Source organism: Gammaproteobacteria bacterium (assembly GCA_016199745.1).
Taxonomy (GTDB): Bacteria; Pseudomonadota; Gammaproteobacteria; order Acidiferrobacterales; family Sulfurifustaceae; genus JACQFZ01.
Genome location: JACQFZ010000055.1, coordinates 1 through 42,007, shown reverse-complemented (window position 1 = coordinate 42,007; position 42,007 = coordinate 1). Strand labels below are relative to the sequence as shown.

Below are 42,007 nucleotides of genomic sequence, written 5' to 3'. Positions count from 1 at the left end.
GCAATCGCCGCTCCAGCCGTCGAACTTGAAGCTGGCGTTGTAGGGGGTGGCGGTTAAGACGTCGGTGCCGCTGCCGAATTTGCGCAGGCAGTTGGCGCTGGGGCTGTTGACGCCGGCGGCGATGGAGCCGCAGCTGATGCCGGTGGGGCTGGTGATGTAGCCGAAGCCGGAGACGGCGACGCGGAGCAAATTACTGCCCGACGCGGTCGAGGAGAAATTGGCAGTTACCGTTCGTGCCGTTGTCATGCTAACGGTACAACCGCCAACACCGGCGCAGGCGCCGCTCCAACCGGCAAACGAATAACCGGCTGACGGTGTTGCCACTAACGAAACGGACGTACCGCTGTCGTAGCCTTGGCTGCAATCGGATGGGCAAGAAATTCCCGGCGTCGAGCTCGTCACCGAACCCCCATTCGCGACCACGACGGTAAGCACGATGCCGCCGACAGGTCCCGGACCGCTAGTGTCGGTATCACCGCCATCGCCGAACGTTGTTACTTCATCAGAACCCGAGCCACCACCACAGGCAACCAAAAACAAGGTGGCAACAACAAGCGCGATCGTGCGGAAAATAGCGGGCGAAAAAACGGGACGAAGCGACATATTATTGTTATCCCCTAAAAGTTATTGCGGCCCTTCAGCATTGCGCTGCACCGAAATACAGGCGGTGGGCCAACGTTTGTATCTAAGTCTTACAACACCAGCGCCGAGTCTTCCAGGTAACCGGGCGACATCGAAGCGCTGGCAGGATTGGCGGCGAAGTCTATCCGAAGGACGGTCAACCGCGAAGCGCTAATGCCGTAACGCGTCATCCATGGCGGCGCGCCAATGCGCATATCGCGCGGTAAATGCCGCATTTGCGATAGGTAACAATGGGATACCGACCGACGCCGGCCAATCGGCCGCCACCCCGGCCACCAATCCGGCAAGCCCACGGGCGGTGGCTTCGTGTTCCTGCGGACGCTGCACCGGCAGACCGGTCAAATCGGCTAGCCGCTGGCACAAGCCGTCGCAACGTGCGAGCCCACCGGTCACCAACAGCGTGCGCAAGGCATCGCCGACGACGTGCAATCGTTCGATATTGACCGCCAGTAAAAACACGATGCTCTCGGCGATCGCCACCGCTTGCGCGCTCGGCGCGGCGGCGCCGACGAAGCGCGATGCGAAATTCGGTTGCCAATACGGTGCACCGAGGCCGCCGACGCCGTTCAAAAAAATCGGCGGCGTCTCCGTACGTGCGAGCCAATCCGGCAACGACGCTTCGACATCGCTCAAGCCGGCCGACTCGCTGAACCATGCGAGCGCGGCGCCGGCGCCGTTAACGGTTCCTTCCAATGTATAAGTCGTTGCGCCCGCTTGCCGCCGCACCGCACTCGTCAACAGGCCGTCGACCCATTGCGGTGTATGCAAGACGCGCTGCACGAACGCACCGGTGCCGATATTGATGTAACCGGTGGTTGTCGCCGGTTCGCCAAACGCAAAAAGCGCGGCCGACTGATCGCCGGTCAATACCGTCAGCGGCAAGCGTTGCGGTCCGATGCGCAGGTGGCCGAATTCGAAGTGCGTCGGTACGCAACGCGGTAGTGCCGTTAACGGCACCTCGAATAACTCGAGCAGGCGATCGTCCCAATCGCCGCTGGCAATATTCCACAGCAGCGTGCGCTGGGCGTTGGCCGGATCGACCACGAGCGGTTGTTCCGCCAACAAGCGAAACGCCAAGAAACTCGCTAACGGCGCAAGCACCAGCCGGCCGTTGTCCGCAGCGGCACGTACCGCGTCGAGATGCTCGAGACACCAACACATTTTTGACGCGCCATAGTGCGGCGATAACCGCAGGCCGGTACGGCGATCGATGTCATGCGCCCGCGGTGCGATCGACGCTAGCTGCCGTTGCGCCCGCCGATCCTGCCAAGAAATTACCGGCGTGAGGGCGCGACCGCTGATGCGATCCCAGGCAACGAGGCTAGAACGCTGCGTGGCCAAACCAACGGCAATGACATCGTTCGCACGGGCGCCCAAATCGGCAAGCGCTGCGGTAGCGACCGCGCGCAGCGAATCGACGACCGCTTCGGGGTCTTGCTCGACCTGATCGACGGCGGGATACGTTGTCGCGACTTCGCGAACGGCGCGGGCGATGACATCGCCGCGTTCATCGAATACCAGCGCGCGACTGGCGTGGCCACCTTGGTCGAGACAAAGATAAAGCGGCATACCGAGAAATGGCCGCTAGTCTTTCCGCACCTCGGCGCTGCCGATGCGCGTCAGCGGGATACGAGCGACGGTGACACTGCCTTGGGCGCGGCGCTCGAGCACCGCCATGCGATTGGTGACCTCCACCAACGTGCCCTCGCGCGGCGGCTGTCCGCGTTCGTGCACACGCACATAGCGATGGAGATACCGCTTCAGCTCGGCGATCAACACCGGCCGGAATTGCCCGGTCGCTGCCGGTGGCGCCACACTGGCGCTCACCGGTGGCTTCGCGGCCGGCGGTGGTTCGGGTGCGGCGGCGACCGCCGGTGCCGCTGCCGGCAACTCGCCGTAAACAAAGCTCAAATCCTCTATCGGTTTACCGTTGACGTGCGCGACCAGATTCAACATCGTCACCGCGTCCGCCGGCTTGTAGTGCGCGAGCGCACGCAGATCGGGCAGATCCTCGCTCGGTTGCGCGCGCAACGCTAACTCGCCGTTCGCCGTCGTCAGATAGTCGCGGTAAGCCGCACGTATGCCGGGGCCGGGGAGAATTCCGAGTTGTTGAAAAAACGCACCGCCGTGCTCGACTTCCGCCTGCAGGTATTGGGCTTCGGTGATGCCGGCCGCCTTAGCGCAATATTTGCGCAGGCGCTCGTTGTACGACAAATCTTTGAGCACGACGCCGACTTCCTTAATGCGTGGCGACGCTGTTTTGAAATCGGCCAACCCGGCTTGAACACCGCTGAATTTGATATCCATGACAAACCGGTTCATGTCTTTGAGCTCAGCCTCGGTCCGCAGCTTCAGCAATCCGGCGACACCGTTGAACGTGTAGTCGAAACCGAAATCCGCCGTCAGCGTTTCATAGCCGAGCTCGCGCAAAAATCCCAATTGATTGGTCGCTAGATTGCCGCAGTTCGGTCGCGTCGGCTGGCGCTCGCTGGCAGCGGCTAGAAAACGATCGGCGACGTTCACCAGCTCGCCGTCCAACTGCAATTTGACGTCGTGCAACACCAAACGAAACGAGTCCGGCGGCGTGTTGTCCTTGGCGTGACGCGCGAAGCGCAGTAGATGGCGCAGGCTGCCGGCACTGAACGATGCCTCGCTGATCGAAACGACGTCGTCGATGCCGTTGGGTTTGAGCGTTAGCTCATCGATCTGCACCGTGCCGCCCCAGAGGGTGGAGCCGATACCGCGGTACTCGACGGCGACGAACAAAGCGACTTGCTGGCGGAAGCGCTCGACCGCGGCGTGCGTCTGCGAGTAGAGGTAATACTTGAGTCCGGCGTAAACGGCGACCGTCAACAACAGGACGATAGTAAGGAGCCTGCTGAGCTTATTCATTCACGGTACCTGCCGGGCGCGGCAACGTTTTGTAGATATTAGAGTTCTCGAGCGGACCATAGTCGACAGGGGAACACCGCGCAAGCCTCGACCGGCGAACGCGACCTCGAAAACCAACGAGAGTCGACGCCGTTAGCCGGCAGCCAAATAGCGGTTCCAGTCGTAGCCACCGGCACCGCTGGCAATCAGCCAAGGATTGCGCAGTGACGGCTTGTTGTAGCGCAGCGGCGCTCCGTCCGGGTCGACCACCCGACCGCCGGCCACCTCGACGATGCACTGCGCCGCCCCGGTGTCCCACTCCATCGTTGGCCCCAAACGCGGATACACGTCGGCCATGCCCTCGGCCACCAGGCAAAACTTGAGCGAGCTGCCCATCGACACCAGATCGTGCTCGCCGACCCGCGTTAGGTAATCCTGTAACGAGGCATCGGCATGCGACCGGCTCGCCACGACGCGCGGTCGTCGACCGTCATAGTGCTGCGCGCGGATCGCGATCGGCGCACCGGCACCTTGGCGCTTGAAGGCACCGAACCCACGGCAAGCGAGATAGGTGACGCCGTTGACCGGCACGTGCACCACACCCAACACCGGCTCGCCGTGCTCGATGAGGGCAATGTTCACGGTGAACTCGCCATTGCGGCTAATGAATTCCTTGGTGCCATCGAGCGGATCGACCAGCCAGAAACGCGTCCAGCCGGCGCGATCGGCATAGTCAACGCTCGCCGCCTCTTCCGACAAAATCGGTATTTGCGGCGTGAGCTGGGTGAGTCGCTCGACGATTACCGCTTGCGCGGCATCGTCCGCCGCAGTCACGGGCGAACCGTCGCCTTTAGCGGTGACACCGAACTCGTGCGCGTAAACGGCGAGGATACGTCGGCCGGCTTCCAGTGCCGTTTGCTCGACAGCATCGATAGAGCGACAAGGATCGAATGACATTTAGATTGCGCCCAATGAGAATTGCACCTAGGCAGCGAACATCATGCGCTGCGCGCCGATTGTTCTTTCTTCAATGCCGCTAGCTCTTTCCAATGACTTACGATTGTCGGCATCGCCGGCGGCGCGGCGTCGACACCCAGGGCACGCAGCACATCGGCGCTCGGCACGGTACGGCCGCCGGTGACGAATAACCCACGAACGGTCGCCAGCGCGCATAACACGTCGCCACGTTCGAAGCGCTGCTCCAAATAAAAATACTTCTCGTCCCAGGTCAGCATGCGCGTCACCAACGTAAATTTGCCGAACGGCGGCAGCGAACGAATGAAACTGATTTCGGCGCCCGACAGTACCGGCGTCCAACGATACTTCAATAGCAATTTAAAAAGGCCGATCTGCACCAACAAGTGCATACGGCCAAGATCCATGAAGGTCAGGTAACGGCCGTTGTTCATATGGAAGTTGAGATCGCAGTCGTTCGGCCAGACACGGAACGAGAGATGCGATTCGGCGAAGATATCGCGCCGACGTACGAACGGAATCAGTAACAACAACCGCAGCAGGCGCAGGTACAGATTCATAAATCACTCGGTTGGCCGACTCCTTATATTATGAAGGCGGCCAACCGAACGAGCATCAAAAATAACCGGTGGCGCTCAGGAATATGCCGCTGCCGGAGACGTTGATCTCATGACCGCCTTCGTCTTCGGCGATCGCATGCAGGTATTTGACCTCGGTGCGCAGGGCGAACCAACTAATAAATCGCCACTGCACGCCGCCGACCAGCTGCAACGCCGGACCACCGGCATCGCCGCTGATACCGCCGCTAAAATCGACGGCGACACCGCCAACGCCCGCGCCAATGTAGGGCTGCCACGCGCTTTGTGGGTGGAAGTAATACTTGCCGTTAAACAAGATCACCTGGCTATCGATCGAACCGGACGCGCCGGTGGACGGCGACGTGTAATCGTTCGAGTAGCGCATGAGCTCGACGCCCAACGACAGCGTCGGCCGCAAAAACCACTCGACTTCCACACCTGTCGCCATGCCGCTATCGTCAAACTGGCGATCGACGCCCAAAAACGTTTGCGATTCCTCAGCCAACGTGAAATTCCCGAACTTCGGTGAGACTGCCGCGCGGGTACGCCGCGAACGGATACCGGGTTCGATCACCGTGGCGGCTGACGGCGTCGCCGTGCTCGCCGCCGAGGCCGCCGGTATTCGCGTTGGCGTCAGCGACGGTCCGCCCGGCGCGGCCACCAACTGTCCGCGTTGGATTTGGCTGCGGCCGATGGCGAAGGAAACCGGCTTCAGCGCCAACAGGCCGTTAGTGGATTGGTACAACTCGATGTAATAGATACGCCCCGCTTCGACCGTCAGCGCCGTGCTGATCGCCGTGCCGGCGAGACGCGCCTCGACTCGACCCGGCGCCATGCTCCAATAACCGAAGGTTCGAGCACCGAGATAGGCCGCTTCGCTGCCATTCAACAACAGCGTCGCCGTCGAGCTGTCGGCATCGTCGGCACGATAGACGTAAACCAGCGCCTTATCGGCCAGCGGCACAGCGGTTTTGGCGAGGTTATCTTCGTTGGGACTGGCTAGCAGAACAGCGGCATGGGCCGGAACGGCGATTGATAGAAACAATACCAATCCACCGACGCGCCAACAACGGCGCCGATCGTCGTTCTTCATTAGAATTCCTCCCCTTCAGAAAAGTCGAAACGACTGCGAGTTATAATCCTGCTCGCCTCCGTGCGTTTCCGATCTCCCGGCTCGTACCATACCGACGCGAGCTAAACGCCGTCAACGCTAGGTCGGCGCTACCCTACACGTATAATCGACCGATGAACTGGAACGACATTGAAACCGTGCTGCTCGATATGGACGGCACGCTGCTCGATCTGCATTACGACAATCACTTTTGGCAGGAGCACGTGCCGCGGCGTTATGCCGAGAAACACGGCGTCGCCATCGACGCGGCGTCAAGCGAGCTGCGCCAGCGCTTCGCTAGCGCCGAAGGCACGCTGAACTGGTATTGCGTCGATTATTGGACGCGCGAGCTCGGCCTCGACATTCGGCAGCTCAAAGAAGAGATCGATCACTTGATCGCCTTGCACCCGCACACGCTCGAATTTTTGCAGGCGGTGCGCGCCAGCGGCAGACGCATGTTGTTGGTAACGAACGCGCACAATAAGGCGCTGGCGCTCAAGCTCGAGCGCACACAGCTGCGCGCGCACTTCGACGCCATCGTCTGCTCGCACGATTTTGGTTTGCCGAAGGAACACGTGGATTTTTGGGAGCGGATGCAGCAGGTGCAGCCGTTCGATAAGACGACGAGCCTACTGGTCGATGACAGCCTGCCAGTGTTGCGGTCGGCACGGCAATACGGCATCCGTCATTTGGTGGCGATTACTTGTCCGGACTCGAAACAACCGGCAAAAACGGTCAGCGAGTTCACGGCAATAGCGCACCTGCACGAAATTTTGCCCTGAGAAAGCGCTGATTAGTGCAGAATCAAACCATGTAGGGCGGACTTGTCCGCCATTTCCTTCCGTTCTTTATCGATCGGCGGACAAGTCCGCCCTACAATTTTAAATAAATCAGAAGTGCCGTTATCCAGCGAGGGTGGTGGGTCCCCGGATTGCGCCGCGCTCCATTGGGCTACGACCTTTGAAACGGTTGGCGTTATCCCTTTTTTATTGCCGTTCGATCAGGTTCATAATGACACCGATTCACGATTCGCCTCGAGGTGCTTTATATGAACGCCTGCAGAACCTTCGCGCTCGGCGCCGTACTCGCCGCGGTCGCGCTGAGCGGCTGCCAAACGGACAACGCTCGCAGCCCGCTGTCGTACCATATTCCGGTGGGATCGCGGCTGACGCTGCAGCGCGAGCTGACGATTCCAGCGGACGACGCCAGCATTTATATCCAAAACGGACGCGTACTGCCGTTCTCCGAGATCCAAAAATACGAGCCGCATTGCCGGTTCGCCATGCGTACCCGCGAGAACACACCCCGCACCGTGCAAAAGGACGAATTCTTGATTACTCAAGTCCGGCGGGATGTCAGCGACGGACTCACCGAGATCGGCCCCATTCGCCTGGCACGGGCGGGCGTCAGCATCGGCGATACGATAAACGACAGCGAAATTATGACCTTCGCCACCCGCCTGCGTTTGAACTCGGCGACGCAGCCGGACGTCAACTCACTCAATTGCGGGCAGTGGGCCGACACTTATGCGCGCTATCAGTACATCACCATCGATGAGCTGCGGCACACGCTCGCCGGGCTTTTTTCGTTGCAGCTGGCGCAGTAATGCGCCAGTCAGTCAGCAGCGACTAGTACTCCGTCAGATAAGTTTTTTTTTCCGCATGCCACCGTGCGTAAACCCCTCTCCCTCCGGGAGAGGGGAAGGGGTGAGGGACGGCGTGGCTACGATCACCGATGTTTTCCCTCACCCCAGCCCTCTCCCGGAGGGAGAGGGGGTCAGTTCGTGCCGTCGTTATCGAGAAAAACTTATCTGACGGAGTACTAGCGCGCGCGTTTTGTCTTTGCCTTCGTTTTCACCGGCTTAAATCGCTGATCCCACTTTTTGAAACGCTTGCGGCAATAAATCAGCAGCGATTCGTAATCGGGGAAATACATGTCGAAATCATCAGCGCCGGCCGCGCCCTCGAACTCGCAATCGTCGTTCGAGTGGTCGCGGCAGACCTGCGGCCGGGTGTCGTAGATACCGCAGAGGCCGCCCGGCTGTAGATGCTGGCACTTGTTATTGACCAGGATGAACCAGCCGTCGGAATCCTTATAAAACTGGGTATTGAAGTGCGAGATCTGCCACAGCAATAGGTCGAAATCTTCCATCACCTTGGGCGTGTCGATCTGCTGAGTAAAATACGTGCAACAGGTCGACGGGCCTTTGCAGAAGCTGCATTTGTTTTCCGGCGTGATCTTCACCTTACCGGCCGGCTTAATCGGAATAACAGTGGTCATGGCTCACACCCATCGGGAAGAGCGCGCATTATAGTAGCGCGCTCGCGCTGAAACGAGACCGAACAACGCACAAATCGCCAAGCCCGGATACAATAGCTGTACCAAGATTAGACGGATCCCACCGTGAAACTTACGCCACAAGCATTCAAAGCTAGGCCCCACAAAAGCGTCACCTTGCTCGGCATGTCCGGTGTCGGCAAGACCCGCGTGGCCACGCAACTGCGCCAAGGCAATTGGTTTCACTACTCGGGCGACTACCGCATCGGCACGCGCTACCTGGACGAGCCAATCCTCGACAACATCAAGCACCAAGCGATGCAGATCCCGTTCCTGCGCGAGCTGCTACGGTCCGACTCTATATATATTCGTAACAACTTGAGCGTCGACAATCTGCAGCCGCTGTCGAGCTTTCTTGGCAAGCTTGGCAACCCAGATCACGGCGGCCTGACGCTCGACGAGTTCAAGCGCCGGCAGACGCTGCATCATCACGGCGAGATCGCGGCGATGAAGGATGTGCCGGAGTTCATCCACAAAGCGCGCGATATCTACGGTTACGCCCATTTCGTCAACGACGCCGGCGGCAGCTTGTGCGAGCTCGACGATCCGCAGGTGCTGCAGGTATTGGCCGAGCACACGCTCATTTTGTACATCAAGGCCAGCAAAACCGACGAACAAGCGTTAATCCGCCGCGCCGAGCAAAACCCGAAACCACTTTATTATCGCGAGGCGTTTTTGGACGAGCAGCTGGCGATTTACTTAGGCGAAAATAATCTTTCCTATGTCGCGCAAATCGAACCGGATCATTTTGTCCGCTGGATGTTCCCGCGCCTGTTTTATTCGCGCATTCCCCGCTACGACGCCATCGCCAAAGAATACGGTTACACCGTGACCACCGACGAACTGGCGCAAGCGCGCGACGAAAAGAGCTTCCTGCGTTTGGTCGAACACGTGTTAGAACGCCAGGCTTAACCATGCCCCTCGTTGCCAATTCCGATCTCCCCGCCTTCGATGCCCTCCGCCGTGAGGGCGAGACCGTCGTGCCGCGCGATGTTGCGTTGAAGCAGGACATCCGCGAGCTGCACATCGGCTTGCTTAATATGATGCCGGACGCGGCGCTGGCGGCAACCGAACGGCAATTTTTCCGGCTGATCGGCGAGAGCAACCAAATCGCCCAGTTCTATATGCATCCGTTCACGCTCAAGGAATTGAAGCGCGGACCGGAGGCAAGCGCACATGTGGCGAAGCACTACGAAAGTTTCGAGCAGATCAAACGCGACGGCCTCGATGCGCTCATCATCACCGGCGCCAATGTGACGCAACCCGATTTAGCGCTCGAGCCGTTCTGGCAACCGTTGATCGAAGTCATCGACTGGGCGACGGCGAACGTCACGTCGACGCTGTGCTCGTGTTTGGCAACGCATGCGGTGCTGCAATTTCGTTACGGGCAAAAACGCCGGCCGCTCGGCTTCAAACGCTGGGGCGTGTTCCCGCATCGTGTGGTCGATCGGCGGCATCCGCTGGTCAGCGACGTCAACACCCGTTTCGACGTGCCGCATTCGCGCTTCAACGATATCAGCCACGAGCAATTTGCCGCGGCGCGGTTGCCGATTCTGGCGGAAGGCGACGAAGCGGGCGTACACCTGGCCGTCAGCGAAGACGGCTTTCGCATGGTGTTCTTTCAGGGCCATCCGGAATACGACACGGTCAGCCTGCTCAAGGAATACAAACGCGAGGTCACTCGTTTCGCCGCTGGTGAGCGTAGCGATTACCCGCCATTCGTCGACAACTATTTCAGCGCACAAACCCGCGCCATTCTCGACGAGCACAAAGGCCGTATCATTGCGGCGCACACGCAGCAACAACCGATTCCGGAACTGCCGGAGGCGCTGGTGGCAGCAACGCTCGACAATACTTGGCACGATACCGCCGAGGCGGTGATTAACAATTGGATCGGCAAGGTCTATCAAATCACTAACATCGATCGCAAGCTGCCGTTCGGGCCGGGCATCGATCCGAACAATCCGTTACGTTTGCAACGTTAAGCCGCTTCTCCCTTTAAGCCGCAAAGGAATTGCGCGCGCCACTGATATCCGCGACAGGCTTTTCACGGATTGAGCGCGACATATCACTATGGTGGCAGCTCTAGCAGTGGCGGCGATAACAGCAGTGGTAGTAATAACGGCGATAGTGATGCCGGCAATACCGGTGTCGATGTCGGCATCGATATCGGCGATGACGGCAAGGGGAAAGGGAAAGAAAAAACAGATAAAAAATAACAACGGCAACGACCCACCGGCTAAGCTAGCCAGGAACTGTTTCAAAGCGGCTCAACCAAACCGAGTGAGGCAACATAGGTAGGCGAACCGTGCCCCCCGTAGAACCCGGCAAATTAATCGAACAACTCAACTCGCTCGAGCGCGATGCCGCCGAGCTGCGCCGTCAGCTCGGCGCGCAGGCACCATTAGACGTACCGACATTACGATTGATCGTCGAGCATGCGCGCGACTGCATTTCCTTACATGATCCCAGCGGCCGCTTCTTGTTCGCGTCAAATTCGTTCGCGACTTATTTCGGCTGGCAACCGCAAGACCTTATCGGCCGCGCCGTCTATGAGCTGTTTCACCCGGACGATGTCGCCCGCATCGCCGTCGATCAAGCCGCGCACGGATTCGACCAGACGTATCGCAACATTGCCTATCGATTGCGTCGCACCGACGGTAGTTATCGCTGGGTCGAAACGCGTTCGGAGACGTGCACCGACGACGACGGTGTGCCGTTAGTGGTCTGGGTCACGCGCGATCTGACCGAGCTGTTCCGTTCGCTCGAAGAATTGCGCAGCCAGGTGACGGCGCTCGATTCGCTTTCCGGCCGCGACGATCTGACCGGTCTCGCCAATCGCCGCCGACTACGCGCGCGCCTCGGGTCGCTGCTCAAAGAAGGTCAGCGCCGGCGACACTTTGCGGTGGCGCTGATCGACGTCGATCACTTCAAGAAGATCAACGACACCTTCGGCCACGTTACCGGCGATGCCACCTTGATCGCTATCGCCAACGCGTTGGCGCAAACCTGCCGCGATGTCGATATGGTCGGCCGTTACGGCGGCGATGAATTCTGTGCGATCTATGTCGATACTCAACTCGAACAAGCGCGCGAACTGGCGAAGCGGCAGTGCGAGGCGGTAACCCGGCTCAAACTGTCGGAAGCGCGCCCCACCATCAGCGTCGGCGTCACCGCCTATGAAGAAGGCGATAACATCGACGCCTTGCTGCAACGCGCCGATACCGCGCTCTATCAAGCCAAAACCAACGGCCGCAATCAGGTGCAAACCGACCGAGCAACGGCAGCGCTGTAACGGCGGCCCACAAACGACGCAACGCGCTTCGCTGCTATGCTATTCGGCAACGTTTCCACTTTCTTAGAGTCCTTAACAAAATGAACCGACATCAACTCAACAGCTTCCCTCACCCCAGCCCCTCTCCCGAGGGAGAGGGGTTTTGAAGCCCTTCTCCCCCCGGGAGAAGGGTGGGGATGAGGGAAGCAGGGAGTGCACATGAAAAATCTAGGCACGCTGTTGCTCGGCGTTTGGCTGGTCGCCACCGGACTGCGAGCGGTTATTCACCTGAACTTCACCTATGACACGGTTGTGCTGGGCGCGCTCGCTATTGTCACCGGCGTGTTGATCGCGCTAAAACGCTAGCGCGGACTACGACCCGGCAGCGTGGCGTATCGTGCCGAGCATTTCGTGCACATCCTGCGCCATGACGGCGAGAAAGCCGGCGAGCCCGAGATAATACAGCGCGTACGTTAATCGAGTTTCCGGTTTCGCCTTGTAATAAGCCGCGTGTTCCGGATCGTTTGGATCGAACTTGATTGCCTTCCATACCTGCGGCGCCGCAAACAGCGCCATGATGATCAGCAACGGACTTGGCCGATACAAAAACAACCCGATTAACATCGGCACGCCGAGTAGCCACACACGCGGCGAAATGATGGCAGTGATGCGGCCGCCGTCGAACGGCGAAATCGGGATCAAGTTGAACAGGTTCAAAAAGAATCCGGCGTACGACAACGCCAACAACAAATCGCTGTCGTACTGGCGCGCGAGCAGGTAACACGCCAGCGCACCGACCGTGCCGGCGACCGGACCGGCGATGCCGATGTAAGCTTCGGTTTCGACATCGTGCGGCAACTGCTTCAGTTCGATCCAGGCGCCGACAAAGGGAATGAACGTCGGCGCGCCCACGCCGAGGCCACGTTGACGCGCCGCCAGGTAGTGGCCCATCTCGTGGACGAAGATAAGCAGCACGAAGCCAACGGCATATTTCCAGCCAAAGATGAAGGCATACGCGAATACCGACAGCAGCATCGTGCCGCCGGTCAACAGCACCTTGCCGAGCTTCAATCCGGACAGCAACAACAATAAGAATCTCATACCTGCCTCAGCTCGGTGTACCGCCGGAAGATTTGCGACCCTTCCACCATTTCGCCAGGCCGCCGCCGAAGGCGACGAAACCGATAGCGATCAGCTTCCAGAACTTCACCAGCACGCCGGCGAGCAGCGCGAACATGCCGAGTTTTTTGGCGGCAACGCCGGCCACCAACGCCGCCAGACCGTAGGCCGCGACCTTGTCGGTCGAGGCGTCGAAGTCGGCGTAGCGCTCGCCGTCGCGGAAACTCAAAGCGCCGAGCAAGGTCTTGGCGATCGGCTTGTGGGTCTCGATCGCTTTCAAATCGGTGACGAGATTCATGCTGATGTAGCCGTCGCGGCCGAGGCTGTAGGTGTTGTAGTTGATGCCCTTCTCCGCCGAATCGGCCGCACCCTTGTCGCGCGACGCAATCGACCATACCAGTTGGCGCGTGGTCGAATCGTAGTGCGGCGGCTCAACCCAACCGACGATTTCCATCTCGGCAATACCGCGCTTACGGCGCTCCTCGTTGGCGTGGTCGGTGCCGTCTTTTAATGACTGCAGCAGATCGTCGGCGTTCCAATCCTTAGCGTCGTCGTCTTTGATGTAACCGGCCTTATCGAATTGGATGACGACAAACCAGTTGTCCGCCGTCTCACCGCTGGGAAATACCATACCGATCAACTCGTCGCCGGCGCGATTGCCCCATGCCTGCAGAATTCCCGCCGCCTCTTTCGCCGGCACAAAGGCGAAATTAGCCGGCAGCTTGAGCGTCGCCTGGTCGGCGAGCGTCACGTCGGCCGGGCCGCGCTGCACGGTTTTTTCGGCGGCGGCGAAAGCGGCTTGTACATCGGCCGCCGCCGGCTCGGTGACGTCGGCGGCAAGCGCAGCAACGCTATTAACCAGCAGAAGCAACAACGGCAAGCACGATAGCTGTTTGCGTAAGAACGACATGAGGGACTCCGCTAATTATGGGGTGCCGATGTGCGCGGCCAGACCGCGCGTTGTCGGCGCGGTTATCTGATTAAAGCAGATTAAGGTAGGTAACTACGGTGACAGCTGGAGCGTGCGCCAACCGCCATCGGCGGCGCGCTCGTAGCGGATGCGATCGTGCAATCGGTTCGGACGATCTTGCCAAAATTCGATCCGCTGCGGCACGACCCGGTAACCGCCCCAATGCGGCGGCCGTGGCACCGGCCGGCCATCGTATTCGCGTTCGCACTCGCGCAGTTGCGCTTCCAGCACCGCGCGGCTTTCGATCGGCCGGCTCTGCGCCGACGCCCACGCACCGAGTTGGCTACCGCGCGGACGCTTGGCAAAGTAGGCGTCCGATTCGGCGGCGCTAGTCTTGGTGGCTTGCCCTTCGATTCGCACCTGCGATCCGAGCGGGTCCCACCAGAACACCAACGCGACCGCCGGATTGTGCGCTAACTCTTCGCCCTTACGGCTTTGATAGTTCGTGTGAAAAACGAAGCCGCGTGTATCGACCGAGCTCAGCAGGACAATACGGGCATCCGGCCGACCGTCGCTACCGACGGTGGTTAGGGTCATGGCATTCGGCTTGTCGATGCCGGTGCTAGCGGCCTTGGCAAACCATTCGGTAAACAGCGTGATGGGATCGGTGGCTGACACAGGAAGCTCTCGGTTGACCGGGCCCAGTAAAAATCATCCGGCGGCGGCGGTCAAACCGAGAGAGTACGGCGGCGATTATTGCGGCAGTGCGACCTTCAGCTGGAAGAACCACAAGGGGACCCACTTCGGATCGACCGACGGGATGTAAGTGATGTTGACCGCGACCTTCTGCGTGCCGATAGACAGCACCGGCAGTGCGCCCAGGAACGGGTTGTCGTTCTTGTAGCCTTCGCGCTGCATTAAAAAGGCGATGGCGCCGATGTCGACGTGGTAATCCGAGCTGATGGCGAAGCGCTTGAGATAGCCGCCGCCCGCGTAATACGACGGGTTGTTGTTGGAATCTTTGAAGCCGGAGGCAGTAACGAACGGGATCCAGTTGTCGCCGACGACGTCGAAATCGTATTGCACGCCGGCACCCCAGTTCTTTTCGTTGTAATGCTTGTCGGTACCGATGTGCCACGCCTTGCCGTTAATAATCAGCGATGTCTGGCCGGCTGAAGCGGCAAATGGCATTAGCAGGAGGGTAACGACGATGGCCAACAAAAATCGTTGGCTGGCGCTTTTTTCATTCCGGTTGCGAAAGTCCATTTTATTCCCCTGTTGTCTATTGAACCGCAGGTGAGCGGCCTGCTTGCTAGGGGTAAATGCAACCGATGTGCCAGGGGGATTTTCTCCCCTATCGGTGACGGCTAGCCGACACTTGCGGCGCCATGCCGGCGGAAATCAGACAATCCTGAGGTAACGATAGTGGAGAATCGGGGGGCGCGTGGGCGGACAACGAACGGGCTAAAACGATGACTAAACTCACCCACCCCGAACTTATTAACAGGTCCCTTTCCCTTCAGGGGAGGCGAGACGGAGCTGGCGCACTGGTTTTAGTGCGCCCTGGGCAAGAAACAGGATGGGGGTGGGTTGTGGTCGCTACTGCAAAAAACCCACCCCCACCCCGACCCTCCCCCTGAGGGGGAGGGAGTGGCGGCTGATACGTTTCGGCTTTTGCCTCAAGTAAGTGCCATTCTGCGCTGGAACAATTCTTTGACGAATTAGCAGGACACGACCCTAGGAACGGGACACCATCGGCGAGAAATTGCTGAGCGAACTTAATAAACGCTCTTTGCCACGCTCACGCCGGCCGCTAGCGGCGGCAAGAACTGCGCGGCGAATCCTTGGCGTTTGCGCAACTGCTCGTAGTAAAGCGCTTTAATATCCGGCACGCACGACTGCTGAACGGCGCTGAGCTGTAGTAGCTGATCGCTCCATCGATTGATTTTCGGATGCCGCGCGCGATCGAAGATGCCCGGGCGCAACTCGTCGAGATAGCGCAAGCGCTGGAACAACGGCGCATAGCTGGCGTCGACCAGCGAAAAATCGGCGCCGCTGAAATATGGCGCCGCATCGACCACCGTTTCGAGCTGATCGAACTTGCTCTGCAGATCGCTGAGTACGTCGTCGAATTCCTGCTCGGTCGGTTTCACCGTCAGCTGGAAAGCATTGGGCATGCAGTTGTTGCCGAATTCTATCCAGCCACGATGCGTCGCGCGCGTGAGCAAATCGGCCGGATGCAACCGATTCGGATAAGCCTCGTCGAGATATTCATTAATAATCGCCGATTCGAAAATCACATGCTCGCCGACCAGCAGCAGCGGCACTTTCTTAAACGGCGAGATCCGCAAAAACCACTCCGGCGGGCGTGCCAGATCGATGTACTCGATGTCGTAGTCGATGGCTTTAACGATGAGCGCAATGACTGCCCGTTGCACATACGGGCATAGCTTGTAGCTGATGAGCTTGGGCTTGATCGGCATTAGCGCGACCGCCGCGTAATGACATCGATGCGCCCGCGCGAGCCGACCAAATTCGACGCCAACCAACCGGTGATGCTGACGATAATCGCGCCCAAGATCGCCGCCCAGAAACCTCTAATCGTGAAGTCGTCGAACACCCAGGCGACCAAACCCAGCATGGCGGCGTTAATGACGAGCAGAAACAAACCGAGCGTCACCAGCGTAATCGGCAACGTCAGAATAATCAGCACCGGCCGCAACACGGCATTGACCACACCGAGCAATAGCGCCGCACCGATCAAAGTCCAGGTACCCTGCACGTTGATGCCGGGCACCAGCACCGATGCCGCCCACAGTCCGAGCGCGACGATGAGTGTGCGCAATACAAAACCGACCATACTGTTTATCCTCGATCCTTTTCGTTAGTAGATCATGCTGGCGTCACCAACAAACGGCCCATCAACTTCGCCAACTGTTCGATCTCCGCTGCCGACAAATGGCGCGCGAAGTATTCCGAAATCGCGTGCTCGTACACCGGCCACATTTTCTTCTGCAATGCGCGCCCGTCTTTGGTGATCGCCACATGAGCGCCGCGGCGATCTTCTTTGCACGAGTGGCGTTTGACCAACCCTTCTAGTTCCAGCCGATCGAGCAAGCGCGAGACGTTGTATTTGCTCAGCAACACTTTGTCGCCGAGCTCGAATTGACGCAATTGACCCTCGTCGGTACGACCAAGCTCGAGCAATACGTCGTACCAGGCCAATGGCGGCAAATCGGCCGCTTTCAAGTCGGCCTCGACTCGTTCGAGCAACGCTTGCTGCGCGCGAATCAATCGCACCCAGGCGGCGAATGTGGCTTCACAAACCTTTCCCGTCATAGCGGCGAGCATATCCGCCGTTGGTTGCACTTGCAACTTTATTGGGGCGGTGCTATTGTCAAATTAGTTGCATATGCAACCGTTGTAACCGCAACCAATCAACGGAGGAAAATCATGTTTCGTCCTATATCGCGTCAGGAGCTACAAGCTCAGCTGAAGTCCCAAACCCCAGTCGCCTTGGTCGAAGCGCTGCCGGAAAAGCACTACCGTGACGGCCACCTACCCGGTGCGCTGCATCTTCCGCACGATAAGGTACGCGAGCTGGCATCGCAGGTTTTACCCGATAAAAATGCCGTTATCGTCGCTTACTGCGCTAACGCACCGTGCCAAAATTCGCGCATTGCCGCCCAGACCTTGGATTCGCTCGGTTATACCAACGTCTTCGAATACGTTGACGGCAAACAAGATTGGATCGACGCCGGACTACCGCTGGAAAAGGGCGCAACCGCCACCGCCGTGACGTAATTGCCTACCACTCAACCCCCCTCTCGCACCCACCCGCGAGGGGGGTTTTTACTTGCGGCTGGCTTGTAGCGCGGTTTTACGGTAAGGTGCCGATCCGCGCTGGGATTGCAACCACGGTTCACCCGCGCGATTTCATCACTCTCTGACCCTCCATCTGGTTTCAGGTTTTTCATCTCTGGAATTTCAGCGACAAAACGGTTGGCGAGGATGTAGCGCCATCGGCTTTGTTGCTGCTCTTGCCATGTCTATCGGTAGGTAATAGCCGCGCGGATCTACTTGGCGGTTCTTAACCTGGGCGCTTTTCACGCTCTCTCAGGAGAGCGCGCGCGTCCGCGATATTCAAGGAAATACACTAAAATGACGTTCGAACAATTAAATCTGCACCCTTCGATCCTAAAGGCGCTAACCGAAAGCGGTTACAACACGCCGACCCCGATCCAGGCGCAGTCCATTCCCGAAGCGCTCGCCGGCCATGACCTCATGGCGTCGGCGCAGACCGGTACCGGTAAGACCGCCGCGTTCGTGCTGCCGTCGCTGCAACGCCTGACGACACCGGCAACTGCCCCCGGCCGCGGCCCGCGCGTGCTAGTACTGACGCCGACGCGCGAGCTGGCCAATCAGGTCACCGAGGCCGCCGCCAAATATGGCCGGCATCTCAAGTTCCGTATCGGCAGCATCGTTGGCGGCGTTTCGTACACCCCGCAAATGCGCCTGCTGTCGCAGCCGCTCGATATCCTCGTCGCCACACCGGGTCGTTTGCTCGACCATATGGAAAGCGGTCGCATCGACTATTCGCGCCTCGAAGTATTGGTGCTCGATGAAGCCGATCGCATGCTCGACATGGGCTTCGTGCACGCGGTTCAGAAAATCGCCGCGGCGACGCCGGCCAACCGGCAGACGCTGCTGTTCTCGGCGACGCTCGAAGGCGACATCGCCAAGCTCACCAGCCGCATGATGAAAAATCCGAAGCGCATCCAGATGGCCAACGTGCAGGAGCGTCATGAAAACATCGAGCAGCGCTTGCACCATGTCGACGGCGGCGAGCACAAGCACCAACTGTTGGTGCACTTGCTGAACGACACAGCGATCGACAAAGTCATCGTCTTCACCAGCACTAAGCGCGGCGCCGACCGCCTGGCGAAGAAGCTGCACACCGAGGGTTATCCGTCGGCGGCGTTGCACGGCAACATGAACCAGAACCAACGCAACCGCGCGATCCAACATCTGCGTACCGGCAAAGTACAGCTGCTGGTCGCAACCGATGTCGCCGCGCGCGGCCTCGACGTCAATGGCATCAGCCACGTCGTCAATTACGACCTGCCGAAAAACCCGGAAGACTATGTGCACCGCATCGGCCGTACCGGCCGTGCTGGCGCCAGCGGTATCGCTATCTCGTTCGCCAGCGCCGAAGACCGGCGCCAACTGCGTGATATCGAGCGCTACACCAAGCGCTCGATCCCGGCACACGTGGTCGAGGGCCTCGAGCCGAAGACGACGCCGAATACGCGTTTCGACAGCGAGCGTCCGCGTTCCAACGGTCATCACCGCAAACCGTCGGCCCATGCCCACCGCCAAGGCGCTCAAAAGCGACCGCCGCAACGGGAGACAAACGGAAATAGCCGCCCAGCACCGAATGGTAACGGCGGCAACACGCGCCACGCGGAAAGCCGCGACGGTCAGCCGCGCCGGCAACAACCGCGTAAGGACGGCCGGAACTTCCAACGTGACGGACGTCGTCCGCTGCTCGGATAGTTGATTAGCAATATCGCGCCGCGGTAACGCCGCGGCGCGCCTTCTCTTCTTTCCGTAAAGGAACTTTCCCAAGGACGGCTTTACTAAGCACTGGACCGCTGGCGGTTATTGCCCATCGCCTGCAACCACGGCGTATAGTGCATAGCTGGACGAGGTCGCATCCCCTGATTTCACGACAGACTTCGCTCTGCCCAAAACCTGAGGATCGTCGCAACGTTTGGTTTACCACCTATCAGGAGATATCGAGATGAATATTTTTGTAGGCAATCTGGCGCGTGAAGTGACTGAAGAGGATTTGCGCGCCGCGTTTGGCGCCTACGGGCAGGTTGATAAGGTAAATATTCTGCGTGACAAATTCAGCGGCGAGCCACGTGGTTTCGGTTTCGTCGAGATGCCGGCTAAGGCCGAAGCGCAAGCCGCTATCACCGGCATGAATCAAAAAGAGATTAAAGGTCGCACGATCAACGTCAACGAAGCGCGCCCGAAGACCGAGCGTGGCGCTGGTGGTGGCGGCGGCGGTCGCGGCTTCGGCGGCGGCGGTGGTGGTGGTGGCGGCGGTCGCGGTGGATTTGGCGGCGGCGGCGGCGGCAACCGCGGCGGCAAACCGCGCGGCGGTGGCGGCGGCGGCAGACGCCCCTATTAGTTGATTGATCAAGCTTGCAAAAAAGGCCGCGATGCGGCCTTTTTTGCGCCGGAAGATAATAAAGTTCAGCCGCAATGGCACTTAAACTTACTTAAGAAATTTTACCGTCATAACCGCAGCGTTCCCTCTCCCACAAGGGGAGAAGGGTGGCGGTGGATAGGCGTCGGCTTTTGCTTAAGTTAAGTACCATTCAAGTTCGGCTGGATAATTACCATACCGCAGCAGTTAACGAGACCACGAAGAGGTAAAAATGCTAAGCCGTATCTCTCCTCGCTCGACCTACGCCATCATTACGCTGCTTTGCTTCGGGTTAATCGCGTTCGCGCTGTACCTACAGCACACCGAAGGCCTCGAGCCTTGCCCGATGTGCATCCTGCAACGCATCGCATTTATCGTCAGCGGTGCCGTCGCCTTGCTCGGCCTCCTTTTCGGTAGCGCGGCGCGGTCACGCTGGTTGCCGATCGTGTTGGCGCTTCCGGTCATCGGCGGCTTGATCACCGCCGGCCGGCACGTCTGGATCGAACACTTCCCGCCAGAATCGCTCGGCTGCAAGATTCAAGATCTCGACTTCATCATGCGCACAGTGCCGTTGGCCGACATCTTGCCGAAAATTTTTCGCGGCAGCGCTGACTGCAGCGCCGTCGCCTGGCGGTTTCTGGGATTGTCGATCGCCGAGTGGAGCCTGCTGTGTTTCGCCGCTTTATTGCTGGCGACACTGCTCCTTCTATTTCGCTCGTTTAAGCGCCGCTGAATTTAGCGGCGCTACCGAGACGATCCATGGCTCGAGTCGCTGGCCGAAGGCGGCGGTCACTTCGTAACGCGGCCCACCCTGGTTGGGAATGTCGACCGACCGCAAGGCATCGAACAGTCGGCGATGCGCCAACGGTACGTGTACCGCGTCGAGGTTGAGCGCGAGATAAGCGACGACGTACGCACGGTCGTCGGTCTTGGCGAAACTCGGCGTAACCCGGCCGCTGACAATGGCATTCTGCGCGCGGTTCGGATAACGCTCGCGCAGCGCTGCCACATCGAGCCCGGCGTCGATCGCGATCAAGCGACTCGCGTCGCGCTGCTCGCGCACTAAACTTTCCTGCGACGCACGTGCGCGCTGCTTGAACTCGTCGTTCCGCGGATTTGCCGCGGCCAACGCCGCATCTTTCTGCGCTTTCTGCTTAGCGTGCTCGACCACGCGTCGATAGGCTGGGCCGTCGAGTTCCAACACCACCCAGACATTCTTGCTCAGCAACTTCCGGTAATGGCGCTCGCCGGACAACGTCCGCTCGGCCGACGACACATCGAAACCGAGCGTTGCCAACTTCGCCTTGTCCAACCATTTCGGCGCGGCGCTGTAGTAAAGCGCACCGGCGTCGTCGGGATCGACCGCGCGCCACGTCAGCGTAAGACCGAGACCGCTGTTTTCGCGGTTGTACCAATAACTGTATGGCAGCGCGAGTTCGCGTTCCGTCAGGCGCAATTGACTCTCCGGCTCGCCGAGACGGTTGTAAGCAACGCCAATGAGCGCGACGGCGTTAGTCACAACTAACAACGCGAGACCGACGATCAGCGTGCGTTTGTGCGACCAAGAGGTAACGGCGATCATGCCGCGCGACTCCGCGGGGTCTTGCGCAAGCGCTGCAACACCACCAGAAACAATATCGCCGTTAAGCCAACGACCAAGAAGAACAGATACTTCGGCATGATCTCCCACCACCAATCGAAAAACTTGGTATACAGAAAAATCACGAACATCGTCGTCCCGGTGTTCACGACTTCCGGCCACTGGCGGCGCGCACCGAGCCAGATAGCAGCAGCGCTGGTGACAAATCCCAATACTTGATAGATCCCTTCGATAAAATCGGGATCGAACTCGAAATAACTCGCATCACCCCAATTGGCCAGCACCAACATCGGCAGCAACAATGTCAGCAACGCGAACAGGCGATAGATCGCTGCAAAACCGCTAAAGCGGCGATGTGCTATCCACTGCGGCACGGCAAACAACAACACCGCTGCCGGCAAGAAATTCTCCGGCCGTTGGCCGAAGTCCAACCAATACATTCCACCCCAGGTGCCGGTACGAGCCGCGATAAAGGCAACGACGCACAAAATGCCGGTGGCGAGCAGCAGCCGCAGATCGCACGCATACGCCAGTAAAAACGCGAACGCCGCCCACGGTAACAGCGCTTTGTCCGACGGTGTGATGTTGAAGATCTGTCCGAGCATGTAAATGTTCAGCACGAAGCAAGCGAACGCGACCATGGCGGCGAGCTTGGTGAAGTAACCGGTGTCGTCACGGCCTTGAATCCACAACGTCACTAAGAACGTGACCAGCACCGCCGTCAGCAAAACGCCGACCTGCGCTGCCGTCGGCAACATTCCCCAAAATTGATAGAACAGAAAAAATACGCTGGCGGCCAGCGCCAACGCGCCGAGAAACGAAGCGATGCGCATACCGAGCGACAATTGTTTGGCGTGCGTGTCGCGGTCGATGTCGAACGCCGCGGCATATTCCACCAGCAGCCGCTCGTGATGTTCCGCCAGCGCCTGGCTCTGCGCAGCGGACAATGCGATCACATTGTCGTGCTGTAACCGCGCCAACTCGCGCTGAAAAATACGGATTTCATCGGCCCGCTGCTGGGCGTCAGTCCTCGATGGCGCGCTCATTGTTGTTTGGCTGACCGTTCGGTTTTTGTTAGCGCCGTCGGCCACAGCGAAAGCGTGCTGACGTACCAATTAATTCCAGCAGCCGCTTCATCGGCCCACTTGAGATGACGCGAGTTAGTGACATCGAACAATTCTGGTTTGGCGTCATCGCGCGTCTTGAACTGAAGGTGCGCGCTCAATGCACCATCGTCGCCGACAAACCACGCCGGCGTAGTTAGCACCGAGATATCGCGGGTGTGTAGGTAAAAAACCTGCAACTCCAAATAATCGAATTTCCCCTGCGGGATAGTAAAAATCGCCTCGTCGTTGGTTTTGTCGTTCGGCTCCCACCACGCGAGCCCGTCACTGATGATTCGCCGCTCGGCGACAATTTCGCTCTTAGGATTCGGCAAATAACGAGTCACCAACTGTTCGCCGGTTCGAACCCGCTCGGTAAATTCGCTGGTGCTAAAAGCATCGGCGCCCTCCAAGCGGCTGCCACGCACGGTAAACCAAAAGGCCGGAACATAAATCCGGCGATCGGTAGGGTTAGTGGCAGCGACCACTACCTTCATCAATAACTTGCCGTCCTTCTCGCCGACCTTTTCAATCCGCGCCGCCACGTCCAACGCCGTCGGCGCGCGCGCCGGGCTGAGCACATCCTTGAGATAGAACTGGTAGGTACCGACCAGTGCGCCAACTATTAAAACACCGGTTTGCAGCCAGTCGCGCGCCGTAGCAAACGAGGAAGTCTTGGCGACGGTCATATGTCCCCTTACTTATAATAATTTCCTTCAACTACTGTAGCCGCCGGCAAAGCCCGCGGCCAATAGAAAGCTATCTTGCTCTGTTGAAACCAGGTAATAACTTTCCCCTCTCCCGCTTGCGGGAGAGGGGCTAGGGGAGAGGGTAACCTTCTTAACGCCTCCCCAAGAGCTTCAACGCGGCGGACCCACCGTTTGCAACCGCCGCTCGAACGCCGCCGCCGCTGCATCATTCTCAGCCGGCGCCCACGGCGCATACTCCGCCGGCACCGACGGATCGTACGGCCCACGTTTCACCTCGAGCATGACCGTGCGCGGCGCCAACGACACAATGGTGTGCCAGGTCGACGCGGGAATCTCGACGACGCGCGCGCCGTTGTCGGCGTTGAGCTCGACGCGCGTTACCACGGTACCGGCGTCATCGAAGCCCAATACCGCCGCCCGCCCCTGGATCAATACGAACAGCTCCCACTTACCGCTATGCCGATGCGGCCGCACATAAGTGCCGGGCTCGAAAGCGTTGAGAAAACGCTGCACCGCATCATCCAACGAATCGTGCAGATTCAAATTTTTACGGCGGCGCGGGGACGCGATCGCCGACTCGGTCAATTCGTTCAACGTCGTGGCGTCAATTACCTTCATGGCTTATCCGATCGTTTGCTTGACCCATATTAATAGCAAGGACATTATGGAGCACTGCACGACACAATAAGGAGCGAATAATCATGGACGAGTACGTGAAGGTGGTTTTCCCCGCGCAACGCTATGTTCGAGTCGACGGCGTCCGCACCTGTAAGACCAATCGTGTTTTCCAGGTCGAACCGGGTCAACACGTATTCGACTTAGGTCCGGGCAACGACTACTCACCGAACGAATGCACGTGTACTGTCAGCGACACGCTACCGACCGCCCCTTTGATCATCGAGTTTAAACAAATTTGACCATGCCGCTGCGCTATCGGTTCGCACTGACATTATTGCTGCTCCTGCTCGCCAGTTGCGCCTCGTTTCCGCCGGTCCAACCGTTGACAGCGTACGACCCCGACCACGGCTACCGCTACGATCAGCTTGCCAACGACGACAACAAAGACGACCTGTTCGTTATCGTCACTTTCTCCGGCGGCGGCACGCGCGCGGCGGCGCTGGCTTACGGCGTACTCGAGCAGCTGCGCCAGACCACCGTCGTCGTCGACGGCGAGCGGCGCAATTTGCTGAAAGAGGTCGACGTCATTTCGTCCGTCTCCGGCGGCAGCTTCATCGCCGCGTACTACGGTCTGCACGGCGACGATATCTTCGTCGACGGCGGGCGCTTTCAGCAAAATTTTCTGTATCACAACGTGCAGCGCGATCTGATCGTCAAGATGCTCAACCCGTACAACTGGTGGCGGTTGGCATCGCCACAGTTCGGCCGCATCGAGCTCGCCGCCGAGTTATATCAAGACCTGCTATTCGATCAAACAACCTTCAGCGACGTCGAGCAACAACGGCACAAACCATTTCTAATGATCAATGCCACCGACATGGTCAAGGGCACGCAGTTCATGTTCACGCAGTCGCAATTCGATCCGCTATGCGCCGATCTCGGCAGCCTGACCGTCGCCCGCGCCGTCGCCGCGTCCTCTAATTTCCCGATCGCCTTCTCGCCGCTGGCAATCAACAGTTATCCCGGCAGCTGCCATTTCCGCGAACCGAAGTGGGTCGAACAAGCCTTGCACGACCTCGACGCCAACCCACGACGCTACTACCGTGCGCGCATGCTGCGCACTTATCAAGAACCGGATCGGCGTTACGTACACCTGCTCGACGGCGGCGTCGCCGACAACATCGGCCTACGCGGACCGTTGACGTCGATGAGCTCGGGCGACGTCGACGGCAGCGTGCTGAACCGGATGAACCTGGAAGAGATCAAGAAGCTGGTGGTGATCACGGTCGACGCCAAGAACGAACTGCCAACAGCGTACGACCGATCGGCGAACGCCCCCGGCGTCGCCACCGTCGTCGAATCGATCGCGTCAGTGCCACTGATCAATTACTCGTTCGACACCATCGAGCTGCTGAAGGAAACCCTCCAACGGCGCGACGCCGCTCAACGACAACAACCCGACTTACACCAGGTCGAGCTATACCGCATTTACGTCGGCTTCGACCAAATCGAAGACACCGCCGAACGCGAGCGCTTTTTAGCAATCGACACTGTATTTGATCTACCGAAGGAGCAAGTCAACGCGCTGCGGCAAAAAGGCCGGCAACTACTCCTGCAGTCGCCGTGCTTTCAAAAGCTGGTTGGTGCGCCGCTGGAAAAGACCAAGGGCGCGTCATTGGCGTGTCCGTAAAACTGTTTTGAATCAGTACTGCTTGGCGCTAACAAGTGACAGATTCGCAATGTGCCCCACACGTGCTATTTGCTTGGCTTCTTGAGTCCCAGATAGAGGCTATACAGACCCAGTAGAATGAATGGCGCCCCAATGAAATATTTTTTCTCACCCACGACTAAATGTTTTGCTTCGCCGGTATAAATAATCGTTACCCCAATAAGCAAGATCATCAGCCCACGTCCAATGACCTGCCAATTAACGTTGGATGGAAGCTTCAACCACGTCACTCTTGGGACAAATGATGAGATCATTCGACGGCGTCGCGCTTTAATTTTTTTGATCTTGTGTCTCGTGTCGAAGGGTTACCGCGGCCAACGTGAAGCAGGTTGGCGAATTACGTTGCAGGGCTTCATAAAAAAGGCGCCCCAGGTAGGCGCCCTTTTTGTTTGTTTAGTTAGGGTCGAGATAGCGCATCGATGAATGTCGTTTGGTAGGGCATTTTTTCCGGATCGCCGTATTGCGCGATATCGCGATGGTATAACCTTCGCAGTTCTATTGTGGCATCGCGCACGCCGCCTTTAGCCGCTTTGTCCAGATGGTGTTCGGCAAGTTTTTTAATGGCATCGTCCTTCGGGTGTTCAATTTGGAGAAGGCTATATTGGTAACCGAGTTCGTAGTCAGCGATAACATTACCTTGCGCCGACGCTTGCTGTAACAACTTAATGATTTGCTGCTGATACTTCTGCTTTTGACTCTCTGCGAGAGGATACGGTGAATCGTCCGGATCGTTTTTCATCCCCATGATGTTACTCATCAGCAAGTCAGCAAGCTTTATCTGTGCTACCGGATCACCACGCTGCGCTGCTTCTTCATAGAGCGCGCGCTGACTCACGCCGATCTTCTTGGTGGGTATCTCATTCGACCACATTAGGAATGCTAAGGCCGTAATTCCTTTGGTGCTTCCCTTCGCCCGCGCGAGTTGGAATTGCTCGATAGCTTCGTCAACTTTGTTGAGCTTATTCAGCAAGCGCCCCATATAGAAATGTAGGTCCGGGTCTTTAAAGTCTTCCTTTTGCAACGCCTGACAGGCGTCTAACTGGCGCGACCATTCCCCATGGAACTTTTTATATTCTCGACCTACGTGGTGCGGCATTGCTGACTTGGCCGGCACCGTGCGGCAGAGTATCCAGCGGCCATCTTGTGTTGTGCTGGATTCGGCGGCGTCCGCCGGGGCAATGACAGTAAGACCGGTCGCACATATCAAGGTAGTTGCCCACATCAGTATGTTGCGCATGATTACAATCCGTTTTTATGTGCAAAAGCGCGGCAGTTACTAGCAAAGAGTACCATCGGTTTCTCAGTGCGCATTTTTTTGCTGATATCTCGGAGCATGGCAATTAAGTCTGTACAACCCTGCTGCAATTTATCGCCGTGTATTTCCGTTTTTACCTTACTCAACTGATATCGATATGCCTGTTGGCTTATCTGAAACAGGATGTGTTTCGTTAGCGCCGGATTGTTCCTAAGTCCCATCGGGTGGTTGAAGTGTTTGAAGCGGCGGTTAAGCTCATCCATTTCCACTTGTAGGCGTTTCATGGCCTTATCCTCAAGCTCTTTCGTGGTATCGCCGATCTTGCTTATGGCTTCGATTAGCTTGGCAATATCCTGCTGCTCGTTTGCGGAGAAAGTCTTAACGCAAATTGTATGGTAAGTGAATTCGTCGATCTTAAGACCTGCTGCCGCTTGAGCGATGATAAATGATGCGTGATAGTCAACAACCTCCTTCTGTAGTTCCTTAATATCCTCTTCGATGTATGAGAGCACGAGCGGACTCTTTCCATGTGCCTCATTAATCCCGCGTCCAACCTCCTTCAGTTCATTTTTTGCCAATTTCTTGGCGAGGATTGAGGTGGCTTTTTTAAGTGCGGCGACTAATAGTCGGTCCCACGCAGTGTTCTCCTGTTCAATTATTTTTTAGGAATCCAAAAAACGGTCGTATAAAACAATGCGGTACTACCTAAGCTGAGCTCGCCTCAACAGCGCGACCGCTAACGCTTACGTGTTTTGTTAACCTTGGGTTTTGTCGCCGTCGATACCGAAGGCCCGTTTGTGCTCCCATCGATACTGAGCAGATCAGACGGACTGACCGCTAAGGCATCGGCAAGGCGCTCGATGTTGTCTAAACTGACATTGCAGCCGGCGCGCTCGACCAAACTGACATACGTTCGATGTAATCCGCTGGCCTGAGAAAGATCTTCCTGCGCCCAACCACGCGCACTTCGTAGTATCCGCAATTTGCTCGCTAATTGGTGGCGCGCATTATTCTTTTTCTTGTTTTTTCCATTGAGGCGCCGCGCATTACTGGCAATAAGCGCCTCAATGGCTTGTGGCGTCGTCAACCACTGTTGCCGAGCAGAAAGAGTGCCCTTCTTTGCCTGGCCTCGTAAGTAGTGCACGGGGAAACCATAGCGTTGTGCGGCTTGTTCGAGGGTAATGGTGTCTTGCAGTGTAGTAGTTTTTGACATCGGTTCGCATCACTCAATTGGGCGAGTAGACCTGGAACATAGTGGCATCTACCTGCTGTTATGGTGTCGGTTGTGGGATTGCCAGGACGACGTCACCGGGTCCAATAGGCGGCACGTGCTTAAACGTATAATGAGCCCCAATACCGACTTCACCGTCAATCGCCATGTGCCAAAATTATGTCACAGGTAGCCCCGAAGCAATCGAATACGTCACTCTCACCGAAATATTCGTTGTCGAAGTTCCGATATAACCGCACGAAGCCTGGGCTGCTCTTTTCGCGATTTAGGAAATGCTGAAGCAGACCCGGCCGGTAGAACTCCAGTCGATAAGTCCGATCTGGGCTGACTTCGACTGAATCTAGGTGTGCTCGCGGATAAGCGAAGAGCCAAAGACTTAAAAGCAAACCTATCGCCAACAGCTTGCCTTTGTGCTTGACGATGATGCGCAGTACGGCGGCGATATCGTCCATCGTAAGATCTGCACAAATCCCTTTTGTCGTTATTGTGACAGGCCATTTTGCCTGGTTACCCTACTATTTTGCTAGTGGCTTCTAATGAACGAAGGTGCCTTCCCGTCGTTCTCTGAATCCAATGACGGCTGGTCGGGATACGGAAAATAGTTCACCTACGTATTCGCTTACCATGCGCTCTATGGCCCGGCGGGATGCCCACTCCACCAAACTAATGTAAGCACGATGCAGTCCGCTCTTTTTCGCGGTGGTGACTTTGTTTTCTAGCTCGACGACGCTGAGGGTGATCGATCAATACCGTCATCTGCTATTGCTCAATTAAAAAGCCGGTCAGCGTTGTCGTCACTAAGATTCAGACGGGTTTCATTCCATGAAATAAGCTTTTGAATCTCTTCCTGGTAAACCGGTGTATTTATGGCGACATCGACGCCAAGGCGAGTGTGACCGTCCTTACTCACTAGCACTGTGACCGATATGTCGCCATCAATGTTCAAGGTCTGACCCACACGGCTAGAAAAAATGAATTGGAAGGTATTGTCTAGATCGATGCACATACGCACGTGATCGCTTTCAACGGTAAGCACCGTAATGACAAGGTGGTTGCCAATGGTTAGAATTTGGCCGGCACGCCTCGTATAAATGAGCATCGTGGTCATTCCTTCCTTTTGAATTTTCAGAGATGGATCGCCGGGTGATCGCTCTCATCGTCCATACAGGAGGCACGGCGCTGTGCCATCCGCCGACGACGTGGAGTCGTCAGGACCTATCAAGTCCGCGGCTCCAATACCGAACGCATCGGCGAGCCGCTCAAGATTGTCTAGGCTAATATTGCATCGCCCACGTTCTACCAGGCTGATGTAGGTTCGATGCAATCCGCTCGCGTCTGCGACCTGCCCTTGCGACCACTTACGGACTTTGCGTAGTAGCCGCAGCCGATCGGCGAGTTGGCGCCGTAGCGGATGGTTCTTGGCGTTGCGTTCGCTTCGATCGCTTCGCCTCGTCGTGTTTCTATTCACCACCATACTTCCCTCCGCTGACGACGATTTCATTGGCGACATTTGATGGGCCCCTCTAATTGTGTCTTACGCCATTTTTTGCTCTTGATTCGGTCGTGCGCTGCCGTGATCTTCTTGTTTTTAACGGTCTGAGCTACTCCCTTAAGTCGCTTACGGCATACGCCGTGCAGCACACGACCGAATCAAGCTCTACTAATATCGCAACGTAGCGTCCTCGAAATATCGCGCCGAATAAACACGACGACGGTCCATTGCGTGACGTCGTTTCTTTAACGCCGCGTCAACTGTAATTTCGATTGGGTCACTTGTTGTCCGCTAGCCGTATCTCCGCACGAACCACGACGCAATCGAGGAGATACGCCGGCTTCCTTCTCTTTTTTGATGCGCTCGAAGATTTCCTCGCGGTGAACTGGAACCTCTTTCGGCGCGCTGATGTCCAACCGCACTTGATTCGCCCTCACCTCAAGCACTGTTATCTGAATGTCATCACCGATGTTGATCGCTTCATTTATTCTGCGCGTGAGAATAAGCACTGTCTGACGCTCCTTTGGCTTATGAGCCGCTAAAAAGCACAGCCGGACATGGAGACGACAATAACGTCGCCGCTAAGGAGTGTGTTCCGAGAATTGGGGATGTACGGGGACGAGGAGAGAGCGAATCTCCACCTGCAGTCCCGAGCAATCCCTAAGAATTCCCGGAGACTCAACAACGACCTTGGGTCGATGCTCGACGTTGAATGCGTCGTATGCAGGCGGTTCTGTCGCCTATCTGTGCTGTTTAGAAAACAAAGAGGCACAGAACGAGCGTCATTATAGAAATCTTGTGCGAAGAGTCAATTGCCACGCGTGGGCTTCTTGAATAGATTAGCGACGAATGTTTTTTTCGCGCACTTGTTTGTTCTAACAAGAAAGGGAGTCGTGGCCTTGAATCACACCAACGGTCGATCAGCGCAAAAATTACGAGTGCTAGTAGCGGACGACGACGAGCTAATTCGCGAACTTATCGTCCGCATATTGGCAGATGCAGAACATACGTCGCATGCCGTTGACAATGGACACGACGCACTCACCGAGCTAGCGAAAGGCACATACAATCTAGCGGTATTGGACATTCGCATGCCGGGACCGGGGGTCGTAGAAATCGTCAGGCAGCACCGCACTGTTCATCACCAACTCATTCCCATTATCGTACTAACCGCCAATACAACCCCCGAAACGCACACCGACTGCCGTGGTTGCGGCATCGATGCAGTGCTAACTAAACCGGTGACCCACGAAGAGCTGATTAATGCTATCGAAAAAGTCGCTGCGGGCCAGCAACGTTTGGCATCGCTAGAGGATCGCCCTGCTTCGACAGCTGGCGTCCTGGATGAAGCCCGTCTCGCCGATCTTGCGCACAATGATCCAGAAGGCGAATTTCAACAATCGTTTCTACGAAAATTTATTGCTCAAGCGTCTAGCCTAACGAGCCAGATTGAGAAAGCCGCAAGCGAAGGAAACGCGTATGCGATCGAAGAACTCGCACACAAGCTCGGTGCCTCCTCGGGCATGGTGGGCGCGATCGCTGTTGAAAATGCATGCTATGCATTGCGTTCCGATATTTCGCAGCAACCAAAACATCAAGTGGAAGAGACGATCTCTGCTCTTTCGCGCGCTGTCGCCGAAGCCACTCGACAGCTCAATCAAAAATATGATATTGGAGCGCCAGTAAGTTGATGGATCTGGTCGAGTCGGATCTAATCAATAACAAGTGAATGGAACTCACAAGAAAAATCGCCGGACGCGAATGACTCATAACAATAACCAAGCCGTATATAACGTTGATCCCAATGTAGCGCTTGCGTATCTCATTGGTAGGTAGATCAACACGCGTTAATGGTGATCAGGGACACACCTATGCCGAATTTTCTACAGTTATTGCCAACAGCAGCTTTTGCAAGCGTCATTTCGGTCGCGAACGTTCTTGCCGACACGCCCGAAGATATTACCCAAATACACCATTCGCCCGAAACCATAGGAATCGCAACCGGCCACCAACAACCGCTCAATCTTGCACCTGCGGTAGCCACGGTGATTACCGCTGACGAACTTGACGCTGTCGGCGCGACCACTTTGAGCGAAGCGCTCACGCTTGTGCCGGGTCTTATCGTGCTTTACCGGCCACAGATTCAGGGGTCTCACGTCATTTTTCGCGGCATTCGAGCGGATTCGAGCTTCAATCCGGATTGGCTTCTCATGCTCGACGGGATACCACAGAACGACGTGCTGTTAGGCAATCAGCGATCAACTATCGGCGAAGTACCGATTCAAAACATTGAACGAATTGAAGTGATCCGCGGACCCGGATCAGCGCTTTACGGCACCGATGCATTTGCTGGAACCGTGAACATCATTACCAAAACTCCCAGCAGTGTCTCAAACGGGCAGTTACGCGGCCGCGTCGGATCGTTCGACACTCGCGAAGTTCGGCTACTCCAGCCGGGTGAACTTTACGGCGCTAAAAGCCTGCTCTCCATGCAGTATGGAAAAACCGACGGTTTCCGACCTTTCTTTGAAGAAGATCGCCAAACGATATTCGATCAACAATTCCACACTGATGCATCGCTAGCACCTAGTCACGCTCAAAGCTGGTTCGAAGGCTATCAGTTGGTTTGGGACTTAGAACAAGGCCCGTGGCGCACACGCCTACGGCGTCGTAATCAAGACGTCGCGATTCCCTCAATAGCGGCGGCACTCGACGACAAAGGTTGGCAGAGTTGGGACATGAATAGCGTTGACCTGATGTACGCTCAGCCAAAGTCGAACAGCGATTGGAACACCCACTGGAATGCTAGCTGGTATGGCTTTAACTATGACACCCATGACAATCTCTTATATCCACCAGGAGCATTCGGAGGTAGCTTTCCCGATGGCGTGCTAGATGAATTCGGCTATTCGGAGAACCGACTACATACAGAGGCGACCGCGAACTACGAAGGATTCAGCGGCCACATCCTGCAGCTCGGGACGGGCGCAGAACTGCATCGAGTCACTGACGTACGTGAACGCCGTAATTACCGACTAGATGCTAACGGAACACCGATTCCTATCGGAGAGGTGGTAGATCTAACTGAATCGGAAAAATTTGCACCAAGCAAGTCGGAACGCCGTATCTACTTCGTGTACCTCCAAGATGAATGGGCTCTAGCGAGGGATTGGACGTTAACCTCCGGTCTGCGCCTCGATCACTATAGCGATTTTGGATCTGCCACAAATCCGCGGTTAGCAGTGGTATGGTCGACTACTGAAGCTGTCACCACGAAGTTCCTGGTCGGTCGAGCCTTCCGTGCGCCGACGCTTCTTGATCTTTATGCACAGAACAATCTAGTCACTAAAGGAAACCCGGATCTTGATCCTGAAGAGATCACGACGTATGAAATTGCATTCGATTACCGTCCTACGTCGACACTTCGCACAGGGCTCAATCTGTTTCATCACCACTTAACGGACAAAATTCTCGCTACCAAGAATGCAAGTGCCACGACGTTGCAGGGAAATGGCGAAGGTCAAGAAGGAAACGGCGGCGAGCTGGAATTTCGTTGGGACATTGCAAACGATGTACGACTGAGTGGCTGGTACGCATACCAACGCAATCTCATGGACAACAGCGACACAGACGCCGGCTTTGCGCCGCATCGTAGCGCGAATCTGCGGCTCGATTGGACGTTCCTGCCGAATTGGATCTTCGGAACGAATATGCGATGGCTCGCCGATCGTCATCGTGCCATTGGCGACACACGACCCAATGTCGAGGATTACGCGTTCATGGACGCCACCGTCCGATATCGATCAGGAAAATCGCCATGGTCAACTGCACTCTCGATCTTTAACGTCTTTGACAGCGAAGGGCGCGATCCTAGCGGCGGATCAACCAGTTTTCAAAACGATTATTTACTTCCCCCACGCGGGGTCTTCTTCGAAGTTCGATACGAGAGGTAACTACTATGCAACTGGAGCCACTCAGTCTACCTACGCTTCTGCCCTTTGCGGTACTGTTTCTCAGCACGATTAGTCTCTGGTCGCCGTATCGGTTCCTCGGTATCAGTCTGTTAGGAGCGGCGGTCGGTACCGGTTATGTGACGGGCATCTTGACGGGGCCGGCACTAGCACCGATTGTGGCCCTTGCACTCGCTTGTTGGTGGTACCAAAAACAAGACGCGCGGACCGATCGCTGGTCCGCCATGAAATCGCTAACTGCGGTGGTAGTCATCGTGATAGCGCTCTTGCTGACACTCCACGTTGCTCCGGGTTTTCACAATCCGGTGCTGGTAAGACAGATTGTCCTTTCACCCGAATCGGCACCGTATACGAAATACATTAACTTCGACAAGACGGCTGCCGGTATTCTCATCCTGGGATTTTGCTATCAAGGTTTCATTCGGAACCGCAGAGAACTAACTGATGCTTTCGGTCGCGCCTGGCTGATCATCGTTATAACGATCGCAGCGGTTGTCGGACTGTCGCTCGCATCAGGCTATGTCCGATTCGATCCGAAGTGGACCAACTTTTTTTGGCCATGGTCAATCATGATGATTTTCACGACATGCATGGCAGAAGAAGCGCTGTTTCGCGGATTCATTCAGCGCCAACTGCAACTGCATTTTGGTACCTACCGGTTTGGAAATCTGGCTGCCCTTAGCATCGGCGCAGTTCTTTTTGGGCTATTGCATTATAAAGGGGGCATCGGCTACGTCTTGCTGGCAACCATCGCCGTGATTGGCTACGGCTTAGTTTTCCGACGCACTGGAAGAATAGAAATGTCGATCCTTACGCATTTCTTACTTAACGCCACTCATTTTCTTCTCTTCACATATCCGAATGTTGCGAAGGGATAATGGTTCATCCGTCCGACAATTCCATTGATACATGCCACTGCGATCGTTGACGACGGTGCGCAAATTGGAGAAGGCACCCGCGTATGGCATTGGGTGCACATATGCGCAGGCGCGAAAATCGGCCGGAATTGCTCCGTGGGTCAAAACGTATTCGTAGGCAACCAAGTTTTGATCGGTAACAACGTTAAGATTCAAAACAACGTGTCGATCTATGACGGCGTGACCCTGGAAGACGATGTGTTCTGTGGACCGAGCATGGTGTTCACGAATGTCATCAATCCACGTTGTCATATATCGCGAAAAACAGAATATCGCCCTACCCTCGTTAAGCAAGGCGCAACGATAGGCGCCAACGCAACGGTAGTATGCGGACATACCATAAATGAGTACGCATTTATCGGTGCAGGAACCGTAGCGACGAAGGATATTCCAACCTATGCGCTAGTGGTTGGTGTTCCCGGTAAACGGATCGGCTGGATGTGCAAATGCGGCACAAGACTCGCCAACGGCAATGGCTCAGTCACCTGCAACGTGTGCGGAGATCAATACAGGATAAGCAGCAACAGTTGTTCTCGTTTTAAACAATAAGAACGGACCGTAGGCCCACTGACACCCAAAGTTACCGCCAAGCAGATGGCGTCAACGAAAGAACGTACAGACACCAAGTAATCTGGGAAGCGAATGACCGACACAAAAAAACGCATTCTCGTGGCGGATGACGACTCATTAGTTCTGGATTTCGCAAAGAAAACGCTAGGCGATGCCGGCTTCTGTGATTCAACTAAATCGGTCTGCCGAGACGATTGGAATCGCGACCGGTCATCAACAGCCGCTAAATGTCGCACCTGCAGTTGCAACGGTAATCACAGCAGCAGACTTAGACACTATCGGCGTGCAGTCTCTTTCTTGAAATTCGATATCAACTAGAAGGATAGCAATGTCAACGGACCCGCTTTCACTATTAGAGCCGCTTTCCCTGCCAACGCTCCTGACATTCGTTGCGCTATTCGCTAGCGTCATCGCGTTGTGGCTACCCCTCCGATTTGCTTGGGGAACATTACTTACGATCGCTGTAATTATCGGTTATAGCGCAGGTGTCCTCACAGGGCCGGCCCTCTTTCCAATGGGGGCCATGGCAATTGTCTGCTGGTTGTATCGGCAGCAAAATGAAACATCGAAACCACTATTCCCTGGCGTCAAATTAGTTTTAGCAATCGCCGTCGTTGTGCTCGCGCTGCTACTTGGCCTTCATGTCTTTCCCGGCTTCAACAATCCCGTTTATGTGAGGGATCTCGTACTTTCGCCGGGCGCCGCTTCATACACTCGTAAGCTAACTTTCGATACTTGGATCGCCGGCATCCTCGTCCTCGGGCTCTGTTATGACGGATTGATCCATACCCGACGCGAATGGATTGAGGCGTTCAAACGCGCATGGCCCGTCATTGTTATAAACACCGTCGTGATCGTACCGCTGGCGTTGGCCATGGGGTTTGTGCACTTCGACCCGAAATGGACTACCTACTACTTCGTGTGGGCCGTCATTTATTTGTTCTTCGTCATCCTTGGTGAAGAAGCGTTGTTCCGGGGCTTCATTCAGCGCGAGCTTGCTCAAGCCCTAAGCAAGCGACCCTTCGGCCAGGGGATCGCTATCGGAATTACTGCGGTTCTATTTGGCCTCGTTCATTTTGACGGCGGCATCGGCTATATCGTACTCGCCACAATCGCTGGTATTGGCTATGGCATTACATTTCAACGTTCGGGGCGCATCGAGATGTCTATTCTTGCTCACTTCACGCTGAACTCGATGCGGTTTTTGCTTTTTACCTATCCTTATTTGGCTTAAAGGAAGGACATTGGACCCGTCGATACCCTCCTCTAGTATCGACGCTGTTAAGCGCCTATCTGCGAGATAACGACCATGCAATTGGAAACGCTTGGCCTTCCGACATTACTGACATTCATTGCCTTAATGTGCAGCGCCATCGCCATTTGGATTCCGTTCCGGGTGGCTTGGGCGGCGTTACTAGGAATCGCCATCGTCTTTGGCTATGTGGCGGGAGTTTTGTCCGGACCAGCGATTGTTCCTCTCGCCGCGTTCGCATTTATATGCTGGACCTATCGAAAATGGGGGGCCGCACAGCACTCAATGATACATGTATTCCTAGCACTTCTGGTTGTTGTCATGGCGGCATTGCTAGGGGCTCACATTTTTCCATGGTTTCACAACCCGACGCTCGCAAAGGAATTTGTACTCTCGCCTGATGCAGCTCCTTATACCCGACGCCTCTACTTCGATAAGACAACTGCCGGCATTCTTATTCTCGTACTTTGCTACTCAGGAATAATTCGGTCACATCGCGAATGGCGGGATGCTCTCGGCAAAGCTTGGCTCATCGTGGTCGTAAATATTGCTGTTGTCGTGGCGCTATCGCTCGCGCTGGGTTACGTCCGGTTTGCTCCGAAGTGGACGAGCTTCTTCTGGCCGTGGGCAATTGTGATGATTTTTTCGACTTGCTTGGCCGAGGAAGCGTTGTTTCGCGGCTTCATTCAGCGAGAGCTTGAATCAGGATTGCGGACATATCGTTTTGGAAACGTTGTCGCCTTAACAACGAGCGCCATCTTATTCGGCCTGTACCATTTCGATGGTGGAATTACCTATGTGCTATTAGCGACGGTCGCCGGATTTGGCTATGGGCTGGTTTTTCAACGGACTGGACGGATAGAAATGTCGATCCTCGCGCATTTCTTACTTAATACCATTCACTTTATTTTCTTCACATATCCGTATGTCGCAAACAGTTAGCGGTTCATTCATCAGTCGAAATTAATCACTACAATGAACGCCACTAAAAAGCGCATTCTCATAGCAGATGACGACTCGTTGGTACTGGATTTTGCACAGAAGACACTGGGCGATGCTGGTTTCCAGGTACTTACGGCGTCATCCGGCGAGGAAGGCATAGAAGTCGCGGCTACGTATGAGGTCGATCTGGCACTGCTCGATTTTCGAATGCCTGGCCTAACGGGATTGGATACGAGTCGTGTGCTATACGAGTTAACGGGAACGCGTTTTATTTTGATGTCGGCCTACCCCGATCGGAACCTCGTGATGCAAGCCGCTAATGAAGGCGCGTTAGAATTTCTCACGAAACCACTGCGACGGGACGACCTCCTTAACACCGTTACTGTTTGCCTAGCTCGCGCGGATGAGATCAAGAGCAAGGAAGACTCGCTTTCTCGCGGTATCGCCTCTGCGCGTAGCGTCAGCATGGTTATCGGTTTGTTAATGGCACAGCACAAGAAAACTCGTACAGATGCCGAAACGATCTTGATGCGAATGGCCTGCCATCAGCATCGTCGCGCGGTCGAGATTTGCGAAGAAATTCTGCGGAAAATCGATGAAGAATATGGCGAAGCGGAGAATTCTTAGAAGTAGTTACGAGGACAGCGGTAGTCAATAGGCATTTCTTAGGAGTATTAATTCCACCAGGACAGTGCTAAATTTTCCACACTCGCTACAAAAACGACTGGGGTACCTTCATGGAACCTAGCGCGAGCTGTCGAAATGTGCAGCGTGGCAACTTTTTGCTTGTCCCGTTGCGCCGTTATAAATATTTCGATGGTGCCCTGTCGTAAGCAGCATTACCCCACCCTTTTCTGCTTTTCCGCCGAGCCACCATCGTCTCATCAACATGATGACGGATAGGCATTATGGGAGAAGAGCGACAATCTACGTTACTGCTTCAGAGCGAAACCGGTCGACACCACGCGTAGCTCTGATATGCCCGTCAACAACAGCACAGCAGTGATGACAAGACGCTCGGGGCGAGCAAAATTTCTTATCGCCGCTCTTGTCGCTGCGCTGTGCTTCCTGTCGCCAATCCTACACTCGCAGGAGCCGGCCGTTGCTGTCTTATATCCCGATCTTAACGACTACAACGCTGTTTTTGAGTCGATATCGGACGGGGTAGAAAAGAAAACGCCGGGAAAAATCTATCGATTGCCGCTATCGCAAAACTATTCCCCGACCGAACTGAAACAAGAGTTAGCTGCTCACCAGGTAAGAAGCGTCATCGCACTCGGACGACGCGGGCTCGAGGCTATCCAGAAAACTGATTGGACCGGTCCGATAGCCGTCAGCGCCGTCATTTGGGACCCGTCTCTACGCGACCGTCGAATTCCTGGAATCGTTCTCGATCCCGACCCTCGAAAAATCTTTAGCACTCTCAGGACTCTGGCGCCACAAATCCGCCGCGTACACACCGTCATTACTCCAGATCAAAACAGTTGGCTCGCTGAACGGTCGCGCAACGCTGCCGCTGAGTTCGGAATAGCTCTTGTCATTAAGGAAGCGACGACAAAACGATCTGCGGCTATCGCTTACCTCGACGTGTTGAACAGCATTGATCGACAACATGATGCGCTTTGGCTTCCCCTTGATCCCGCTTTCGATGAGGCCACGCTGCAGTTAGTTCTGAGTACGGCGTGGAAAAACCGCGTGGTCGTATTCTCAAGCGCTCCCGAACATGCACAGCGCGGCGCACTGTTTTCGTTCTACCCCGACTACAACGCCATCGGACAAAGGCTGGCAGGAGTGCTTGCCGAGCCCCGGGCTGCTGATTCAACCAGCGCATCCCTCAGACCCGCGATCGATTTAAAACTCGCCGTCAATCTAAGAACCGCGCGCCATCTCGGCCTCGAATATAGCCGCGATGTCGAAACGAAGTTCGAGGTGGTATTTAAATGAAGCGTCCCCTATCTGCCCTTGCCGCACTGATTCAAAGGGGATTTCGCCGCCAAGCAGCCCTGCTGTTGGTGGCGGCCATAACGTCCACGGTCGCTGTCACGGCCGGGGTAACGTTAGTGCTGGCGACACGCATTGTTACCTCAAATGAAATCGAGCAAGGACTACAAACAACAACATCGTTTGCCCACGGCAGTACCCTGGCGCTACTTGTAGGATCGCCTCAAAACGGTAAAGAAGCGGCTGACCGCGCGTTAGCCTCGCCTGACGTGGAGTTCGTCGGCATGTATGACAATACCGGAAAAGTTATTCGCGAGGGTGGTGTCGATCCTAAATCGTGGCATCCGCAACAATCGATGATCTCGGAATATAAAAAAGCGATCGTCGCTTACGAGAACGACGATCATTGGCATTTCATCGCGCCGGTATTTACCAGTACAACCACCACGCCGGATTCGCCGTTCACAGTATCGCCGAGCCGCGATGAGTTTCTAGGTTATGTGTACGTAGTACGCAGCAAAGCACCCGTCAAACGTTTAGGTAGCTATTTAGTCAGCGCTATTGTTGTGCTCGCAATCGCTGCTGTCCTCATGGCTCTTGCTGTCTTTATTCCGCTAATGAACCGCCTGTTACGACCCATCCTTGACCTCTCGGAAACACTTGAGCAGGCGACAACGAATCCATCGCTAATTCGAGTGACCGAACGTGGTCCCCCTGAAATGGTAAAGATGGCCCGCGCTTTCAATAACATGATGGGTCTACTTGAAGAACACGAACAGCGTCTACGCGAAAACAGCAAACTGTTGGAGTCGCAAGTACAGCTTCGCACCGAAGAGTTACGACAAGCACATGACCTGGCGATCTCCGCTAACCGAAACAAGTCGGCGTTTCTGGCGCTGGTGGCTCACGAGCTGCGCACACCGCTGCAGTCCATCGTCGGCTACACACAGCTAGCAGTAAAGAATGTTCGACCACTCGGTCAGGAATCGATATTGAGAGACTTGAGTATTGTTCTGCAGACGTCCATTCAACTGCGAACGATTATCGACAATGTGCTCGATCTATCAAAAATAGAAGAAGGTCGAATGAGCGTTACTTTAAGAACGGTCGATGTAAAAAAAGTGGGCAACGAAGTCGCGGAAATCTTAGCTCCGCTCGCTCAGCACGCTAACAACAAGCTCGATGTCTCAATCGAAGGAACACCGCAAGTCATCAATACAGATCGAGACAAACTACGTCAGATTATCCTTAATCTGCTGAGCAACGCTTGCAAGTTCACGCGCAATGGCAATATTCGGATGGCCATAACGTGCGACCGCGATCAAACGGTTATTTCAGTAAGAGACACCGGCCGCGGAATTGCAAAAACAGATCAGCAGTCGATTTTTGAGGCGTTCCATCAGGCAGGAACGGAGGGTAACCATCCGGGAGGAACCGGTCTTGGCCTTGCCATCGTCAGCCGGTTCGCCAAATTGCTCGACGGAACTGTCGAAGTTGAAAGTGAGTTGAACAAAGGAGCTGCTTTTATCGTGCGGCTTCCCATCAAGCAAATTAACCGGGGGGCGAACACATAAGATGTGCAAACAACTGCAAACTTAATAATTCCGTCGCTCGTCGATTCTGTAAAGAGACCAATACGCGACGGCCATAGGGATAGAGACAACGGCTACAGTGGTTACGATATCGGCGACTGTGTGGTAGTGCTGGTAGAGCATTAAACCAAAGTAGGAAAGAAGCGAAACAATCCAGAAAGCGGCCAGCTTACGGGTAAAAAATGCCAAATACGTTACTAAGACGAGCGCGACTGCTGTATGCGTGCTGTAGTCCAGACCCACTGCTGGCCAAATATGGTATCTATCGTCGAGGAACATCAACCCATAGGCAACTATGAGTCCAGTGCAAATTCCAAGAGACCGTAGCCCAGCAAGCCGCCACCGCTTGAATATTAAAGCCGATGCGACGAGCAACAGAGAAATGGCTCCTAGTAACGGAGTATATGAATCAGCGATCGTGTCCAACGTTTCGTAACTTAACATCCCTACCTCGCATTAGCTTGTCCGTCTTCATCGCATGAACCGCGGCTTTGTGCAAGACGGGACTAATGCCATCCGCTTCGCGGAAGATTACCCGGAGCGGGCGGGCATCATCTGAACTTTGGCAAACTGTGCGCGGCCGATTTGTCGCCTTTCCTCGATTACAAAACTCCAGGAGTTCACCGCTAGGATCAACCATTGTGGCTAATGTATCCCCGCGATCTACCCCAAAGAACTCGGAACCGAAGGCGCTCCAGCGAAATATGTGTGGCAAGTAAACACGTTAATTATTCAATGAGGGAGAAAAATAGTTTTAGAGCTGTTGCCCGTTAGCCAAATTTTGTAATCTTGCAACCGTAGTCCTGATCGCATTTTTTCTTAACTCTCTAACGACTACTAATCGGAGATCTTGTGGCAACTACTTTCGAGGTGGAATTTCGAGCGTACTACGAAGATACGGACGCCGGCGGTGTTGTTTATTACTCAAACTATTTGAACTACATGGAACGGGCTCGTGCGGATTGGCTGCGCTCAATCGGGTTTCCACAAGAACAGCTCGGTCCAAAGCATGGAATTGTTTTCGCTGTCCGATCAATGTCAATCGATTTT

General features: G+C 55.9%; 48 protein-coding genes. 23 read left to right on the top strand and 25 right to left on the bottom strand.

The window, feature by feature from the left end; translation table 11 throughout:
• The 6 genes from HY308_14690 to HY308_14665 all read right to left on the bottom strand — a co-directional run.
• A partial coding sequence (locus HY308_14690; GenBank protein ID MBI3899522.1) for a hypothetical protein occupies positions 1 to 603 on the bottom strand: 603 nt, incomplete at its 3' end.
• 189 nt (positions 604 to 792) lie between these two features.
• Positions 793 to 2,211 carry a hypothetical protein gene (locus HY308_14685; protein MBI3899521.1) on the bottom strand — a complete coding sequence of 473 codons (1,419 nt, stop codon included), beginning with the start codon at positions 2,209 to 2,211 and terminating at the stop codon, positions 793 to 795.
• A gap of 15 nt (positions 2,212 to 2,226) precedes the next feature.
• Positions 2,227 to 3,534: a hypothetical protein gene (locus HY308_14680; GenBank protein MBI3899520.1), complete on the bottom strand. Its 1,308-nt coding sequence runs from the start codon at positions 3,532 to 3,534 to the stop codon at positions 2,227 to 2,229.
• Positions 3,535 to 3,666: 132 nt separating this feature from the next.
• Positions 3,667 to 4,470, bottom strand: a complete 804-nt coding sequence (gene cysQ / locus HY308_14675) for a 3'(2'),5'-bisphosphate nucleotidase CysQ (protein MBI3899519.1) — start codon at positions 4,468 to 4,470, stop codon at positions 3,667 to 3,669.
• Between the two features lie 41 nt (positions 4,471 to 4,511).
• Positions 4,512 to 5,048 (bottom strand): thioesterase family protein, encoded by a 537-nt coding sequence (locus HY308_14670; protein ID MBI3899518.1) that lies wholly within the window; start codon positions 5,046 to 5,048, stop codon positions 4,512 to 4,514.
• A gap of 55 nt (positions 5,049 to 5,103) precedes the next feature.
• Positions 5,104 to 6,159: an outer membrane beta-barrel protein gene (locus HY308_14665; GenBank protein ID MBI3899517.1), complete on the bottom strand. Its 1,056-nt coding sequence runs from the start codon at positions 6,157 to 6,159 to the stop codon at positions 5,104 to 5,106.
• 152 nt (positions 6,160 to 6,311) lie between these two features.
• On the opposite strand from HY308_14665, the gene yrfG reads away from it, so the two are divergent.
• Entirely contained in the window at positions 6,312 to 6,959 is a 648-nt protein-coding gene (gene yrfG, locus HY308_14660) for a GMP/IMP nucleotidase (GenBank protein ID MBI3899516.1), read from the top strand.
• A 266-nt stretch (positions 6,960 to 7,225) separates the two neighbouring features.
• Positions 7,226 to 7,783, top strand: a complete 558-nt coding sequence (locus HY308_14655; protein MBI3899515.1) for a hypothetical protein — start codon at positions 7,226 to 7,228, stop codon at positions 7,781 to 7,783.
• Positions 7,784 to 7,998: 215 nt separating this feature from the next.
• Here HY308_14655 and HY308_14650 read toward each other — a convergent pair whose 3' ends face one another.
• Positions 7,999 to 8,457: a YkgJ family cysteine cluster protein gene (locus HY308_14650; GenBank protein MBI3899514.1), complete on the bottom strand. Its 459-nt coding sequence runs from the start codon at positions 8,455 to 8,457 to the stop codon at positions 7,999 to 8,001.
• A 123-nt stretch (positions 8,458 to 8,580) separates the two neighbouring features.
• Between HY308_14650 and HY308_14645 the strand changes: the two genes are divergently transcribed.
• From HY308_14645 to HY308_14625, 5 genes are all read left to right on the top strand, one after another.
• A complete protein-coding gene (locus tag HY308_14645; protein MBI3899513.1) occupies positions 8,581 to 9,426 on the top strand; it encodes an ATPase in 846 nt (281 codons plus the stop codon).
• A 2-nt stretch (positions 9,427 to 9,428) separates the two neighbouring features.
• Positions 9,429 to 10,499, top strand: a complete 1,071-nt coding sequence (locus HY308_14640; GenBank protein MBI3899512.1) for a homoserine O-succinyltransferase — start codon at positions 9,429 to 9,431, stop codon at positions 10,497 to 10,499.
• Positions 10,500 to 10,568: 69 nt separating this feature from the next.
• Positions 10,569 to 10,733: a hypothetical protein gene (locus tag HY308_14635; protein MBI3899511.1), complete on the top strand. Its 165-nt coding sequence runs from the start codon at positions 10,569 to 10,571 to the stop codon at positions 10,731 to 10,733.
• 89 nt (positions 10,734 to 10,822) lie between these two features.
• Positions 10,823 to 11,809 (top strand): GGDEF domain-containing protein, encoded by a 987-nt coding sequence (locus HY308_14630; protein MBI3899510.1) that lies wholly within the window; start codon positions 10,823 to 10,825, stop codon positions 11,807 to 11,809.
• A gap of 198 nt (positions 11,810 to 12,007) precedes the next feature.
• The gene (locus HY308_14625) at positions 12,008 to 12,154 is read left to right on the top strand and encodes a hypothetical protein (GenBank protein MBI3899509.1); all 147 of its coding nucleotides are present in this window, start codon (positions 12,008 to 12,010) and stop codon (positions 12,152 to 12,154) included.
• Positions 12,155 to 12,160: 6 nt separating this feature from the next.
• Here HY308_14625 and HY308_14620 read toward each other — a convergent pair whose 3' ends face one another.
• From HY308_14620 to HY308_14590, 7 genes are all read right to left on the bottom strand, one after another.
• Complete coding sequence (locus HY308_14620) at positions 12,161 to 12,889, bottom strand: site-2 protease family protein (protein MBI3899508.1); 729 nt, start codon at positions 12,887 to 12,889, stop codon at positions 12,161 to 12,163.
• A gap of 7 nt (positions 12,890 to 12,896) precedes the next feature.
• Positions 12,897 to 13,817: a DUF2167 domain-containing protein gene (locus tag HY308_14615; GenBank protein MBI3899507.1), complete on the bottom strand. Its 921-nt coding sequence runs from the start codon at positions 13,815 to 13,817 to the stop codon at positions 12,897 to 12,899.
• A 93-nt stretch (positions 13,818 to 13,910) separates the two neighbouring features.
• Positions 13,911 to 14,522, bottom strand: a complete 612-nt coding sequence (gene pdxH / locus HY308_14610; protein MBI3899506.1) for a pyridoxamine 5'-phosphate oxidase — start codon at positions 14,520 to 14,522, stop codon at positions 13,911 to 13,913.
• A gap of 48 nt (positions 14,523 to 14,570) precedes the next feature.
• Complete coding sequence (locus tag HY308_14605; protein ID MBI3899505.1) at positions 14,571 to 15,083, bottom strand: hypothetical protein; 513 nt, start codon at positions 15,081 to 15,083, stop codon at positions 14,571 to 14,573.
• A gap of 512 nt (positions 15,084 to 15,595) precedes the next feature.
• Positions 15,596 to 16,294: a glutathione S-transferase family protein gene (locus tag HY308_14600; GenBank protein MBI3899504.1), complete on the bottom strand. Its 699-nt coding sequence runs from the start codon at positions 16,292 to 16,294 to the stop codon at positions 15,596 to 15,598.
• Between the two features lie 5 nt (positions 16,295 to 16,299).
• The gene (locus HY308_14595) at positions 16,300 to 16,677 is read right to left on the bottom strand and encodes a phage holin family protein (protein ID MBI3899503.1); all 378 of its coding nucleotides are present in this window, start codon (positions 16,675 to 16,677) and stop codon (positions 16,300 to 16,302) included.
• A 32-nt stretch (positions 16,678 to 16,709) separates the two neighbouring features.
• Positions 16,710 to 17,108: a MarR family transcriptional regulator gene (locus tag HY308_14590; protein ID MBI3899502.1), complete on the bottom strand. Its 399-nt coding sequence runs from the start codon at positions 17,106 to 17,108 to the stop codon at positions 16,710 to 16,712.
• 162 nt (positions 17,109 to 17,270) lie between these two features.
• Between HY308_14590 and HY308_14585 the strand changes: the two genes are divergently transcribed.
• From HY308_14585 to HY308_14570, 4 genes are all read left to right on the top strand, one after another.
• A complete protein-coding gene (locus tag HY308_14585) occupies positions 17,271 to 17,621 on the top strand; it encodes a rhodanese-like domain-containing protein (protein MBI3899501.1) in 351 nt (116 codons plus the stop codon).
• A 357-nt stretch (positions 17,622 to 17,978) separates the two neighbouring features.
• Positions 17,979 to 19,373 carry a DEAD/DEAH box helicase gene (locus HY308_14580; GenBank protein MBI3899500.1) on the top strand — a complete coding sequence of 465 codons (1,395 nt, stop codon included), beginning with the start codon at positions 17,979 to 17,981 and terminating at the stop codon, positions 19,371 to 19,373.
• Between the two features lie 247 nt (positions 19,374 to 19,620).
• The gene (locus HY308_14575) at positions 19,621 to 20,016 is read left to right on the top strand and encodes an RNA-binding protein (protein ID MBI3899499.1); all 396 of its coding nucleotides are present in this window, start codon (positions 19,621 to 19,623) and stop codon (positions 20,014 to 20,016) included.
• 250 nt (positions 20,017 to 20,266) lie between these two features.
• Positions 20,267 to 20,767 (top strand): disulfide bond formation protein B, encoded by a 501-nt coding sequence (locus HY308_14570; protein MBI3899498.1) that lies wholly within the window; start codon positions 20,267 to 20,269, stop codon positions 20,765 to 20,767.
• Here HY308_14570 and HY308_14565 read toward each other — a convergent pair.
• From HY308_14565 to HY308_14550, 4 genes are all read right to left on the bottom strand, one after another.
• Complete coding sequence (locus HY308_14565) at positions 20,741 to 21,616, bottom strand: DUF4824 family protein (GenBank protein ID MBI3899497.1); 876 nt, start codon at positions 21,614 to 21,616, stop codon at positions 20,741 to 20,743. The two genes, HY308_14570 and HY308_14565, sit on opposite strands and share 27 nt — an antisense overlap.
• Entirely contained in the window at positions 21,613 to 22,680 is a 1,068-nt protein-coding gene (locus HY308_14560) for a DUF2157 domain-containing protein (GenBank protein MBI3899496.1), read from the bottom strand. Before HY308_14560 ends, HY308_14565 begins: the two co-directional genes overlap by 4 nt.
• Entirely contained in the window at positions 22,677 to 23,426 is a 750-nt protein-coding gene (locus HY308_14555; GenBank protein ID MBI3899495.1) for a hypothetical protein, read from the bottom strand. The genes HY308_14560 and HY308_14555 overlap by 4 nt, the downstream gene beginning before the upstream one ends.
• Before the next feature lie 171 nt (positions 23,427 to 23,597).
• Positions 23,598 to 24,065: a WbuC family cupin fold metalloprotein gene (locus HY308_14550; protein MBI3899494.1), complete on the bottom strand. Its 468-nt coding sequence runs from the start codon at positions 24,063 to 24,065 to the stop codon at positions 23,598 to 23,600.
• 83 nt (positions 24,066 to 24,148) lie between these two features.
• On the opposite strand from HY308_14550, the gene HY308_14545 reads away from it, so the two are divergent.
• Together HY308_14545 and HY308_14540 are read left to right on the top strand one after the other, a co-directional pair.
• Positions 24,149 to 24,364 (top strand): hypothetical protein, encoded by a 216-nt coding sequence (locus tag HY308_14545; GenBank protein ID MBI3899493.1) that lies wholly within the window; start codon positions 24,149 to 24,151, stop codon positions 24,362 to 24,364.
• Between the two features lie 2 nt (positions 24,365 to 24,366).
• Positions 24,367 to 25,755, top strand: coding sequence for a patatin-like phospholipase family protein (locus tag HY308_14540; GenBank protein MBI3899492.1), 1,389 nt, complete (start codon positions 24,367 to 24,369; stop codon positions 25,753 to 25,755).
• 436 nt (positions 25,756 to 26,191) lie between these two features.
• Here HY308_14540 and HY308_14535 read toward each other — a convergent pair whose 3' ends face one another.
• From HY308_14535 to csrA, 7 genes are all read right to left on the bottom strand, one after another.
• The gene (locus tag HY308_14535; GenBank protein MBI3899491.1) at positions 26,192 to 27,031 is read right to left on the bottom strand and encodes a sel1 repeat family protein; all 840 of its coding nucleotides are present in this window, start codon (positions 27,029 to 27,031) and stop codon (positions 26,192 to 26,194) included.
• Positions 27,032 to 27,033: 2 nt separating this feature from the next.
• Positions 27,034 to 27,561: a hypothetical protein gene (locus HY308_14530; GenBank protein MBI3899490.1), complete on the bottom strand. Its 528-nt coding sequence runs from the start codon at positions 27,559 to 27,561 to the stop codon at positions 27,034 to 27,036.
• Between the two features lie 224 nt (positions 27,562 to 27,785).
• Positions 27,786 to 28,262 carry a helix-turn-helix transcriptional regulator gene (locus HY308_14525; GenBank protein MBI3899489.1) on the bottom strand — a complete coding sequence of 159 codons (477 nt, stop codon included), beginning with the start codon at positions 28,260 to 28,262 and terminating at the stop codon, positions 27,786 to 27,788.
• A gap of 155 nt (positions 28,263 to 28,417) precedes the next feature.
• A complete protein-coding gene (locus tag HY308_14520; GenBank protein MBI3899488.1) occupies positions 28,418 to 28,732 on the bottom strand; it encodes a hypothetical protein in 315 nt (104 codons plus the stop codon).
• A gap of 314 nt (positions 28,733 to 29,046) precedes the next feature.
• A complete protein-coding gene (locus tag HY308_14515; GenBank protein ID MBI3899487.1) occupies positions 29,047 to 29,388 on the bottom strand; it encodes a carbon storage regulator in 342 nt (113 codons plus the stop codon).
• A 45-nt stretch (positions 29,389 to 29,433) separates the two neighbouring features.
• Positions 29,434 to 29,754: a helix-turn-helix transcriptional regulator gene (locus HY308_14510; protein MBI3899486.1), complete on the bottom strand. Its 321-nt coding sequence runs from the start codon at positions 29,752 to 29,754 to the stop codon at positions 29,434 to 29,436.
• Between the two features lie 263 nt (positions 29,755 to 30,017).
• On the bottom strand, positions 30,018 to 30,281 hold the full coding sequence (csrA, locus tag HY308_14505) for a carbon storage regulator CsrA (GenBank protein ID MBI3899485.1): 264 nt from the start codon (positions 30,279 to 30,281) through the stop codon (positions 30,018 to 30,020).
• 390 nt (positions 30,282 to 30,671) lie between these two features.
• Between csrA and HY308_14500 the strand changes: the two genes are divergently transcribed.
• The 10 genes from HY308_14500 to HY308_14455 form a co-directional block, all read left to right on the top strand.
• Positions 30,672 to 31,463, top strand: coding sequence for a response regulator (locus HY308_14500; GenBank protein ID MBI3899484.1), 792 nt, complete (start codon positions 30,672 to 30,674; stop codon positions 31,461 to 31,463).
• A 180-nt stretch (positions 31,464 to 31,643) separates the two neighbouring features.
• Positions 31,644 to 33,725: a TonB-dependent receptor gene (locus HY308_14495; GenBank protein ID MBI3899483.1), complete on the top strand. Its 2,082-nt coding sequence runs from the start codon at positions 31,644 to 31,646 to the stop codon at positions 33,723 to 33,725.
• Positions 33,726 to 33,730: 5 nt separating this feature from the next.
• The gene (locus HY308_14490; protein MBI3899482.1) at positions 33,731 to 34,621 is read left to right on the top strand and encodes a CPBP family intramembrane metalloprotease; all 891 of its coding nucleotides are present in this window, start codon (positions 33,731 to 33,733) and stop codon (positions 34,619 to 34,621) included.
• Between the two features lie 18 nt (positions 34,622 to 34,639).
• The gene (locus tag HY308_14485) at positions 34,640 to 35,209 is read left to right on the top strand and encodes an N-acetyltransferase (protein ID MBI3899481.1); all 570 of its coding nucleotides are present in this window, start codon (positions 34,640 to 34,642) and stop codon (positions 35,207 to 35,209) included.
• A 349-nt stretch (positions 35,210 to 35,558) separates the two neighbouring features.
• Entirely contained in the window at positions 35,559 to 36,464 is a 906-nt protein-coding gene (locus tag HY308_14480) for a CPBP family intramembrane metalloprotease (GenBank protein MBI3899480.1), read from the top strand.
• 75 nt (positions 36,465 to 36,539) lie between these two features.
• Complete coding sequence (locus HY308_14475; protein MBI3899479.1) at positions 36,540 to 37,424, top strand: CPBP family intramembrane metalloprotease; 885 nt, start codon at positions 36,540 to 36,542, stop codon at positions 37,422 to 37,424.
• Positions 37,425 to 37,457: 33 nt separating this feature from the next.
• On the top strand, positions 37,458 to 38,051 hold the full coding sequence (locus HY308_14470; protein ID MBI3899478.1) for a response regulator: 594 nt from the start codon (positions 37,458 to 37,460) through the stop codon (positions 38,049 to 38,051).
• 351 nt (positions 38,052 to 38,402) lie between these two features.
• Positions 38,403 to 39,368 (top strand): hypothetical protein, encoded by a 966-nt coding sequence (locus tag HY308_14465; protein ID MBI3899477.1) that lies wholly within the window; start codon positions 38,403 to 38,405, stop codon positions 39,366 to 39,368.
• Complete coding sequence (locus HY308_14460) at positions 39,365 to 40,939, top strand: hypothetical protein (GenBank protein ID MBI3899476.1); 1,575 nt, start codon at positions 39,365 to 39,367, stop codon at positions 40,937 to 40,939. The genes HY308_14465 and HY308_14460 overlap by 4 nt, the downstream gene beginning before the upstream one ends.
• Before the next feature lie 888 nt (positions 40,940 to 41,827).
• A partial coding sequence (locus HY308_14455) for a tol-pal system-associated acyl-CoA thioesterase (protein ID MBI3899475.1) occupies positions 41,828 to 42,007 on the top strand: 180 nt, incomplete at its 3' end.

Excerpts from the sequence above, each read along its gene's own strand:
- HY308_14685 (MBI3899521.1), bottom strand. The coding sequence starts at position 2,211 with ATGCCGCTTTATCTTTGTCTCGACCAAGGTGGCCACGCCAGTCGCGCG.
- HY308_14680 (MBI3899520.1), bottom strand. The coding sequence starts at position 3,534 with ATGAATAAGCTCAGCAGGCTCCTTACTATCGTCCTGTTGTTGACGGTC.
- cysQ (MBI3899519.1), bottom strand. The coding sequence starts at position 4,470 with ATGTCATTCGATCCTTGTCGCTCTATCGATGCTGTCGAGCAAACGGCA.
- HY308_14670 (MBI3899518.1), bottom strand. The coding sequence starts at position 5,048 with ATGAATCTGTACCTGCGCCTGCTGCGGTTGTTGTTACTGATTCCGTTC.
- HY308_14665 (MBI3899517.1), bottom strand. The coding sequence starts at position 6,159 with ATGAAGAACGACGATCGGCGCCGTTGTTGGCGCGTCGGTGGATTGGTA.
- yrfG (MBI3899516.1), top strand. The coding sequence starts at position 6,312 with ATGAACTGGAACGACATTGAAACCGTGCTGCTCGATATGGACGGCACG.
- HY308_14655 (MBI3899515.1), top strand. The coding sequence starts at position 7,226 with ATGAACGCCTGCAGAACCTTCGCGCTCGGCGCCGTACTCGCCGCGGTC.
- HY308_14650 (MBI3899514.1), bottom strand. The coding sequence starts at position 8,457 with ATGACCACTGTTATTCCGATTAAGCCGGCCGGTAAGGTGAAGATCACG.
- HY308_14640 (MBI3899512.1), top strand. The coding sequence starts at position 9,429 with ATGCCCCTCGTTGCCAATTCCGATCTCCCCGCCTTCGATGCCCTCCGC.
- HY308_14625 (MBI3899509.1), top strand. The coding sequence starts at position 12,008 with ATGAAAAATCTAGGCACGCTGTTGCTCGGCGTTTGGCTGGTCGCCACC.
- HY308_14620 (MBI3899508.1), bottom strand. The coding sequence starts at position 12,889 with ATGAGATTCTTATTGTTGTTGCTGTCCGGATTGAAGCTCGGCAAGGTG.
- HY308_14615 (MBI3899507.1), bottom strand. The coding sequence starts at position 13,817 with ATGTCGTTCTTACGCAAACAGCTATCGTGCTTGCCGTTGTTGCTTCTG.
- HY308_14605 (MBI3899505.1), bottom strand. The coding sequence starts at position 15,083 with ATGGACTTTCGCAACCGGAATGAAAAAAGCGCCAGCCAACGATTTTTG.
- HY308_14595 (MBI3899503.1), bottom strand. The coding sequence starts at position 16,677 with ATGGTCGGTTTTGTATTGCGCACACTCATCGTCGCGCTCGGACTGTGG.
- HY308_14585 (MBI3899501.1), top strand. The coding sequence starts at position 17,271 with ATGTTTCGTCCTATATCGCGTCAGGAGCTACAAGCTCAGCTGAAGTCC.
- HY308_14580 (MBI3899500.1), top strand. The coding sequence starts at position 17,979 with ATGACGTTCGAACAATTAAATCTGCACCCTTCGATCCTAAAGGCGCTA.
- HY308_14575 (MBI3899499.1), top strand. The coding sequence starts at position 19,621 with ATGAATATTTTTGTAGGCAATCTGGCGCGTGAAGTGACTGAAGAGGAT.
- HY308_14570 (MBI3899498.1), top strand. The coding sequence starts at position 20,267 with ATGCTAAGCCGTATCTCTCCTCGCTCGACCTACGCCATCATTACGCTG.
- HY308_14565 (MBI3899497.1), bottom strand. The coding sequence starts at position 21,616 with ATGATCGCCGTTACCTCTTGGTCGCACAAACGCACGCTGATCGTCGGT.
- HY308_14560 (MBI3899496.1), bottom strand. The coding sequence starts at position 22,680 with ATGAGCGCGCCATCGAGGACTGACGCCCAGCAGCGGGCCGATGAAATC.
- HY308_14555 (MBI3899495.1), bottom strand. The coding sequence starts at position 23,426 with ATGACCGTCGCCAAGACTTCCTCGTTTGCTACGGCGCGCGACTGGCTG.
- HY308_14550 (MBI3899494.1), bottom strand. The coding sequence starts at position 24,065 with ATGAAGGTAATTGACGCCACGACGTTGAACGAATTGACCGAGTCGGCG.
- HY308_14545 (MBI3899493.1), top strand. The coding sequence starts at position 24,149 with ATGGACGAGTACGTGAAGGTGGTTTTCCCCGCGCAACGCTATGTTCGA.
- HY308_14540 (MBI3899492.1), top strand. The coding sequence starts at position 24,367 with ATGCCGCTGCGCTATCGGTTCGCACTGACATTATTGCTGCTCCTGCTC.
- HY308_14535 (MBI3899491.1), bottom strand. The coding sequence starts at position 27,031 with ATGCGCAACATACTGATGTGGGCAACTACCTTGATATGTGCGACCGGT.
- HY308_14525 (MBI3899489.1), bottom strand. The coding sequence starts at position 28,262 with ATGTCAAAAACTACTACACTGCAAGACACCATTACCCTCGAACAAGCC.
- HY308_14520 (MBI3899488.1), bottom strand. The coding sequence starts at position 28,732 with ATGGACGATATCGCCGCCGTACTGCGCATCATCGTCAAGCACAAAGGC.
- HY308_14515 (MBI3899487.1), bottom strand. The coding sequence starts at position 29,388 with ATGACCACGATGCTCATTTATACGAGGCGTGCCGGCCAAATTCTAACC.
- HY308_14510 (MBI3899486.1), bottom strand. The coding sequence starts at position 29,754 with ATGGTGGTGAATAGAAACACGACGAGGCGAAGCGATCGAAGCGAACGC.
- HY308_14495 (MBI3899483.1), top strand. The coding sequence starts at position 31,644 with ATGCCGAATTTTCTACAGTTATTGCCAACAGCAGCTTTTGCAAGCGTC.
- HY308_14490 (MBI3899482.1), top strand. The coding sequence starts at position 33,731 with ATGCAACTGGAGCCACTCAGTCTACCTACGCTTCTGCCCTTTGCGGTA.
- HY308_14480 (MBI3899480.1), top strand. The coding sequence starts at position 35,559 with ATGTCAACGGACCCGCTTTCACTATTAGAGCCGCTTTCCCTGCCAACG.
- HY308_14475 (MBI3899479.1), top strand. The coding sequence starts at position 36,540 with ATGCAATTGGAAACGCTTGGCCTTCCGACATTACTGACATTCATTGCC.
- HY308_14470 (MBI3899478.1), top strand. The coding sequence starts at position 37,458 with ATGAACGCCACTAAAAAGCGCATTCTCATAGCAGATGACGACTCGTTG.
- HY308_14465 (MBI3899477.1), top strand. The coding sequence starts at position 38,403 with ATGCCCGTCAACAACAGCACAGCAGTGATGACAAGACGCTCGGGGCGA.
- HY308_14460 (MBI3899476.1), top strand. The coding sequence starts at position 39,365 with ATGAAGCGTCCCCTATCTGCCCTTGCCGCACTGATTCAAAGGGGATTT.